This window comes from Stenotrophomonas sp. RIT309 (assembly GCF_000632045.1).
In the GTDB taxonomy this organism is placed as follows: domain Bacteria; phylum Pseudomonadota; class Gammaproteobacteria; order Xanthomonadales; family Xanthomonadaceae; genus Stenotrophomonas; species Stenotrophomonas indicatrix.
In genome coordinates, this window is sequence record NZ_JFYS01000002.1 from 113,721 (window position 1) to 171,391 (window position 57,671).

General features: G+C 66.7%; 47 protein-coding genes (2 of these 47 cut by a window edge). 16 read left to right on the top strand and 31 right to left on the bottom strand.

The annotated features are described in order from the left end of the window. Positions 1–1,459, top strand: the 3' portion of a protein-coding gene (locus BW38_RS18100; protein WP_025877809.1) for a TonB-dependent receptor. The gene continues 1,304 nt to the left of window position 1, outside the view; only the last 1,459 of its 2,763 coding nucleotides appear in the window; its start codon lies beyond the left edge, outside the window; its stop codon occupies positions 1,457–1,459. Between the two features lie 139 nt (positions 1,460–1,598). On the opposite strand, the gene BW38_RS18095 is transcribed toward BW38_RS18100, so the two are convergent. Beyond that, positions 1,599–2,201, bottom strand: a complete 603-nt coding sequence (locus BW38_RS18095) for a TetR/AcrR family transcriptional regulator (RefSeq protein WP_025877807.1) — start codon at positions 2,199–2,201, stop codon at positions 1,599–1,601. A 142-nt stretch (positions 2,202–2,343) separates the two neighbouring features. Between BW38_RS18095 and BW38_RS18090 the strand changes: the two genes are divergently transcribed. From BW38_RS18090 to BW38_RS18080, 3 genes are all read left to right on the top strand, one after another. Continuing rightward, on the top strand, positions 2,344–3,261 hold the full coding sequence (locus BW38_RS18090; protein ID WP_032974951.1) for an alpha/beta hydrolase: 918 nt from the start codon (positions 2,344–2,346) through the stop codon (positions 3,259–3,261). Then, entirely contained in the window at positions 3,258–5,735 is a 2,478-nt protein-coding gene (locus BW38_RS18085) for an acyl-CoA dehydrogenase (RefSeq protein WP_025877803.1), read from the top strand. Before BW38_RS18090 ends, BW38_RS18085 begins: the two co-directional genes overlap by 4 nt. Positions 5,736–5,807: 72 nt before the next feature. Further along, positions 5,808–6,275 carry a hotdog fold domain-containing protein gene (locus BW38_RS18080; RefSeq protein WP_032974952.1) on the top strand — a complete coding sequence of 156 codons (468 nt, stop codon included), beginning with the start codon at positions 5,808–5,810 and terminating at the stop codon, positions 6,273–6,275. Positions 6,276–6,671: 396 nt separating this feature from the next. On the opposite strand, the gene BW38_RS18075 is transcribed toward BW38_RS18080, so the two are convergent. The 3 genes from BW38_RS18075 to BW38_RS18065 form a co-directional block, all read right to left on the bottom strand. Continuing rightward, complete coding sequence (locus BW38_RS18075; RefSeq protein WP_032974953.1) at positions 6,672–7,022, bottom strand: DUF1304 domain-containing protein; 351 nt, start codon at positions 7,020–7,022, stop codon at positions 6,672–6,674. 27 nt (positions 7,023–7,049) lie between these two features. Beyond that, on the bottom strand, positions 7,050–7,973 hold the full coding sequence (locus BW38_RS18070; protein ID WP_032974954.1) for a hypothetical protein: 924 nt from the start codon (positions 7,971–7,973) through the stop codon (positions 7,050–7,052). Between the two features lie 82 nt (positions 7,974–8,055). Beyond that, positions 8,056–9,384 (bottom strand): MFS transporter, encoded by a 1,329-nt coding sequence (locus BW38_RS18065; protein ID WP_032974955.1) that lies wholly within the window; start codon positions 9,382–9,384, stop codon positions 8,056–8,058. Between the two features lie 287 nt (positions 9,385–9,671). On the opposite strand from BW38_RS18065, the gene BW38_RS18060 reads away from it, so the two are divergent. Beyond that, positions 9,672–11,072 (top strand): serine hydrolase domain-containing protein, encoded by a 1,401-nt coding sequence (locus BW38_RS18060; RefSeq protein ID WP_025877795.1) that lies wholly within the window; start codon positions 9,672–9,674, stop codon positions 11,070–11,072. Positions 11,073–11,189: 117 nt separating this feature from the next. Here the strand turns inward: BW38_RS18060 and BW38_RS18055 are convergent, their stop codons facing one another. Next, positions 11,190–11,948 (bottom strand): SDR family oxidoreductase, encoded by a 759-nt coding sequence (locus BW38_RS18055; protein WP_032974956.1) that lies wholly within the window; start codon positions 11,946–11,948, stop codon positions 11,190–11,192. Between the two features lie 111 nt (positions 11,949–12,059). Here BW38_RS18055 and BW38_RS18050 point away from each other — a divergent pair, with 111 nt between their 5' ends. After that, positions 12,060–12,980 carry a LysR family transcriptional regulator gene (locus tag BW38_RS18050; protein ID WP_032974957.1) on the top strand — a complete coding sequence of 307 codons (921 nt, stop codon included), beginning with the start codon at positions 12,060–12,062 and terminating at the stop codon, positions 12,978–12,980. Positions 12,981–13,043: 63 nt separating this feature from the next. On the opposite strand, the gene BW38_RS18045 is transcribed toward BW38_RS18050, so the two are convergent. After that, on the bottom strand, positions 13,044–13,571 hold the full coding sequence (locus BW38_RS18045) for a hypothetical protein (protein ID WP_025877789.1): 528 nt from the start codon (positions 13,569–13,571) through the stop codon (positions 13,044–13,046). A 112-nt stretch (positions 13,572–13,683) separates the two neighbouring features. On the opposite strand from BW38_RS18045, the gene BW38_RS21685 reads away from it, so the two are divergent. Then, entirely contained in the window at positions 13,684–14,064 is a 381-nt protein-coding gene (locus tag BW38_RS21685) for a hypothetical protein (protein ID WP_152543265.1), read from the top strand. A 283-nt stretch (positions 14,065–14,347) separates the two neighbouring features. On the opposite strand, the gene gcvH is transcribed toward BW38_RS21685, so the two are convergent. The 6 genes from gcvH to BW38_RS18015 all read right to left on the bottom strand — a co-directional run bounded on the left by gcvH (position 14,348) and on the right by BW38_RS18015 (position 21,757). Next, entirely contained in the window at positions 14,348–14,743 is a 396-nt protein-coding gene (gcvH, locus tag BW38_RS18040; RefSeq protein ID WP_025877788.1) for a glycine cleavage system protein GcvH, read from the bottom strand. 94 nt (positions 14,744–14,837) lie between these two features. Next, positions 14,838–15,950, bottom strand: a complete 1,113-nt coding sequence (gene gcvT / locus BW38_RS18035; RefSeq protein WP_032974958.1) for a glycine cleavage system aminomethyltransferase GcvT — start codon at positions 15,948–15,950, stop codon at positions 14,838–14,840. 552 nt (positions 15,951–16,502) lie between these two features. Continuing rightward, positions 16,503–16,937 carry an NfeD family protein gene (locus tag BW38_RS18030; protein ID WP_032974959.1) on the bottom strand — a complete coding sequence of 145 codons (435 nt, stop codon included), beginning with the start codon at positions 16,935–16,937 and terminating at the stop codon, positions 16,503–16,505. A 1-nt stretch (position 16,938) separates the two neighbouring features. Then, positions 16,939–17,898: an SPFH domain-containing protein gene (locus tag BW38_RS18025; protein WP_025877782.1), complete on the bottom strand. Its 960-nt coding sequence runs from the start codon at positions 17,896–17,898 to the stop codon at positions 16,939–16,941. A gap of 121 nt (positions 17,899–18,019) precedes the next feature. Then, a complete protein-coding gene (locus BW38_RS18020; protein WP_025877780.1) occupies positions 18,020–18,763 on the bottom strand; it encodes a FadR/GntR family transcriptional regulator in 744 nt (247 codons plus the stop codon). Positions 18,764–18,865: 102 nt separating this feature from the next. After that, positions 18,866–21,757, bottom strand: a complete 2,892-nt coding sequence (locus BW38_RS18015; RefSeq protein WP_032974960.1) for a TonB-dependent receptor — start codon at positions 21,755–21,757, stop codon at positions 18,866–18,868. A gap of 330 nt (positions 21,758–22,087) precedes the next feature. On the opposite strand from BW38_RS18015, the gene BW38_RS18010 reads away from it, so the two are divergent. Genes BW38_RS18010 through BW38_RS17990 form a run of 5 tightly spaced genes read left to right on the top strand, consistent with a single transcriptional unit; the run spans position 22,088 to position 28,987 of the window. Then, positions 22,088–23,440 (top strand): polysaccharide lyase 6 family protein, encoded by a 1,353-nt coding sequence (locus BW38_RS18010; protein ID WP_234003379.1) that lies wholly within the window; start codon positions 22,088–22,090, stop codon positions 23,438–23,440. Beyond that, the gene (locus BW38_RS18005) at positions 23,437–25,686 is read left to right on the top strand and encodes an oligoalginate lyase (RefSeq protein ID WP_032974963.1); all 2,250 of its coding nucleotides are present in this window, start codon (positions 23,437–23,439) and stop codon (positions 25,684–25,686) included. The genes BW38_RS18010 and BW38_RS18005 overlap by 4 nt, the downstream gene beginning before the upstream one ends. Next, the gene (locus tag BW38_RS18000) at positions 25,683–26,987 is read left to right on the top strand and encodes an MFS transporter (protein WP_032974964.1); all 1,305 of its coding nucleotides are present in this window, start codon (positions 25,683–25,685) and stop codon (positions 26,985–26,987) included. Before BW38_RS18005 ends, BW38_RS18000 begins: the two co-directional genes overlap by 4 nt. Before the next feature lie 48 nt (positions 26,988–27,035). After that, entirely contained in the window at positions 27,036–27,788 is a 753-nt protein-coding gene (locus tag BW38_RS17995) for a glucose 1-dehydrogenase (protein ID WP_032974965.1), read from the top strand. Positions 27,789–27,802: 14 nt separating this feature from the next. Then, positions 27,803–28,987, top strand: coding sequence for a GDSL-type esterase/lipase family protein (locus tag BW38_RS17990; RefSeq protein WP_025877768.1), 1,185 nt, complete (start codon positions 27,803–27,805; stop codon positions 28,985–28,987). A 33-nt stretch (positions 28,988–29,020) separates the two neighbouring features. On the opposite strand, the gene BW38_RS17985 is transcribed toward BW38_RS17990, so the two are convergent. The 5 genes from BW38_RS17985 to nudE form a co-directional block, all read right to left on the bottom strand. After that, positions 29,021–29,323 carry a DUF962 domain-containing protein gene (locus tag BW38_RS17985; protein ID WP_032974966.1) on the bottom strand — a complete coding sequence of 101 codons (303 nt, stop codon included), beginning with the start codon at positions 29,321–29,323 and terminating at the stop codon, positions 29,021–29,023. 93 nt (positions 29,324–29,416) lie between these two features. Further along, complete coding sequence (locus BW38_RS17980; RefSeq protein WP_032974968.1) at positions 29,417–29,743, bottom strand: YnfA family protein; 327 nt, start codon at positions 29,741–29,743, stop codon at positions 29,417–29,419. Further along, positions 29,740–30,576, bottom strand: coding sequence for a nucleoside triphosphate pyrophosphohydrolase (gene mazG, locus BW38_RS17975; protein WP_032974969.1), 837 nt, complete (start codon positions 30,574–30,576; stop codon positions 29,740–29,742). Before mazG ends, BW38_RS17980 begins: the two co-directional genes overlap by 4 nt. A gap of 14 nt (positions 30,577–30,590) precedes the next feature. Further along, positions 30,591–31,394: a 3'(2'),5'-bisphosphate nucleotidase CysQ gene (gene cysQ, locus BW38_RS17970; RefSeq protein WP_025877764.1), complete on the bottom strand. Its 804-nt coding sequence runs from the start codon at positions 31,392–31,394 to the stop codon at positions 30,591–30,593. Then, a complete protein-coding gene (gene nudE / locus BW38_RS17965; protein ID WP_025877762.1) occupies positions 31,391–31,954 on the bottom strand; it encodes an ADP compounds hydrolase NudE in 564 nt (187 codons plus the stop codon). Before nudE ends, cysQ begins: the two co-directional genes overlap by 4 nt. A 77-nt stretch (positions 31,955–32,031) precedes the next feature. On the opposite strand from nudE, the gene bioA reads away from it, so the two are divergent. Next, positions 32,032–33,423 carry an adenosylmethionine--8-amino-7-oxononanoate transaminase gene (gene bioA / locus BW38_RS17960; protein ID WP_032974970.1) on the top strand — a complete coding sequence of 464 codons (1,392 nt, stop codon included), beginning with the start codon at positions 32,032–32,034 and terminating at the stop codon, positions 33,421–33,423. After that, positions 33,414–34,151 carry a 16S rRNA (uracil(1498)-N(3))-methyltransferase gene (locus tag BW38_RS17955; protein ID WP_032974971.1) on the top strand — a complete coding sequence of 246 codons (738 nt, stop codon included), beginning with the start codon at positions 33,414–33,416 and terminating at the stop codon, positions 34,149–34,151. Before bioA ends, BW38_RS17955 begins: the two co-directional genes overlap by 10 nt. A gap of 277 nt (positions 34,152–34,428) precedes the next feature. On the opposite strand, the gene BW38_RS17950 is transcribed toward BW38_RS17955, so the two are convergent. From BW38_RS17950 to pilG, 7 genes are all read right to left on the bottom strand, one after another. Next, on the bottom strand, positions 34,429–34,893 hold the full coding sequence (locus BW38_RS17950; protein WP_025877758.1) for a chemotaxis protein CheW: 465 nt from the start codon (positions 34,891–34,893) through the stop codon (positions 34,429–34,431). Further along, a complete protein-coding gene (locus BW38_RS17945; protein WP_032974989.1) occupies positions 34,890–36,221 on the bottom strand; it encodes a chemotaxis protein CheB in 1,332 nt (443 codons plus the stop codon). The genes BW38_RS17950 and BW38_RS17945 overlap by 4 nt, the downstream gene beginning before the upstream one ends. After that, positions 36,208–42,891, bottom strand: a complete 6,684-nt coding sequence (locus BW38_RS17940; RefSeq protein ID WP_032974973.1) for an Hpt domain-containing protein — start codon at positions 42,889–42,891, stop codon at positions 36,208–36,210. Before BW38_RS17940 ends, BW38_RS17945 begins: the two co-directional genes overlap by 14 nt. A gap of 100 nt (positions 42,892–42,991) precedes the next feature. After that, positions 42,992–45,028 (bottom strand): methyl-accepting chemotaxis protein, encoded by a 2,037-nt coding sequence (locus BW38_RS17935; protein ID WP_032974974.1) that lies wholly within the window; start codon positions 45,026–45,028, stop codon positions 42,992–42,994. Positions 45,029–45,069: 41 nt separating this feature from the next. Next, the gene (locus BW38_RS17930; RefSeq protein ID WP_025877750.1) at positions 45,070–45,600 is read right to left on the bottom strand and encodes a chemotaxis protein CheW; all 531 of its coding nucleotides are present in this window, start codon (positions 45,598–45,600) and stop codon (positions 45,070–45,072) included. Further along, positions 45,600–45,962: a response regulator gene (locus tag BW38_RS17925; RefSeq protein WP_025877749.1), complete on the bottom strand. Its 363-nt coding sequence runs from the start codon at positions 45,960–45,962 to the stop codon at positions 45,600–45,602. Before BW38_RS17925 ends, BW38_RS17930 begins: the two co-directional genes overlap by 1 nt. 18 nt (positions 45,963–45,980) lie before the next feature. Beyond that, positions 45,981–46,382: a twitching motility response regulator PilG gene (gene pilG, locus BW38_RS17920; protein WP_005418455.1), complete on the bottom strand. Its 402-nt coding sequence runs from the start codon at positions 46,380–46,382 to the stop codon at positions 45,981–45,983. A gap of 240 nt (positions 46,383–46,622) precedes the next feature. Here pilG and gshB point away from each other — a divergent pair, with 240 nt between their 5' ends. Together gshB and BW38_RS17910 are read left to right on the top strand one after the other, a co-directional pair. Continuing rightward, complete coding sequence (gene gshB / locus BW38_RS17915; protein WP_032974975.1) at positions 46,623–47,570, top strand: glutathione synthase; 948 nt, start codon at positions 46,623–46,625, stop codon at positions 47,568–47,570. Next, complete coding sequence (locus BW38_RS17910) at positions 47,570–48,454, top strand: energy transducer TonB (protein WP_032974976.1); 885 nt, start codon at positions 47,570–47,572, stop codon at positions 48,452–48,454. The genes gshB and BW38_RS17910 overlap by 1 nt, the downstream gene beginning before the upstream one ends. A 453-nt stretch (positions 48,455–48,907) precedes the next feature. Here the strand turns inward: BW38_RS17910 and tsaB are convergent, their stop codons facing one another. The 7 genes from tsaB to BW38_RS17875 form a co-directional block, all read right to left on the bottom strand. After that, complete coding sequence (tsaB, locus tag BW38_RS17905; protein ID WP_032974977.1) at positions 48,908–49,621, bottom strand: tRNA (adenosine(37)-N6)-threonylcarbamoyltransferase complex dimerization subunit type 1 TsaB; 714 nt, start codon at positions 49,619–49,621, stop codon at positions 48,908–48,910. Between the two features lie 9 nt (positions 49,622–49,630). Further along, positions 49,631–51,679 (bottom strand): ATP-dependent DNA helicase, encoded by a 2,049-nt coding sequence (locus tag BW38_RS17900; RefSeq protein ID WP_032974978.1) that lies wholly within the window; start codon positions 51,677–51,679, stop codon positions 49,631–49,633. A gap of 569 nt (positions 51,680–52,248) precedes the next feature. Continuing rightward, positions 52,249–52,785, bottom strand: a complete 537-nt coding sequence (locus BW38_RS17895) for a hypothetical protein (RefSeq protein WP_080150494.1) — start codon at positions 52,783–52,785, stop codon at positions 52,249–52,251. Continuing rightward, on the bottom strand, positions 52,782–55,223 hold the full coding sequence (mrcB, locus tag BW38_RS17890) for a penicillin-binding protein 1B (RefSeq protein ID WP_032974979.1): 2,442 nt from the start codon (positions 55,221–55,223) through the stop codon (positions 52,782–52,784). Before mrcB ends, BW38_RS17895 begins: the two co-directional genes overlap by 4 nt. An 84-nt stretch (positions 55,224–55,307) precedes the next feature. Beyond that, positions 55,308–56,342: a glycosyltransferase family 2 protein gene (locus BW38_RS17885; protein ID WP_032974980.1), complete on the bottom strand. Its 1,035-nt coding sequence runs from the start codon at positions 56,340–56,342 to the stop codon at positions 55,308–55,310. Then, a complete protein-coding gene (locus BW38_RS17880) occupies positions 56,339–57,235 on the bottom strand; it encodes an NAD-dependent epimerase/dehydratase family protein (RefSeq protein ID WP_032974981.1) in 897 nt (298 codons plus the stop codon). Before BW38_RS17880 ends, BW38_RS17885 begins: the two co-directional genes overlap by 4 nt. 63 nt (positions 57,236–57,298) lie before the next feature. Further along, on the bottom strand, positions 57,299–57,671 hold the final stretch of the coding sequence (locus BW38_RS17875) for a hypothetical protein (protein ID WP_032974982.1). It continues 1,199 nt past the right edge of the window; 373 of the gene's 1,572 nt are visible here — the last part of the coding sequence; its start codon lies beyond the right edge, outside the window; the stop codon is at positions 57,299–57,301.

Here is a 57,671-nt window from a genome sequence, read left to right on the forward strand (position 1 = left end):
GGAAGGCTCGATCAGCCAGGCCGCGCTCGACTACACTTCGTTCACCGCACACGATTCGGCCAGCCTGGTGTCCAAGGGCTACTACGCCAACATCTCCGGTGAAATCGTGCAGCTGCCGGCCGGCGCTCTGGCCTTCGCTGCCGGTTACGAGTACCGCAAGGAGACCGGTCAGTTCGATCCGGATGCCTTCATCGCTGCAGGCCTGAGCACCGGCAACGGCGCAAAGCCGACCAAGGGCGGCTACGACCTGGATGAAGTCTTCCTGGAACTGTCGATCCCGGTGCTGGCCGACCTGCCGGGCGCCAAGCTGCTCGACTTCAGCGCGGCGACCCGCTACTCGAAGTACAGCAACTTCGGCAATACCACCAACAACAAGTTCGGTTTCCGCTGGAAGCCGATCGACGACCTGATGATCCGCGGCAACTACTCGGAAGGCTTCCGCGCGCCGAGCATCAGCAACCTGTATGGCGGTGACGGCGACTCGTTCGAAACCTACGCCGATCCGTGCGCGGCTGCCAACGGCCCGACCGGTGCGGTGCTGGCCCAGTGTATCGCCCAGGGCGTTCCGGCTGGCTTCGTCCAGCCCAACACCAAGGACGACGACGGCGTTCCGCAGTCGGGCGCGGCCCAGACTGCCGAGCCGTTCACCTGGAAGTCGAACCCGAACCTGAAGCCGGAAACCTCGACCAGCAAAACGCTGGGCCTGGTGTGGAGCCCGAGCTTTGTCAGCGGCCTGAACGTGACCCTGGACTGGTGGCAGATCAAGATCGAAGACGCCATCACCCGTCCGGCGATCCAGGACATCATGAACTACTGCTACGGCGGTTCCCCGGCAGAACAGGCCGCGTACTGCGGTCTGATCACCCGTGATCCAGCCTACGGCACCATCGAAGAACGCTACACCATCACCAACGTCGACATGCCGCTGCAGAATCTGGCGTCGTACAAGGTGGAAGGCTGGGATCTGGGCGTGCTGTACCGCCTGCCGGAAACCTCGTTCGGCCAGTTCACCGTCAGCTGGGACAGCACCTACCTTTCCAAGTGGGAAACCAAGGCCACCGAAGATTCCGAGGTGGAAGGCCGCCAGGGTCGCTATCTCGACCAGGATCCGTACTGGCGCATCCGCTCCAACCTGTACGTCGACTGGTCCTTCGGCGACTTCGGCGTCAATTACGGCCTGCGTTACAAGTCCGGCATGACCGAAGACTGCCTGCTGGGCGGCGCACTGCGCAGCTACTGCTCCGATCCGGATGGCCGCAAGAACCACATGGGCTCGACCACTTACCACGACATCCAGGTGCGCTACAACACCCCGTGGAAGGGCACGATCATGCTGGGTCTGAACAACGCATGGGACAAGCAGCCGCCGGTCTCGTACTCGACCTCGTACAACATGTTCGACCCGCAGTACGACCTGCCGGGCCGCTACATGTACATGCAGTACAAGCAGAAGTTCTGATCGCTCCACTGATCAGCTGATGCAGCAACGGCCCCGAAAGGGGCCGTTGTTTTTTGTACGTTCGCTGCTGGCGTCAACACCAACGAAAAAAGGCCGCGGCACTGCCGCGGCCTTTCTGCATCCAGCGATGAAGAATGCCTCAGCCGTTCGGAATCAGCGTGTCGATCAGATGCTCGACATACGCTTCGAAATCCTCGCGCGCCTGCTTGGGCTGCTGCAGCTGCAGCGACAACTGCAGGAAGCCGACATAGGCGGCGTAGGCCAGGCGTGCGCGATGGCGTGCATCGGTCGAGCTCAGGCCCGCCTGGCGGAACGAGGCGATCAGGTAATCGAGCCGTCGCTGAGACACTCGGTCGATCACCGGCCGCACCATCGGATGGTCCAACGCTTTCAGCAGCTCGCTGTAGATGATGTGCGGCTGCACTTCGTGCGCCACCATCTGGAACAGCTGGCGCAGGCGCACGCGCGGATCCGGCACGTCTTCCAGGCTGCCGAACACCTGTTCCTGCTCGAACAGTTCCCAGCGTTCCAGTGCGGCCTGCAGCAGCGCATCACGCGAGGGGAAGTGCCAGTAGAAGCTGCCCTTGGTCACGCCAAGGCGGCGCGCCAGCGGCTCCACCGCGACGGCGCTCACACCTTGCTCGGCAATCAGATCGAGGGCCGCCTGGGCCCAGTCTTCGGCACTCAGGCGGCTGTTGCGGCCGGCACGCGGTTCGCCGGCGGAAGCGTCAGGTTGATTCATGTGCTGATTTAACCATACGCCGGGGTTCGTTGCAGTACGCGGTTGCGGCCGAAACCGTCGGCAGCCGGGCCGAGAGGCATTCCCGCAGCGCACCATACCGTGCAGTATTGACATCCCGCCGAACCCATCCATACTAGCGGGTATGGTTATGTCCCCTACTCCCGCTGCATTCCATGACCTGCGCCTGGAGGCCGCCCACGGTGCCTCGCTGACGGCAACCGCCAGTACCTCGGGCCGTCGCGGGCGCGTACTGTTCGCGCATGGATTTGGCCAGACCCGCCATGCCTGGACGACGACGGCCAAGGCGTTGTCGGCAGCCGGCCTGCAGACCCTGGCTTACGACGCCCGGGGTCACGGCGATTCCGACTGGAATGCGGCCGACCTGGCGTACCACGGCGAGCAGTTCGCCGATGACCTGATCGTGCTGGCCGGCGAACAACCGCGACCGCCGGTGCTGGTGGCTGCCTCGATGGGCGGCCTGTTCGGCCTGCTGGCCGAATCACGCTGGCCAGGCCTGTTCTCGGCCATGGTGCTGGTGGATATCACCCCGCGCTGGGATACCGCTGGCGTCGAGCGCATCCTCGCCTTCATGACCGCGCATCCGGAAGGATTCGCCTCGCTGTCGCAGGCTGCCGATGTGATCTCGGCCTATGTGCCGCATCGCCCGCGCAAGTCCGAAGACTCACTGCGCGCGCTGCTGCGCGAAGATGGCCACGGTCGCTGGCGCTGGCACTGGGACCCGCGCCTGGTGGCCGAACTGGCACGTGACAGCGAGCAGCACCAGGACGCACTGGCCGAAGCCGCGCGCCAGGTGAAGTGCCCCCTGCTGCTGGTCAGCGGTGGCCGCAGCGACCTGGTCACCCCGCAGACGGTGGCCGAATTCCTGGCATTGGCGCCACACGCACGCCACGTACAGTTGCCGCAGGCCACGCACATGGTCGCCGGTGATGACAACGACGCCTTTACCGCTACTGTGTTGGACTATCTGGACGTGTTGCCCGCAGCGGATGCTGCAGCTTCGTCCGCCATAAACGAGCACGTCACCGGAGCACGCTCATGAGCCTCGTCATTCCCTTCCTCGCCCTGCTGCTGGCAGGCGCGTTCGTCGCCTACCACCGCATGCGCCTGCTGACCTGGACGCTGATCAGCGTGGCCCTGCTCGTGGCCTGCTGGTTCATCCCCTACGTCAACCAGACCGCCACGATCGTCGCTGCCGCGATACTGGCCGTGATCGTCGTGCCGCTGCTGCTGCCGTTCATCCGCAAGCCGCTGCTGACCGGCCCGATGATGAAGGTGTTCCGCAAGGTGCTGCCGCCGCTGTCGCAGACCGAGCGCATCGCCCTGGAAACCGGCTCGGTCGGCTTCGAAGGCGAACTGTTCACCGGTGACCCGGACTGGAACATCCTGCTGAACTACCCCAAGCCGCAGCTGACCGCTGAAGAACAGGCCTTCCTCGATGGCCCGGTCGAACAGCTGTGCACGATGGTCAACGACTGGGAAATCACCCACGTCCATGCCGACCTGCCACCGGAACTGTGGGCCTTCATCAAGAAGAACAAGTTCTTCGGCATGATCATTCCGAAGGAATACGGCGGCCTGGGCTTCTCCGCGCTGGCCCACCACAAGGTGATCCAGAAGCTGGCCTCGGTGTCTTCGGTGGTCAGTTCGACCGTCGGCGTGCCCAACTCGCTGGGCCCGGGTGAACTGCTGGTGCATTACGGCACCCAGGAACAGAAGGACCAGTACCTGCCGCGTCTGGCCGATGGCCGTGAAGTGCCCTGCTTCGGCCTGACCGGTCCGTTCGCCGGCTCCGACGCGACCTCGATTCCCGACTATGGCATCGTCTGCAAGGGCGAGTGGAACGGCGAGCAGGTGCTCGGCGTCAAGCTGACCTTCGACAAGCGCTACATCACCCTGGCGCCGGTCGCCTCGCTGATCGGCCTGGCCTTCCGCATGTACGATCCGGATGGCCTGATCGGCCAGACCCGCGACATCGGCATCACCCTGGGCCTGCTGCCGCGCGAGACCGCCGGCGTTGAAATCGGCCGTCGCCACTTCCCGCTGAACTCGACGTTCCAGAACGGCCCGATCCGCGGCAAGGACGTGTTCATTCCGCTGACCCAGCTGATCGGTGGCGCTGCGATGGCCGGCAAGGGCTGGAACATGCTCAACGAGTGCCTGGCCGTGGGTCGTTCCATCACCCTGCCTTCCACCGCCAGCGGCGGTGCCAAGGCGGGTGCCGCGGTCACCGGCGCCTATGCGCGCATCCGCAAGCAGTTCGGCCTGTCGGTCGGCCGCTTCGAAGGCGTGGAAGAAGCGCTGGCCCGCATCGGTGGCAAGGCGTACAAGATCAGCGCGCTGTCGCAGGCCACCGCCGCTGCTGTGGACCGCGGTGACGTGCCGTCGGTGCCGTCGGCGATCGCCAAGTACCACTGCACCAACATGAGCCGCGAAGTGATCTCGGACATGATGGACGTGATCGGCGGCAAGGGCATCATCCTGGGGCCGCGCAACTTCGCCGGCCGCAGCTGGCAGGCCGCGCCGATCGCCATCACGGTGGAAGGCGCCAACATCATGACCCGCAGCCTGCTGATCTTCGGCCAGGGTGCGATCCTCTGCCACCCGTGGGTGCTGAAGGAAATGAAGGCCGCTCAGGACCCCGACACCCGTGCCGGCCTGCAGGACTTCGACCGCAGCCTGTTCGGCCACATCCGCTACGGCATCTCCAACGCCGTTCGTTCGTTCTGGTTCGGCCTGACCGGCGCACGCTTCGGCGCTGCTCCGGGCGACGCCTACACCCGCCGCTACTTCCGCAAGCTGGACCGTTACTCGGCCAACCTGGCGCTGATGGCCGACATCTCGATGATGACGCTCGGCGGCAAGCTGAAGTTCAAGGAATCGCTGTCCGGCCGCCTGGGCGACGTGCTGAGCCATGTCTACATGACCAGCGCCATGCTCAAGCGCTACCACGACGAAGGCGCGCCGCAGGCCGACCAGCCGCTGCTGGCCTGGGCCTTCCATGACAGCGTGCACAAGATCGAGGAATCGCTGTCGGCTGCCCTGCGCAACTTCCCGATCCGTCCGATCGGCTGGCTGATGTGGGCACTGATCTTCCCGCTGGGCCGTCGTGCCGAGGCCCCGGGCGACCGCCTGAGCCGTCGCGTGGCTGCGCTGCTGATGGCCCCGAACGAAGCCCGCGACCGCCTCGCCAGCGGCGTGTTCCTGACCCCCTGCGAGAACAACCCGGGTGGCCGCATCAACAGCTACCTGAGCAAGGCGATCATGGCCGAGCCGGTGGAGCGCAAGTTCCTGAAGGCGCTGAAGAGCAAGGGCATCGAGGCGCTGGACTTCAACAGCCAGCTCGACGAGGCCGTGGCCGAAGGCGTGATCACCCAGGACGAGCGCAGCCTGCTGGAAGAGCTGCGTACGCTGACCCTGGACACCATCACCGTGGACGACTTCGACACCCACGAACTGCGCGCGGCCAGCTACTACGACCGCCAGAACAAGGACCCGCACTCGCAGGCGGCCTGATCGCCCGCGACACGCGTTGCCTCGACGGCGGGCCTGGCCCGCCGTCGCTTTGTCCGCCGACCGGAAACCGCCATGTCCACGCCCCTGCTTTCGCTCTATCACCGCCTGCAGCGCTGGCCTGCCGGTACCTGGCTGTTCTCGCGCGCGGTGTGCTTCAAGGCGCCCTATTTCGCCAGCATCGCCCCGCGCATCACGCGCCTGGAGAACGGCCGCTGCGAGGGCACGCTGGCCGACCGCCGCAAGGTGCGCAACCACATCGGCACGATGCACGCGATCGCAATGTGCAACCTGGCCGAACTGACCGCCGGGCTGATGGTCGATGCGTCGCTGCCCAAGGGCATGCGCTGGATCCCGAAGGGCATGCAGGTGCAGTACCTGGCCAAGGCGCGCGGCACGCTGCAGGCGACGGCATTGCCGGCGCAGCCGATCGTGGTGGCGACCGAAGGCTATGCGTTGCCGGTGACGGTGAGTGTGCGCGACCGCGCGGGGACGGAGGTGTTCAGCGCGGTCATCGACATGTGGGTGTCGCCGGCGAAGTGATGTTGCCGCGAACGGCGCAGCCCCTCGTGGGTGGATGCTGAAAAGCGGTTCATCGGTTGGGCCGGAGGGATGGGATGCCCAGGGGACGCCGTGAATACGTCCCTGTAGGCTCGGGCGCGCCATCCATGGCGCTTACGCCCCTGCGCATCCCATCCCTCCGGCCTCTGACAGATCGCTGCGGCGTCCACCCACGCAAGAGAAAAAGAAGAGCAAAAGCAAAAAAGCGGCCCGGCGGCCGCTTTTTTCATGCGCGCAGAACCCACGAGCGCAGCGACCCGCTGTTGCTCTTGATCTTCTTTTCTTCTCCGTGGGCTGGCCGCGCACGGAACCCGCCCGACCAACCCCATGACAGCTCTACGCGACCAACCCACCAGGGGCTGTGCCGTTGGCCGGAAATCACGCCAGTGCGCGAAACACCAACGCCAGGATCGCCGGCACCGCCTGGATCATGAAGATGCGCCGGCTCACGCTGTAGGCGCCATAGCACCCCGCCACCACCACGCACACCAGCGAGAACGTCACCAGCACCGGCTGCGCCAGCACCAGCCCCACCACGATGCCCGCCGCCAGGAAGCCGTTGTACAGACCCTGGTTGGCCGCCAGCACGCGCGTGGTCTCCGCCTTCTCCGGTGAATTGCGGAACGTCTTCAGGCCCAGCGGCCGGGTCCACAGGAACATCTCCAGCGCCAGAAAATACAGGTGCAGCACGGCAACCAGCACGGTCAGCAGCAGCGCAATCAAGCTCATATCAAGTCCAGTATTTGCAGGGAAAATTCACTGACGCTGCGTTGCGCCCTTGGGCGCCCATCCCCTACGGGGCGTACCGTCGAGATGGGGGATTGTCCACGGCCCCGTCCCAGGCTCTTCCATTGGCGATCGTTCTTCAACAGCCAACGGCAGAAACTCGAATCTGTGCATATGCACTCTGGGATGCTCCGAGAGTCTTTCCAATGCGCCCCACTCCGAAGCACCATGGCCTGTCACCCTCACGATCACCAGCTGGATTCTGCGATAACGACGAAGCAGTCGCGTGACGACGTGACAACAATCCTCGCATGGACGCCGCTCCGTGAAGAGATACACCACTCCTTCCATCCGTCTCCAGAGCGGAAATCGATAGAGACGCCTTACGGCCAGATCAAAGTAGTTCAAGAGCAAGAATTCAGAGTCGTGATAGACCTTCTCCTTGCGCAGCCTCTCCGATCGCTTCTTAGCAAGGTGCAAGCGAGCTGCAGCCCGGGGGCTGTCCAAACGGCGGGTGGGCCGCCTGAAAGCTCTCTGGAAGTGGGGCCGAAGCCGAGGAGCGGTCAGCTGAGGAACGGCGCTGAGCCATGACTCGGCCTCCAGGTCGTTGCCTCTCCGCAGTACGTTCAACATTCCCTGTTCGTTGCAGGCGAGGACGTCAAACTCCAGGTCCTGACGGGCAACCTTGATCATCTCTGCCAATGCACGGGAACTGGGACCAATGACGTCGGTGAGAATGAGCCGACCTTCAAAACGTTGCGCGGCAAAGTTCACCAGCCCCAGATTGCCCTCCAGTTGCCTGCCCATGCTGTCTTGACCAGAAAGAGCATCCATTAGAAGGGTGCTCTCCAGAGCCCCCATTCGAAGCCGACTGACCAGGTTGAATGCATGAAATGCCCACGCCTCCAACTGACGTTCATCCAACGCATGACGCCGCGTGCTCCCATTGGGCATTCCCTTCTCCAGTAAGCATTGCAATCAAAGATCAGGCCTGAATCCATCTGCTCGCAGTGGCGGCCTGCCCCCCCCCCCAAAATCAACGGTCGCGCGGCAGCTTCTTCTCTTCGCGCAGCACGCCGAACGCCGCCAGGGTCATCAAGCCGGCGACGGCTACACCACCGATGAACACCACGTGCGAACCGAACAACGACAGCCCCTTGTGCAGCCAGGCGAAGGTCAGGTCGGCGCCGCGGTACACCACCGTGTCGATCGCCGCGCCGGCCTTGTAGCGCCACTGCCGGTCCACGCGGGTGTAGATGGTTTCGCGGGCCGGCTTGGCCAGGGCGAACTCGCTGGCGCGGGTCATCACCTGCACCACCGCCACCATCAGCGGCATCGGCGATGCGGCCAGCACCGAGAAGCCGATCAGGATCGCAAAACCGGGAATCAGCAACGCCGGGGCGATGCCGTGGCGCGACAGCAGCCAGCGGGTCAGCCCGAGCTGCATCAACAGCGCCAGCGCGTTCACCGCCAGGTCGATGCGCGAAAAGAAGGCTGTGGCAGCGCCTGCATCGTTGAACGAGGCACGCACGATGCTGGCCTGCTGGTTGTACAGCAAGGTGCCGACACCCACGCCGAACACCACCATGATCGCCAGCCAGCGCAGCAGGGGCTCGCGCACGATCAGCTTCAGGCCATCGAGCACGCTGCCGCCCATCGGCTGCTCACCCGACACCAGCTGCTGCTCACGCTCGCGCAGCACCGCCCAGTGGCGCAGGCGCCAGATGCACAACAGGCACACGACCAGGAAGCCGGCCGAAACCAGCATCAGGTTGGCGATGCCCACCCGCTGCACCAGCGCACTGGTGATGATCGGGCCGAGGAAGGCGCCAACAGTGCCGGCCGCACCGATGTAGCCGTAGTAGGCCCGCGCCTGCGCATTGGAGAACACATCGGCCATGAAGCTCCAGAACACCGCGACCGCAAACAGGTTGAACACGGTGATCCAGAAGAAGAACGCCATGCCCCGCCCCGGTACGCCGCTGTCGAACAGTGCGTAGAAGCCCAGCAGGGTGGCGACGAAGAAGCCGTACACCGCCGGCAGGAACACCCGCCGCGGGAAGCGGCTGACCAGCCAGCCATAGACCGGCTGCAGCACCAGCATGATCACGAATACGCAGGAGAACAGGAACTGCAGGACGAAGTCCTTCAGGGCGATGCCATGGCTGGCGAACCAGGCGATCAACGCCGCCGGGAACACCGTCTCCAGGTCGGCCGAAGCGGCCATCGCCTCGCGTACCGGCCGCAGCACGTAGTAGCCGCTGAGCAGGCAGAAGAAGTACAGAAACGACCACCACAGCGCCGGCGACTCGCGCAGCGCGGCCAGCAGGCCCTTCAGTGCCCCGCTCTCCCGCGCCGCGCTCACGCGGCTCCCCTCGCCCGCAAACGGCGGTTGGACAGCGGCATGGCAGGCTCCGGGGGCAGTGAAGCGCGTACGTTATCCAATGCACTGCAACATCGCCAGCGCAGGCGGCGCCGATGGCTGCAACGCAGTGTCACGGACTGGCCCGGCGGACACCTTGTGATACACGCTCTTCTGGCGTCAAAAATCCAACTTTTTCAACGAGATGCGCATTCATCTTCGCTTTGTTTGTGCACAGGCGAAAAGCGGCGCTAGAATCATCCCCAGCAGTCGCGCACGGGTTCCAACCGATGAAAAAGAACAGCCTGCGTCGTCCGATCCGTTCGGCGGCCACCGGTTTGCTGGGCATGTTGATGCCCCTTGCCTTGTCCACCACCGCGCAGACCCCGCCGGCGTTGCCGCCGATGCCGACCAACATCGAAACCGCCGCCGGTGGCGCCGTCGCCCACACCCAGCCTGCGGCCTACCGCACCGGGCTGGTGCCGCAGGTGCAGTTGCCCGCTGCCGGTTTCAACGTCGCCAACATCGAATCGATGGCGCAGCAGCTCACCTATGGCGAGCGCGTGCCCGGCATGGCAGTGGCCATCGTGCAGGGCGGCCGCGTGCTCAGCGCGCGCGGCTACGGCGTGACCGACGTCAACAACCCGTTGCCGGTCGACGCCCACACCGTGTTCCGCCTGGCGTCGCTGTCCAAGGCCTTCGCCGGCACCATGGCCGGCCTGCTGGTCAACGATGGCACCCTGCGCTGGGACAGCAAGGTCACCGACTACGTGCCGGGCTTCCGCCTGAACTCGCCGGAGGCCACCGACCGCCTGACCGTGGCCGATGTACTCAGCCACCGCGTCGGCCTGCCGTACAACGCCTATGACCGCGACATCGAAGGCAATGCCGAGTACTACGCGCTGACCCAGAAGCTGGCCAACACCAGCCTGAAGTGCCTGCCGGGCGACTGCTACGCCTACCAGAACGTGGCCTTCAGCCTGATCGGCGACGTCGTGTATGCGGCCTCCGGCAGCTTCTACGAGCAGTCGGTCGAACGCCGCATCTTCAAGCCGCTGGGCATGAACGATGCCAGCCTCGGCCTGGCCGGCATCCAGGCCAGCTCGCGCTGGGCGCGCCCGCACGTGCGCAGCCGCAACGGCTGGGTGTCGCTGACGCCGAAGCCGACCTATTACCGCGTCGCCCCTGCTGCCGGCGTCAACGCCAGTGCCAGTGACATGGCGCAGTGGTTGCTGGCCCATACCGGCCACCGCCCGGACGTGCTGCCGGCACCGCTGCTGGCGACCCTGCACTCCAGCCTGATCAACACACCGGGCGAGATGCGTTCGGGCTGGCGCCGCGAACGCCTGCACTCGGCCGGCTACGCGCTGGGCTGGCGCACCTTCGACTACGCCGGTCACGATGTCGTGTTCCATGCCGGCGCGGTGCAGGGCTACCGCGGCCTTGTTGCACTGGTGCCCGAGCGCGACCTCGGCATCGCCATCATGTGGAACGGCGAAAGCGGCCTGCCCAGCGGCCTGCTGCCGACCGTGCTCGACGCAGCCCTCGGCCTGCCGTCGCAGCGCTGGCTGGACGTGGACACCGACTTCGGCAGCGACAACCTGATGGCCGAGGGCGCCACCCCGGCACAGCAGGACAAGCGCAAGGGCAAGGGCGCTTCGGGCAACCGCGCGGTGGCCTCGCCGCGCTGAGCTGGCGAGCTCGACCGTAAACAGAAGGGCGGCCTACGGGTCGCCCTTTTCGCTTGTTTACGTAGCGCTGAGCGTCCCTGCCTTCACCGTTTCGTAGAATCAGGCGCGCCCGGGATGCTAGTGGGCGAAGTAGTGCATTCCGCCATCCACCGGAATCACCGCCCCGGTGATGTACCCCGCCAACGGCGACGCCAGGAACGCAACCAGGTGCGCCACCTCCTCTGGTTCGCCGAAACGCCCCATCGGGATGTTGCGGGCGATGAACTCACGCCGGCTCTCTTCGGTGGGATGCAGCCGATCCAGGATCTGCGCGCTGTTGATCCGCCCCGGCGCGATCGAGTTGATGGTGATGCCCTCGCCCGCCACATCGCAGGACAGCCCCTTGCTCCACAGATGCAGCGCCGCCTTCGCCGGGCTCGCGGCATTCACCGCACGCGGCTCCATCGACCCGCTGAGGTTGATCACACGCCCCCAGCCATTGGCCCGCATCGACGGCAGCAACGCCTGCGTCAGCCGTCGTGCCGCCGAGAAGTTCAGTGCCATCGCCTCGTCCCACACCTCGTCTGCTGCGGCCACCCCGGCCAACCGTGCGCCACCGGCCGCGTTGACCAGGATGTCCACGTGCTGCAGCGTCTGCAGCGAAGCGCTGGCGATGCGCTGCACATCGTCGGCGTCGGTCAGATCGCCCACCAACACGACGGGTACCGGTCCACCCGCCGCCTCGATTGCGGCCGCCACCGATTGCAACGGCGCCTGCCGCCGCGCGGTGATCGCCACGCGCACACCCTGCCTCGCCAGTACCCGCGCAACACCTGCGCCGATGCCGCTGCCTGCGCCGGTGACCAGCGCGGTACGTCCTTCAAGATCCAGTTTCATGTGTTGCCCTGCCAGTTCTGCCGGCCCATCTGGCCGTGCGGACATGCTCTTTGAACACCCTCGATTGATAAACTCCGGCGAGGTTTCAACATTCAGAACCCGGGGTGTCAGATGAACCTGTTGGAGAGCATGCAGGTCTATGTGCTGGCCGTGGAAAAGGGCAGCCTCAGTGCCGCGGCATCGGCACTGGACATCTCCGCGACGATGGCCGGCAAGCACCTGCGCGCCCTGGAAGAACGGCTGGGCATGCAGTTGTTGAACCGCACGACCCGTCGGCAGCATATGACCGCTTTCGGTGAGGCCTACTTCGGCCGCTGCAAAGAGATCCTGCGCCTGGTGGAGGAAACCGATGCGCAGGCCCAGCATCACCACCTGGCACCGGCGGGCACGCTGCGGATCAGTGCACCGGTGATCTTCGGCACGCATGCGCTGGTGCCGGCACTGTCGACCTACATGGACCGCTACCCCGAGGTCAGTGTCGAACTGGTCCTGACCGATCGCGTGGTCGAACTGGCCGATGAGGGGTTCGAGGCCGCCATCCGCATCGGCACGCTGGCCGACGCCACGCATCTCGTAGCGCGTCCGCTCAGCGCCTACCGGCTGACCCTGTGTGCATCGCCGGCCTATCTCACACGGCATGGCACGCCGCACAACGCGCAGGAGCTGCAGCAGCATCAATGCCTGTCGCTGGATCCTGCTGCGCTGTCGCACTGGCTGGGCAACGAAGTGGCATTGCCAGCGCCGCCTTCGGGACGGTTGCAGATCAACAACGGCGAAGCGTTGCGGCTGGCCGCGCTGCAGGGCCTGGGCATCATCCTGCAGTCGAGCCTGCTGCTGGCAGCAGACATCGATGCGGGTAGCCTGGTCCCGTTGCTGCCGGAACATGGCCGGCACGGTCGGCCCATGCACGTGGTCTATCCGCACGACCGGTATCACTCCACCCGGCTGCGCAGCTTCGTGGATTTCCTGGTCGAGCGGTTTCCCTGCGACGCAGCGGGTGAACGCAGCTGGCCAGGCGCAGGCAGCCCATAAAAAAACCCCCTCCCCGCTGGGCAGTCGGGGAAGGGGTCTCAGGGTACGGCTATCGGGAAATACTTAGATCAGCGGTGCCGGAGTTGCCGGAAGGGCCACCGGAGCGGCCTTCTTCTTGCGGGCGGCCGGCTTGCGCTTGGCAACCTTCTTGGCAGCCTTCTTCGGGGCAGCCTTCTTGGTCGCCTTCTTCGCAGTCTTCTTCACTGCCTTCTTGGCGGTCTTCTTTGTCGCCTTCTTCACTGCCTTCTTGGCGACCTTCTTGGCCGGCTTGCGGGCAGTGGTCTTCTTGGCGGCTTTCTTGGCAGTCTTCTTGGTGGCCTTCTTGGCTACCTTCTTGACGGCCTTCTTCGCGGTCTTCTTTACGGCCTTCTTGGCAGCGGACTTCTTGGCTACCTTCTTGGCCGCCTTCTTCACTGTCTTCTTCGCCGTGGCCTTCTTGGCGACCTTCTTGGCAGCCTTCTTCACTGCCTTCTTGGCAGTCGCCTTCTTCGCGACCTTCTTCACTGCCTTCTTGGCAGCGGCCTTCTTGGCGACCTTCTTCACCGCTTTCTTGGCGGCGGGCTTTTTCTTCGCAGCTTTCTTGGTTGCCATGGTGATGGCTCCTCGTCAGTGATAGGGAGTTGAAACGCCCAGGTGGATCAAACCCGCCCATGCTGCGTGCGGGGACCGCCGGCGCGTCGGGCGCGCCGTTACGGATGCGGTGATGCCCGCCACGATCGGCGGAGCAGGCATCGGAACAGGGGTTGCCTTGCATTTCTCGAGGGGAAGCGGGGCCATCTCCACCGTCGTCAGGATCGCGGTGGTCTTCGAGGGGCTGCTTCGCATCGGACGATTGATTCTGCGCACTCGGTTTGGCAGGCAAGGTCTGCTGAGGCGAAACCTAATCACGGTTTTTTTTACTGTCAACAACCCCCGCGAAAAATTTTCACATCCGCCGCGTCCCGGAAGCCCTTCCCGCGCCTGCCGATGTTCCTCCGCGAGCGCCGGCAAACACTGCATCGCGCATCGTCGCTGCCATCAACTGCGCACGAACAGCGAAGAAAAAACACTTGAAATAAGCACTCTGCGTCATGTAGGGGCCTGAAGCGGAACGCCACGCGGCGACGCGGCCATGCATGGCAACGCACGCGCCAACGCCAGCACAACGGTCCTGCAACAAGGCCAAAAACTTTTCACATCCGGGCGCGCCGCCGCGGGGGTGGAAACGCGGATTTGCGCAAAACTGCGCACGCCTTTTGCCCGCGCTCAACACCGACTGATGCCATGGCGATGGCATGCGGCGAACCGGCCGGCATAAGTTCGAAGCCTCCTCCAAAACGAAAACGGCCACCCGAGGGTGGCCGTTTTCGTACCGGGGAAACGACGACTCAGTGCTCTTCGTCTTCCAGGCCTTCGGCGTACGCGTCCGGGTCCAGCAGCTCGTTGAGCTCGTCGCTGTTGGACACTTCGACAACGAACATCCAGCCATCGCCGTAGGCGTCTTCGTTGATGGTTTCCGGCTTGTCGGCCAGTGCCGAGTTGACCTCGACGATGGTGCCGCTGATCGGGCTGTAGACGTCGGAGGCGGCCTTCACCGACTCGACGACCGCGATCTGCTCGTTGGCCTTGGCGGTCGCGCCGACTTCGGGCAGCTCGACGTAGACCAGGTCACCCAGCAGGCCCTGGGCGTGGTCGGAAATACCGACGGTCACGCGGCCATTGCCTTCGACACGGGCCCACTCATGGGACTTGAGGAACTTGAGGTCGCCGGGGATCTCGCTCATGGGACTGCTCCAGAGATATGCAGGGGGTGGAAAAAACGGGGCTAGTGTAACCAACCGGCCGCCACTGCTGGCAGTGACGACCGGCATGTTTGGATCAGGCGTCGCCAAGCACGCCGGGCTGGGCCTGGCCTTCGCGCACGAACGGGAACTTGACCACCCGCACCGGCACCTGACGGCCGCGGATGTCGACGGTGACCTGACCGAGTTCACCGGCCGGCACGCGCGCGAATGCGATGCCCTTGGCCAGGGTCGGCGAGAAGGTGCCGGACAGGATCTCGCCCTGGCCGCCGGCAGTGGTGACCGCCTGGCCATGGCGCAGCACGCCCTTCTCATCCATCACCAGGCCGATCATCTGACGTGCGTTGCCAGCCGCCTTCTGCGCCTCCAGCACGTCGCGGCCGATGAAGTCGCGACCCTCGTCCAGCGACACCGTCCAGGCCAGCGCCGCTTCGTAGGGGCTGATCGCTTCGTCCATGTCCTGGCCGTACAGATTCATGCCGGCTTCCAGGCGCAGGGTATCGCGCGCGCCAAGACCGGCCGGCTTCACGCCGGCAGCAAGCAGGCGGTTCCAGAACGCGACCACGGCATCCTGCGGCAGCAGGATCTCGAAACCGTCTTCGCCGGTGTAGCCGGTGCGGGCGACGAACAGTTCAACGCCGTCGTCGGACTGCACCTGCAGCGCGGCGAAACGGCCGAGCTTGCCCAGCGACTCACGGTCGGCTTCGCGGGCCAGGCCGATGACGATGTCGCGCGCCTGCGGACCCTGCACAGCGAGGATCGCCAGGTCTGGACGCTGTTCGACCGAGACGTTGAACGGCGCAGCCTGCTCGCGCAGCCACGCCAGATCCTTCTCGCGGGTGGAGGCGTTGACCACCATGCGGAAGAAGTCGTCGCCCAGGTAATAGACGATCAGGTCGTCGATGACGCCGCCCTGCGGATTCAGCATGCACGAGTACAACGCCTTGCCGGTGGCCTTGAGCTTGTCGACCGAGTTGGCCAGCAGGCGGCGCAGGAACGGCTTGACCTGGTCGCCGCGCAGGTCGACCACGGTCATGTGGCTGACGTCGAACACGCCCGACTCACGACGCACCAGGTGGTGCTCGTCCAGCTGCGAGCCGTAGTGGATGGGCATGTCCCAACCTCCGAAATCGACCATCTTGGCGCCAAGGGCGCGGTGGGTATCGTTGAGCAGCGTCTTCTGGGTCATGACCGGGTCCGGCAGCAGAGGAAACAAGAACGCGCATTATCCCAGATCGGTCGGCCGCAGGTCGCGCCGCAGCGCAGCGGGGGGATGTTGGCCGGCCTGCGGCCGGCGGGCGCTTTCTACAAGCCAGGCAACGGCAACGGCCAAAGCGTATCGGCTCGGCGACGTCTGTGGGCTGGTGGGGCGATGTGGGGTTGCGGGACGCGCCGCAAGTACGTCCGTGTAGGCTCGTAGGCGCCATCCATGGCGCCTGCGGTCCCTCCACCCCACACCGCCCCACCCCGACAGGTTCCCGATGACGGGACGGAAGGCAAGAGCGGTTGTGGATGTCGATACATATATGGAGAGAAGTGTCGAAGCCATTGCCTGCGGAAAGGGATCCGACCCCGGGCACACAGAGCGCAGCGACCGGCGGGGGTGTCCGCGGCATGGATGCCGCGGCCAAGCCTACAAGGACGTACTTGCGGCGCCCCCTGCACAGCCCACCCGCCCGACCCAACCCAGCATCTGCTTTCAGCGACCACACACGAGGGGCTGCGCCGTTGGCTGGAAACCCTAGGCGACCGCCTCGACCACCAGCGCACTGCCCTGCACCGCCACCACCCGCACCAGCGTGCCGGCCGGCAGCTCCGGCCCACTCACCTGCCACGACGCGTCGTCGATGCTGACCCTGCCCTGCCCGGCAACGATGGCCTGCTGCAAGGGCACCACCCGCCCGACCAGTTGTTCAGCGCGGCGGTTCAGCAGCGGCGCGTCACTCTGCCGCGCGCGCGGCTTGCCCCAGTGCCGGTAGCACTGGATCGACAGCACGCTCAGCACCACGAAAGCGACCACCTGCCACAGCACCGGGATATCGGCGAACACCGCTACCAGCGTGAACACCGCCGCCGCACCGATGCCGATCCACAGCATGAACGCGCCGGGCGCCAGCGCTTCGGCGGCGAACAGCAGCAAGGCCAACGCACCCCAGGCAACGACTTCCCAGCGCATGTCAGCCTCCGATCGGTGGCGGCCGCTTTGCCGGCGGCCGGGTTTCCTGGTTGGACAGGGCCTGCTTGGCCAGCTCGGCCACGCCGGCGATCGAACCAATCACTCCGCTGGCCTCCATCGGCATCAGCACCAGCTTCTGGTTCGGCGACGTGGCCAGTTCCTTGAACGCTTCCACATACTTCTGGGCGATGAAGTAGTTGATGGCCTGGACGTCGCCGTCGGCGATCGCCGCCGACACCACCTGGGTCGCCTTGGCTTCGGCTTCGGCCAGGCGCTCGCGTGCTTCGGCGTCGCGGAATGCGGCCTCGCGCCGCCCCTCCGCCTCCAGCACCGTAGCCTGCTTCTCGCCTTCGGCACGCAGGATCTCAGACTGCCGCGAACCTTCCGCCTCGAGGATCTGCGCGCGCTTCTCGCGCTCGGCCTTCATCTGCCGTGCCATCGCATCGAGCAGGTCGCGCGGCGGCTGGATGTCGCGGATCTCGATGCGGTTGACCTTCACGCCCCACGGGTTGGTCGCATGATCGACCACGCTGAGCAGCTTGGCGTTGATCACCTCGCGCTGGCTGAGCGATTCATCCAGGTCCATCGAGCCGATCACGGTACGGATGTTGGTCTGCACCAGGGCGATCATCGCCACTTCCAGCACCGATACCTCGTAGGCGGCCTTGGCCGCGTCCAGTACCTGGAAGAACACCACGCCATCGACGCGCACGGCGGCGTTGTCCTTGGTGATCACTTCCTGGCCGGGCACGTCCAGCACCTGTTCCATCATGTTCACCTTGCGCCCCACCCCGTAGACGATCGGGATCAGGAAATGCAGGCCGGGCGACATGGTGTGGGTGTAACGGCCGAACCGCTCGACGGTCCATTCATAGCCCTGTGGCACCATCCGCACTGCCTTGAACAGGATGACCACGGCCACGAAGGCCAGCACCGCGCTGAAGAACATGGTCGGGAACATCGCGCTTTCCTTATGGGAGACGTCCGGAGCCCAGCATAGCGCGCGGATGCAGGCGGTGCGGGTACCGCACGTTCCAGCCGAAAGCAGCCGAGCGTGGCCCGGCGCTGCAGGATGAACCCGCTCAGATCCGGGTCGTGGCCAGGAAGCGCTCGCGGTCCTGCTGGGTCTGCCGGCGGATCTCGGCCAGCGCCTGGCTTTCGGTCGCCTCCAGCATCGCCTCGAACAGGCGCTGGAAGTGATGGCGCATCGCATTGCGTGCAGCGACGGGATCGCGCGCGCGCAGCCCCTCGAAGATCGCCATGTGCTCGTCGGCGCGGCTGGCACCATCGTCATGGCACACCCGTGCGTAGACCTCGGTCACCCGCGGCAGCTCGCTGCGCATGCGCCAGATCTGCTGCACGAAATACTCGACCACCGGGTTGCCCGAGAGGCGGGCGATGGCCAGGTGGAAGCGGCGGTCGTAGTCGCCGGCCTCTTCATCGGTAAGGTCACGACGGCACAGCGCTTCAGCCAGCACCTGCAGCTCGGCGATGCCGGCCTCATCGATATTGCTTGCCGCCAGCGCTGCAGCTTCCGCTTCGAACACGGCACGCGCCGCGGTCAGGTCGAAGGCGCTGATATCGGGCAGCCCGCCGGCAGCCTGGGCCGGGCGCGGCTTCACATAGACGCCCGAACCGATACGGATCGCGATCCAGCCCTGCGCTTCCAGGGCGATTTCCGCCTCACGGATGGTGACCCGGCTGACGCCGAAGCGTTCGGCAAGTTCACGTTCGCCCGGCAGGCGCGAACCCGACGGATATTCGCCATCCTCGATCAGCTTGCGGAGCTTGGCGGCGATGGTCTGGTAGAGACGGTTGGCGGACATGCGGCTGACCCTTGGCGGTTCCCTCCGGGCCCGTCCCCGGCCACCGGGCACGGTGCGGGTCCGGTTGGAGCGACGGCGCGACCATTGGCCGCGCCGCCCTGTTCAGAACTTGTATCGTACACCGAAATACGCGCGCCGCCCGTAGCTCACCACCTCGCGGAAATTCCCGTAAAGCGGCTGGTACGCCACGCGTGGCTCGTCGGTCAGGTTCATCAGTTCCAGCGACAGCGACAGCTGCTTGTTCACCCGGTAACGCAGGCGCAGGTCGACGCTGGTGTTGTCATCGTAGTAGCGGTTCTGCTGCGCCGTGTTGCCGGTGAAGTCCTGGTAATAGTGCGAACGGAACTTGCCGATGGCCTGGATGTTGAAGCGGCCCACATCCCAGTAGAGGGAACCGGACAGCACATGCCGCGAGAAGCCGCTCAGGCCGGCCGGCGGAACGATGGCCGGAATGATCGATCCATCGGCGGCCAACTGCTCGCCCAACCGCGAATCCTGCGTCTGGTAGTCGGCGTCGGCATAGTTGTAGCTGACCTTGAAGCCGAGGCCATCGAACGGCTTGGGCAGGTACGAGAACCGGTGGGTGGCACTGAGCTCGATACCGGTCAGGGTGCTGTCTTCATCGGTGGTCACCTGCTGGCGCACCGGCACGGTCACCGTCTGTCCGTTGAGGGTGTAGGTCTCCGGCACCAGCGCGGTGGCGGTGCCGCCGTTGAACTGCTTCCAGTACACCGCACCGGCCAGCAGCGTATCCGGGTTCGCATACCACTCAAGCGAGACATCGCCGTTCCAGGACATCAGCGGCTGCGCAGCCGGATTGCCGCTGGCACTGATGTCGTCCAGCGCGTCGGCCAGGCCGGTATAGGTGGCATCGCTGCTGACATTGATGGTTCGCCCGGCACCGAGTGCGGCGATATCCGGGCGTGACATCGCCCGGTACGCGCCCACCCGCAGCAACAGGTCCGGCTTCAGCTCGAACGCGGCATTCAGGCTTGGCAGCAGCTTGTCGTTGCCCGCCTTGAACACCTGGGTGGTGAAATCACCAGTGGGTTGCAGGCGGATCGTGCCGTCGCCATTGTCGATGACCGCCAGGTCGGTGCGCACGCCTTCCGAACGCACGTCGGTCTTGACCCAGCGCAGGCCGACATTGCCGGTGACCGGCAGGCCGAACAGCGTGCTGCTGAATTCACCCATCAGGTACAGCGCGCGGGTTTTCTCGGTCACATCGACGTTGTTCGGGTCCTGGAAGTCCGGGTCCAGGCCACTGTCGCTGGTGCCGCGGAAGGACGCGTAGAGGCAGCTCGGATCGAAGTACGCCCACGAGGAGATCGTATTGCCGCTGGCCGCATCCATGAAATCGTCCTGCGGGAACGGTGCACGGCAGGCACGGTTGGCGGCAATGATCTTCGCCTTGTCGGCCGCTACGCGCTGGTCGTAGTCGGTCACCAGGGTGTTGTCGCGCAGGCGGTAGTCGGCCTGGCTGGCGCGCACGCCGCCCTTGATGCGGGTGAAGAAACCGGACTCGGGCATGAAGCTGGCATCGAAGCGGCCGGCCTTGATCTTGTGGTCGTTCTCGGTCGCGCTGGAGGTCACCCGCGCCGCGCCGGTGTAGGCGTCCCAGTTGTTCGGGTCGAAGTTCGGCGCCAGCGCCACGCTCGGCACCTCGCCATGCCAGTCCCAGTCGTAGTCGACATAGCCGGTGGCGCCGCTGCTGATGCCCGGCACGATGGCATTGTTGACGTCGCGCTGGTTGGCGCGCAGCCGGGTCATGCGCTCGCTGTCCAGGCGGTTGGTATGCGAATAGGAAAGATCGGTGGACAGCTCCCAGGCCGGGCTGGGGCGCAGGATCAGATTGAGGCCACCACCGGTGTATTCCTCGCCGCGCCAATAGCGGTTGGAGGTCGAATCGATGGAAGTGCTGCCATGCAGGTGGCGGACGATGCCGTCCTCGTCCGCCTCGCGCTGGGTGATGCCGCGTCGTGCATTGGACAGGCTCAGGTCGCTGCGGTCCTCGTCCCAGTTGCGCTCGGTATGTTCGAAATCGAGGTTGACCTCGACCACGTCGTTGGGCCGCCATTGGATCGCCGCGAATTCGCTCTGGCGATCATTGCGCTCCTGCTTCAGGCGATAGATGCGGCTGCTTGGCACCAGGTAGTACGGCGCGCCGTTGGCGATGGCCTGGGCGCTGACTTCATTGCAGTTGGCATTGGCCACGTTCTGCCTGCCATCGCAGGCATACCAGGTGGAGCCGCTGGTGATGCTCTCCTCCGGATCGGTGCCCTCCAGCCGCTGGATGCCCAGCGAGATGCCGAGCTTCTGGCCGTTGCCGAATTCGAACTGGTCGATGTAGCTGGCGGTACCGCGATAGCCGATGCCATCGTCGTCGCGGTACTTCTTGTCATACTCGGCCCAGCTGCCGCGCAGATCGATCTGCGCCGAGCGCTTGCCGTACTCCAGCGGCTTGACCGTCTCCAGCCCGATGGTCCCGGCGACACCGCCTTCGATGATGTCGGCACGCTGGGTCTTGTAGATCGCCACCGTATTGATCAGCTCGGCCGGGAACATGTTGAAGTTCACCGAGCGGTCGCCGCTGCCGTTGGTGATCTCGCGGCCGTTGAAATTGGTGCTGCTGAGGAAGGCGCCGAGACCACGGATCGAGATTTCCGATGCGCCGGTCTTGTCGCGGGTCGAGGCGGCACCGGTCAGCGTTTCGATCGCATCGGCCAGTGATGGCGCGGGCAGGTCGCCGATGTCGTCGGCCGACAACACATCGGCGATCACCGTGTCGTCGCGCTTCTTGTTGATCGAGCTCTGCATCGATTCGCGGATACCGGTGACCTGGACCTGGTCCAGGGTGGTGGCGTCCTGCCCGGAACCGCTGCCGGCAGACTGCGCCTGCACGGCCGGTGAAGCCGCCAGCGCAGCGAGCAGTGCCACGATCAGCGGTGTGGGTGACAACGGTGTACGACGTACAACTCCGGCTGGTTGCCGCATGGTTTTCCTCCTCCCAAAGGATCGCCCGGACGGTAGGCGTGGGACGCAGCTTCGACACGCCGACACAGAAATGTCAACCAACTGGACTGGATTTTTCGTAATACCTTTGATTCAGACCGGTTGCCCGGCATTTCATGTGCTGATGCAGCATGACTTTGCGCGCAACGTGGCTTACAACACACCTACCAAGTGGTATGCACACCCACTCCGAAACCGCGGCATCGCCGTCTCTGGAAGGACTTCATGCGCATTCAACCGACTTCGCACCGCCTTTCGAAACCCACCCTTGGATATTGCCTGGCAATTGGACTGGCAACCTGCCTGACCAGTTTGCCGGCGAACGCTGCGAGCTGGCTGGTCCATGATGCCGCCGAGTTCGCCACCGCCGCTGCCGCACTGCAACCCGGCGATGAAATCGTGCTGGCCGATGGCACTTGGACCGATGCGCGCCTGCTGCTGAAGGGCCAGGGCACCGCCGCCGCACCGATCGTGCTGCGCGCGCAGACGCCGGGCAAGGTGATCCTCAGCGGGGGGTCGGACCTGCGCCTGGCCGGCAGCTACCTGCAGGTCTCCAACCTGGTATTCCGCAACGGCTACACCCCGGGCGACGCCGTGGTGGCGTTCCGCGAGTCGAGCAAGGCAGTGGCCAGCCACAGCCGCGTCACCGGCCTGGTCATCGATGACTACAGCAACCCCGATGGCAGCGACCAGGACTACTGGGTGTCGCTGTACGGCAGCAACAACCGCCTCGACCACAGCCAGCTGCGCGGCAAGACCAACGCTGGCCCGACGGTGGTGGTGGTGCGCGATGCCACCCAGGGCCTGGACAACCAGCACCGCATCGACCACAACTGGTTCGGCCCGCGGCCAGCGCTGGGCGTCAATGGCGGAGAGACGATCCGTGTAGGCACCAGCGACACCTCGCTGAGCGATTCCAACAGCACGGTGGAGAACAACTGGTTCGAGGGCTGCGATGGCGAGACCGAGATCGTCTCCAACAAGTCCGGCGGCAATACCTTCCGCGGCAACGTGTTCTATCGTTCGGCCGGCGCGCTGACCCTTCGCCATGGCAACGGCAACCGGGTGGTCGACAACCTCTTCCTCGGCGACGACAAGGCCGGCACCGGCGGCGTGCGCATCATCAATGCCGACCAGACCGTCAGCAACAACTACTTCGAACGGCTAGCCGGCTCCAGCAACCGCTCGGCACTGGCGGTGATGGATGCACAGGCCAATCCGCCGTTGTCCGGCTACGCGCCGGTGGTCAACGCGACCATCAGCCGCAACACCTTCGTCGACGTGGCGAAGATCAGCTTCGGTGTGGGCCATGACGAAACCAAGGGGATCGTAGTTGCCGCCAGCAACAGCCACTTCAGCGGCAACCTGATCGTCAACCGCACCAGCAAGAATCCACCGAATGCGGCCAGTTCGCTGGCCGGCATCGCCTTCAGCAACAACGTGCAGTCGCCGCAGGCCAGCAGCGTATTCCCGGGCGGGGTGAGCAGCGCCAGCATCACCCTGCAGCAGGCCGCCAGCGGCCTGTGGGTGCCGGCAACGCCCCTGCCCACCATCGGCGCCGATCCGGCGCTGGCAATGACCCCGCGCGAACAGACGGGGGTGGACTGGTATCCCAAGGTGGGCGAGGTTGCCCTGTCACGCACCAGCACCGGAGTTGATCGATGAGGTTGCAGCCACTGTCCCTTTGTTCCCACCGTCTGGCGATCGCCCTCGCCCTGGCCGCTCCCTTCGCCCTGTTGCCGACGGCACCGCTGCATGCGGCACCTGCCGCAGCCGCGCGACAAGGCGATACCGCGCCGGTACTGGTGACCGCCGCGCAGTGGCAGCAGATGGCCAGCGAAGGCAGCCGCTATCCGTGGTTCGCCAAGGAACAGGCGCGTGCGCAGAAATCGCTGCAGAAGATGATGAAGGCCGGCATCGACGTGCAGGTGCCGAAGGACAAGGGCGGCGGTCGCACCCATGAGCAGCACAAGCGCAACTACCAGGCACTGCTGGCCGCCGGCACCCTGTACCGGCTGACCGGCGACAAGGCCTATGTCGCCTATTCGCGCGACATGCTGCTGCAGTACGCCAAGCTCTACCCGACCCTCGGCCCGCATCCGGAAGGACGCGGACAGATTCCCGGCCGGGTGTTCTGGCAGGTGCTCAACGATTCGGTCTGGCTGGTCAACGCCATCCAGGGCTACGACGCGATCCGCGATGCGCTGTCGCCGCAGGATCGGCAGACCATCGAATCGCAGGTGTTCCGGCCGATGGCCGAGTTCCTGGCCAGCGAGCCGAAGAACTACGACCAGATCCACAACCACGCGACCTGGGCGGTGGCCGCCACCGGCTTGACCGGCTACGTGCTGCGTGATCGCGAACTGGTGGAGAAATCGCTGCGCGGCAGCCGCAAGGATGACCAGTTCGGTTTCCTGCGGCAGATCGACCTGCTGTTCTCGCCCGATGGGTATTACGAGGAAGGCCCCTACTACCAGCGCTATGCGCTGGCGCCGTTCCTGCTGTTTGCCAACGCGATCGAACGCAACGAGCCGCAGCGGAAGATCTTCGCGCGCCGCGACGGCGTGCTGCTGAAGGCGGTGGACGTGCTGGTGCAGACCAGCTACGACGGCCTGTTCTTCCCGATCAACGATGCGATCCTGGACAAGGGCATCGATACCGAAGAGCTGGTGGCTGGCATCGGCATCGCCTATGCGCAGGCCGGCGATGACCGTCTGCTGTCGGTCGCCCAGCAGCAGAAACGCCTGCTGCTGTCGCCGGAAGGGCTGCAGGTGGCGCAGGCGTTGGCAGCCAACAAAGCCAAACCGTTCGACTACCGGCCGATGCTGCTGCGCGACGGCCCGGACGGTGAACGCGGCGGCCTGGCGATCCTGCGCATGGGCGGCGAACGCGGCCAGGCGCTGGTGCAGAAGGACACCATGCAGGGCATGGGCCACGGCCACTTCGACAAGCTCAACTGGCTGTTCTACGACAATGGCAACGCCGTGGTGACCGACTACGGCGCGGCGCGCTTCCTCAACGTGGAAGCCAAGCGCGGTGGCATCTATCTGGCCGAGAACCGCAGCTGGGCCAAGCAGACCGTGGCCCACAACACGCTGGTGGTGAACGAGCAGAGCCACTTCAAGGGCGACTGGAAGCGCGGTGAGGAACTCGCCCCGCAGGTGCGCTTCTTCCAGGCCGACGCAGATACCCAGATCGCCTCGGCGACGATGCGCGATGCCTATCCGGGCGTGGTGTTCACCCGCACCCAGGCACTGCTGCGCCACCCCGAACTGGGCCTGCCGGTGGTGCTGGACCTGCTGCAGGTGCACGGCGACAAGGCTGCACGCTACGACCTGCCGCTACACTTCAACGGCCACATCGTCACCACCGGTTTCGAGGCCGAGCATTTCCCCGCCCAGCGCCCGGTGCTCGGCAGCGACAACGGCTACCAGCACCTGTGGCTGGACGCACGCAGCAAGGCCGGCAGTGAGCCGCGCACGCTGGCGTGGCTGCTCGACGGGCGCTTCTACACCTACCGCTTCGGCAGCAGCGCGCCGTCGCAGGCGTTGCTGGTGGAGAGCGGTGCCAATGATCCCGAGTTCAACCTGCGCCGCGAACCGGCGCTGCTGCAGCGCGTGGAAGGACAGAAGGATGTGACCTTCTTCAGCGTGCTGGAGCCGCATGGCGAGTACAACGGCACCGCCGAGTACGTGCACGGTGCCGACAGCAGCATCAAGCAGATCATCCGCACCCGCGGCAATGATGCCGAGGTGCTCGAGCTGCGCCTCGCCAGCGGCGCCCGCATCGCACTCGGCGTGGCCGACGACAGCGACGCGAAGGGCGAACACAGCGTGACGGTGGATGGCCATGCCTACCGCTGGAGCGGCAGCCATGCGCGCATGGACCGCAGCAAGGGTGAGGCACGATGAACGGCCCCTCGGCCGTGGCCACGCTGCGCAGGGTGCCGGTGCGCTCGGCCTTGCGCTGGCTGATCGTCGGCCTGATCGCGGTGGCCACGGTGATCAACTACATCGACCGCAATGCACTGGCGGTGATGTGGCCGGAGATCGCCAGGGAAGTCGGCGCGACCAAGGACGATTACGCACTGCTGGTGACCGTGTTCATGCTGTTCTATGCCGCCGGCCAGTTCCTGTTCGGGCGCCTGTTCGACATGATCGGGACGCGGCTGGGGTTCGCGTTGTCGATCAGTGTGTGGTCGATCTCGATCGCGCTGCATTCGGTCACCCACTCCATGCTCTCCTTCAGCGTGGTGCGAGCGATGCTGGGCATCAGCGAAGCCGGTGCCTGGCCCGGTGCGGTGAAAGCCAATGCCGAGTGGTTCCCCGCGCGTGAGCGTGCCCTCGCACAGGGCATCTTCAACGCGGGCGCGTCCATCGGTGCCATCGTTTCGGCGCCGGCCATCGCCGGCCTGTACCTGTGGCTTGGCTGGCGCGGCACCTTCGTACTGGTCGGTGCACTTGGCTTCCTGTGGCTGTTGCCATGGCTGTTCGTCTATCGCGCCGGCCCGGACAAGCATCCGTGGGTGAGTGACGCCGAGCGGCGCCTGATCATGGAAGACCAGGCTGGCCAGCAACGCGTGGATGCACCGAAGGTCAGCGTGCGTTCGCTGCTGGCCCACCGGCAGAGCTGGGGCATGCTCGCCTGCCGTTTCCTGCTGGATCCGATCTGGTGGCTGTTCGTATCGTGGCTGCCGATCTATCTGGCCGAGACCTTCGGCTTCGACATCAAGCAGATCGGCCTGTTCGCCTGGGTGCCCTTCGTCGGCGCCATGCTGGGCAGCCTGAGCGGCGGCTGGCTGTCGGGGCGCCTGATCAATGCCGGCCAGAGCGTGGACCGTGCGCGCAAGCTGTCGATTTCGCTGGGCTGCGTGATCATGGCACCGGCCCTGCTGGGCGCGGTACTGGCCAACCAGCCGCTGTTTGCGGTGCTGGCGATTGCAGCAGTGCTGTTCGGTTTCCAGATCGCCATCGGCAACATCCAGACCCTGCCCGGCGATCTGTTCGATGGCCGCTCGGTGGGCACGCTGGCCGGTCTCGGCGGCCTGGCCGCCGTAGCCGGAACGTTGATCACCACCTGGCTGGTACCGGTGCTGACCCGCCATTCCTATGCACCGATCTTCATCCTCGTCGCCGCACTGGTGCCGCTGTCGCTGGCCGCGCTGTGGTGGTGGACCGGACCGATCCACAAGCTCGACCGCACCGACGGTTGAGCCCCCCCCATTTCCTCGCATTCCCCCGCAAACCAAGGAGTTTCCCGCATGTCGTTCCAGGACAAGGTGGCCATCGTCACCGGTGGTGGCCGTGATATCGGCCGTGCCGTCTCGATCAAGCTGGCTGCGGCCGGTGCACGCGTCTGCCTCAACTACGCCAACGACGAAGCCAGCGCGCAGGAAACGCTGGCGCTGATCAAGGCGGCCGGTGGCCAGGCCATCGCCCACCGCGCCGACGTCACCGATCCCGCCGCCGTGGCCGGCTTGGTCGCAGCAACGCAGGCTGCATTCGGCCAGCGCATCGACGTGCTGGTGAACGTGGCCGGCGGCATGGTCGAGCGTCGTCCGCTGGCCGACATCGACCCGGCGTTCTTCCACAAGGTCATCGACCTCAACCTGACCTCCACCTACCTGACCACCCACGCGGTGGTACCGCACATGGGCGAAGGCGCGGCGATCGTGAACTTCGCCTCGCAGGCCGGTCGTGATGGCGGAGGCCCTGGTGCGGCGATCTATGCCACTGCCAAGGCGGCTGTGATGACCTTCACCCGGGCCATGGCCAAGGAGCTGGGGCCGAAGGGTATCCGCGTCAACGCACTGTGCTGCGGCATGATCGCCACCCGCTTCCATGACGAATTCACCAAACCGGAAGTGCGTACGGCGGTGGCCGGCGCGACGCCGCTGCGTCGCCAGGGCCTGCCGGAGGAAGCCGCCGATGCGGCGGTCTACCTGGCGTCGGCAGCGGCAGCGTTCATCACCGGTGCCAATCTGGACGTCAACGGCGGCACCTACTTCTCCTGACCGGATCGAAGCCCATGCAGCGCTGGATCACCCTGCTTTCCCTGGCCATCGGCACCGCCGTGGCCGCCCCCGTGGCGCTGGCCGCACCGGTCTGGGTCACCGCCTGGACCGCTTCGCCCGCGCCTGACCGCAAGGATGGCAGCGCTGACGCGCCCGTGCAGTTCGCAGCGCAGACCGTGCGCCAGGACATGCGCCTGGGTAGCAGGGGCGATGCGCTGCGGCTGCGCATCAGCAACGAACTGGGCACCACGCCGCTGCATGTGGAAGATGTACGGGTGCGCCTGAAGGATGGCAAGGCGGCAGCGCTGCCGGTCACCGTCGATGGACGCACGTCCATCGACGTACCGGTGGGCGCAGCGCTGCTCAGTGATGCACTGCCCTTGCGGGTTGCCGCCCTGCAGGAGATCAGCGTGACCGCGTACTTCCCGCAGCCCACCCGCCCTGCAGTGCGCCGTACGGTGGTGCGGGTGGCCGACGGAAAGCAGGACGCGGTGGCCGACAGCGTGCGCGTGGGCTACCAGCAGAACGTGTTCTCTGCGGTACTGGTGCAGCGCGCGGACCGGCCGCAGGTGATCGTGGCCCTGGGTGATTCCATCACCGAGGGCGCGACGGCCTCGCGTGGCTCGTTCAACCAATGGCCCGAGCGCTTGGGTCAGCGCCTGCAGCAGGCGTGCCCGGACCGCTTCGTGGTGCTCAACCAGGGCATCAGCGGCAACAAGCTGCTGGACCATGGCCGCAGCCACAGCGCACTGTCGCGGCTGGATCGCGACGTGATCGCAGTGGCCGACGCCGACCAGGTGATCCTGTTCGAAGGCATCAATGACATCCGCCACGGTGGTGGCGCACAGCCGCTGCCGGGACGCAGCGCGGCAGACATGCTGCTGGGCTACCGCCAGGTCGCCACCCGGCTGCATGCACATGGTATCCGCGCTCATCTCGGCACACTGACGCCCTTCGGCGATTCGGAGCGCTACGAACCGGTATCGGCCGCCACCCGCACCGCGATCAACCAGTGGGCGCGTGGCCAGGACACCGGCTTCGATGGCGTGGTGGATTTCGATGCAGCCCTGCGTGATCCGAAAGAGCCGGAATCATTGCCGGCGGACATCACCCGCGATCATCTGCACCCGAACGACGAGGGCTACCGGCGCATGGCCGACGCGATCAACCTGGCGGCGCTGGGCTGCAACGCGCGTTGAGTCGTACGGCGCCGGCCGGTGCGCACGGCGAGATCACCACTTCACCCTGCCACGCAGGATGTCGGCGAACATCACCCAGTCACCGATGAACGAATACAGTGGATGACGAAATGTTGCCGGGCGGTTCTTCTCGAAGAAGAAGTGACCGACCCAGGCAAAGCCGTAGCCGCAGGCCAATGCCGCCAACAGCAGCAGCGGCTGTCCGCGCAGTGCGGCGATGGCGACCAGCAGCAGTACGCCGCAGCTGCCGATGAAGTGCAGGCGTCGTGATGTCGTGTTGCGGTGCTCGCTGAGGTAGAACGGATAGAACTCGCGGAAGCTGGCGAAGCGGGACATGCGCGTGCTCCGTTCGTTGAAGGTGCCGAGCCATGCCCGGCTGTTGTTGCCACAACAACGGTCGAGCATTGCTCGACTCTACACCTGCCCGGCTTACCCCGGTTGCCGCGGCCCGAACATGATCACCGCCATGCCGGCCAGGCAAAGCGCAGCCCCCAGCATGTCCCAACGGCTGGGACGGATGCCGTCGACCAGCCACAGCCAGAACAGCGCCGTGCCGATGTACACGCCACCGTACGCTGCGTACACGCGTCCGCTGGCGGTCGGGTGCAGGGTCAGCAGCCAGGCGAACAACGCCAGGCTGGCCGCCGCCGGCAACAGCAGCCAGATACTGCCACCCTTGCGCAGCCACAGCCACGGCAGGTAGCAGCCGATGATCTCGGCCAGCGCGGTCAGCAGGAACAGACCGAGCGTTTTCACGCTTTTTCGGTGGCCTTGGCGTGCTGCCAGAGCGCTTCCTGCGCATCCAGATCGAGTGCGGCCAGCGAATCGCCTTGTGCCTCGGCCTGCGCCTCCATCGAACGGAAGCGACGTTCGAACTTGTGGTTGGCCCCACGCAGCGCGGCACCCAGATCGATGTCCGCATGGCGCGCCAGGTTGGCGCACACGAACAGCAGGTCACCCAGTTCCTCCTGCAGGCGCGCCTTGTTGCCCACGATGTCACCGCGTTCGAACTCTTCGCGCAGTTCCTGCAGTTCCTCGGCCGCCTTGTCCAGTACCGGCAGCGGACCGGGCCAATCGAAACCCACCTTGGCCGCGCGCGACTGCAGCTTCACCGCCCGCTGCCATTCCGGCAGGCCACGGGAGATCCCGGCCAGCGCCGAGGTGTCCTTATCGCCCTTTGCCGCGCGCTCGGCACGCTTGATCGCGTCCCAGTTACGCATCACGCCGTCGGCATCGTCGACGCTGACATCGGCAAACACATGCGGGTGCCGCCGCTGCATCTTGTCGCTGATCGCGCGCGCGACCTCGGCGAAGGCAAACGCACCCTGTTCTTCAGCCATGCGCGCATGAAACACGACCTGCAGCAGCAGGTCACCCAGTTCATCGCAGAGGTCGTCGAGGTCGCCCCGATCGATCGCGTCGGCCACTTCGTAGGCTTCTTCGATCGTATAGGGGGCGATGGTGGCGAAGTTCTGTTCCAGGTCCCAGGGACAGCCACCCTGCGGGTCGCGCAGGCGCGCCATGATGGCCAGCAGGCGCTCCAGCTCCGCGCTGGCGTTGCCGGTGGCAGGGGTTTCGTGCGTGCTCATGCGTTTCTCCTGGATCAATCGGACAACCAGTCCCGCCACGGCAGGCTGGTATCGCCCAGCGCCATGAAATCGCCGTTCAACAGCGTCGGCCGGCGGTTGTAGCGGAACGGCTTGCCGGTCCCGACCGAGAGCACCGCGCCACCGGCCGCGTGCAGCACGCACTGGCCAGCAGCGGTATCCCATTCGGAGGTCGGGCCCAGCCGCGGATAGACATCCAGTCCGCCTTCGGCGATCCGGCAGAATTTCAGCGAAGAGCCCTGCACCACGGTCTCGATGTCGCCCATGCGGGCCAGCAGGGCATTCGTCTCCGCTGAACGATGCGAGCGGCTGGCGGCGACGCGAAGGGGCGCAGTCGCGGGTGTACGGGTACGCAGCACGGTGTCATGCACACCCTGCCGGCGATACGCCAGCTCGCCTCGCATCGCGTGCCAGACAATGCCGGTGACCGGCGACTGGACCACGCCGAAGGCCGGGGCGCCCTGGTAGATCAGCGCGATGTTGACGCTGAACTCGCCATTGCGCTTGACGAAATCGCGGGTGCCATCAAGCGGGTCGACCAGCCAGTACGCGCCCCAGTGCTGACGCTGCTCCCAGGGCACCAGCGGCGACTCCTCCGACAGGATCGGCAGGTCCGGTGTCAGCTGGCGCAGCCCCTGCTGGATCACCCGGTCGGCGGCAAGGTCGGCAGCGGTGACCGGGCTGTCGTCGTCCTTGAGTGTCACATCGAAACCGTTGCTGTAGACCTGCATGATCGCCTGCCCGGCTTCCTGGGCGATGGCGATCGCGGTTTCGCGCAGTTCCGTGGTCAGCTTGATCATCGTGCTCCCTGCAGCCACTGGCGGGCGATGAACAGCGCCGCCAGCGAACGCCCTTCGGAAAAGTCCTCGCGCAGCATCAACTGGTCCAGATCGGCCAGCTTCCACGGCACCACTTCCAGTTCCTCCGGCTCGTCGCCGGCCAGCTTCTCCGGATACAGGTCGCGCGCGACCACCAGCCAGGACTGATGGCTCATGTAGGTCGGCGCCAGGGTCATCGCGCGCAGCACGTCGACCCGCCGAGCGCCATAGCCGGCCTCTTCCTTCAGCTCACGGTCGGCGGCCTGCTCCGGCGTTTCGCCGGCATCGATCCGGCCCTTCACCAGGCCAAGCTCGTAGCGGTGCATGCCGGCCGCGTATTCACGTACCAGCAGCACGGTTTCTTCATCCAGCATCGGCACCACCACCACCGCGCCATGGCCACGGCTGACCAGGCGTTCGAAGCGGCGGCGTTCGCCGTTGGAGAACTCCAGGTCCAGGTGCTGGCGCTGGAAGGGCCCGTTCTCCTCGTCGGTGATCCGATGGATGATCGGCAGAGGACGCCTTGCGCGGTCATCGTTCACGCGGAATCTCCGGGGCAGACGGCGCGTGCGCCGAGGCCGATAGAATGTGCAGGCAGCAACATGTTCATGAGCCCGAAATGCTAGCAGACCCAACCCCCTCTCCGCTGGTCCAGCACTGGCGGCAACGCGACCTCAAGGTCCTGTGGCACCCGTGCACGCAGATGCGCGAGCATCCGGACACGTTGCCGCTGGTGCCGATCGCCCGCGGCGAAGGCGCCTGGCTGATCGATCACGACGGCAACCGCTACCTGGATGCGGTCAGCAGCTGGTGGACCAACCTGTTCGGCCATGCCGAGCCGCGCATCGGCGGTGCCATCGCCGCCCAGGCCGGACAGCTGGAACAGGTGATGCTGGCCGGGTTCGGCCACGAGCCCGCGATCACCCTGGCTGAGCGACTGTTGGCCCTCGCGCCGCGCCAGCCCGGCCGCGCGCCACTGGCCAAGGTGTTCTACGCCGACAACGGTTCGGCCGGCGTCGAAGTGGCGCTGAAGATGGCCTTCCAGTATTTCCAGAACCGCGGTGAGACCCGGCGCACGCGCTTCGTCTCGCTGGAAAATGGCTACCACGGCGAGACGCTGGGCGCCCTCGCACTGGCCGACATTCCGCTGTACCGCCGGGTCTACGCGCCGCTGCTGGCCGAGGGCCTGTTTGCGCCCTCGCCCGACGCCTACCTGGCCGAACCCGGGCAGAGTGCGGCCGACCGCGCACGCCAGGCCGCCGATGGCCTGGCCACGCTGTTCGACCAGCATCCGGGCGAGATCTGCGCGGTGATCCTGGAACCACGGCTGCAGTGTGCCGGTGGCATGCGCATGCACGATCCGGCCTATCTGCAGCGCGTGCGTGAACTGTGTGACGCCCATGGTGCGTTCCTGATCGCCGACGAAATCGCCACCGGCTTCGGCCGCACCGGCACGATGTTCGCCTGCGAGCAGGCCGGGGTGATGCCGGACCTGCTGTGCCTGTCCAAGGGCCTGACCGGTGGTTTCCTGCCCTTGGCTGCGGTGCTGGCCACGCAGGCGCTGTACGACGCCTTCCTTGATGATTCGCGCGAACGTGCCTTCCTGCATTCGCACAGCTACACCGGCAATCCGCTGGCCTGCGCGGCGGCGCTGGCCACGCTGGACATCTTCGGCGAGGACGATGTGATCGCGCGCAATCGCGGCATCGCCTCGGTGATGGGCACCTTGGCCGCGCCGTTCGCCGACCATCCGCACGTGGCCGATGTGCGCCAGGCCGGGATGGTGATGGCCTTCGAACTGACCCGCAACGGTGACAAGCGCACGCCCTTCGATCCGGCGCTGCGGCTGGGGCTGCACGCCTACAAGGCGGCGCTGAAGCGCGGCGTGGTGCTGCGCCCGCTGGGCAACGTGCTGTACTGGATGCCACCGTACTGCGTGGACGATGAACAACTGGAGCTGCTGGCGCATACCACGCTGGCGGCCATCGACGAGGCGATTGCATGCGCGTGACCCGCTGCCCCATCGACCTGGCGCTGCACAGCGGCCAGACCGTGACCCTGCCGGAAGAGACGGCCAACCACCTGGTGCGGGTGATGCGCCTGCGCGAGGGTGATACCTGCGTGCTGTTCAACGGCGATGGCCATGACTACACCGCGACGCTGACCATGGCCGGCAAACGCGAGGTACAGGTACGCATCGACGCGGTGCAGGTGATCGCCAACGAATCGCCGCTGACCATCACCCTGCTGCAGGGCATTGCACGCGGCGAAAAGATGGACCTGATCCTGCAGAAGGCCACCGAACTGGGGGTGAGCGCCATCGTGCCGGTGAATGCCGAGCGCACCGAAGTGAAGCTGGATGCAGCTCGCGCGGAAAAACGCGTGGCGCACTGGAACAACGTCGTGCAGTCGGCCTGCGGGCAGTCCGGTCGTGCGCGCATTCCGCAGGTAGGACCGCCGCAGTCGCTGGCACAGGCCAGCGCGGCACTGCCTGCCGATACGTTGCGGTTGACCCTGGACCCGCTGGGAGCGCACCGGCTGTCGACACTGCAGGCAGCGCCGGCCGGCGGCGTGGTGATCGCCATCGGCCCGGAAGGTGGCTGGTCGCCGCGTGACCGTGAGCAGCTCGCCGCCGCAGGCTTCCAGGGCCTGCAGTTGGGCCCTCGCATCCTGCGCACGGAAACCGCAGGCCTGGCCGCGATCGCAGCGTTGCAGGCACGGCTGGGCGATCTGGGGTAAGGCTCCGGTCCGGTGGCCGCTGCGCCCGCCGGGCATGGCCCGGCGCTACCGGTCCGGTGGCCGCTGCGCTCGCCGGGCATGGACCGGCGCTACCGGTCCGATGGCCGCTGTGCTCGCCGGGCATGGCCCGGCGCTACCGTTCCGATGGCTGCTGCGCTCGCTGGGCATGGCCCGGCGCTACCGGTCCGGTGGCCGCTGCGCCCGCCGGGCATCGCCCGGCGCCACCCGATATCCGGAACGCCTGCGGTAGCGCCGGGCCATGCCCGGCGGATTCCGGTCAGGCCGTCAGCGAATCCAGCGCAGCTTCCAGCGCGTCGAGATTCGGCAACAGCGCGCTCTGTTCGCCCAGCAGCACGCGCATGTGCACGATGTCAGGCAGGTTTTCCTCGGACGCGTCGGCCAGCAGGCCATCGCGCGGTACCGAAATCAGCTGCGGGAAGCTCTGCGTCAACAGCGCGTAGTAGGGGCGCTGCGGGTTGCCGTTGAGGGTCTTGAGCACCACCACCTTGTTGTGGCCGGCCACCGTCTCTTCGCCCAACCCGGAGAGCCGTGCGAACGACACCAGGGGCACCTGCCAGCCGTGCCAGCCGATCTCACCCACCAGCCAGCGCGGCGCGTCGGCTACCGCCTGCACCGGCACCCGCGACATCATCTCGGCCACGGTTGCATTGGGCAGCAGGACCCGTTCGGCACCGGCCGAGATCAGGACGCCACGGATCTCATCATTGCTGGCGTAGCTCATGCGGCATCTCCGTCGTCATCCAGGCCCCAGCGCGCGGCGATCACCTGCGCCAGTTCCTGCGGTTCACCGGCCACCATGCCGGCGGCGACCACCGCCGTCGCCGCAGCCGGGTCGTAGCAGCCTTCGCCCACCTGCCCGGCCACCCAGGCACCGGCGGCGGCGAGGTCCAACGCCGGGCCCACATGGGCCAGATCGGCACCGCTGAGCAGCACCAGCGCGCTGTGCTCGGCCGACAGCGCGGCAATCGAGATGCCCTGCGCTTCGCTCTGGAAATACAGGCCATCGGCAGCAGCGTGCACGCCGATGTCATCGGCCAGCACGTGCACTTCGCCAGCGGTGGCGCGCTGGCCGGCTTCGGCCAGCTGCACCGGCAGCGGCGATACGCGCGCCATCTGCTTGACCAGGTTGCCGTAGCGGCCGCCGTCCAGGCGCATGTGCACCAGCACCGGCACGGCCAGCCCGCTGGGCAGTGCAGCGAGCAGGCGACGCAACGCATCGGGACCGCCGATACCGGCCAGTACCAGCAGTGCGCCGGAGCGACTGCCTGCAGGCGCGGCAGCGTCCAGGTCGACCAGTGAAAGATGTCCGGTATCGAATGCAGGTTCCGCCGATTCGGTCGAGGTGGCAGCCGATGCAACTGCCGGCGCGTCGCTGGCCTCGTCAACCAGCGACCAGGCCGTGTGGTCGGTGAATACCGACGGCGCAGCTGCCGGTACCGGCGGCGGTTCCGGCGCGGCTTGCACAGGCGCTGCCGTTTCCGGCAGCACCGGCTGCAGCGCAGCCAGCGCCTGCTCCAGCGCGACGGGCTCGTGCAGGTGTGCCGGCGGCGAATAGAGGCCATCAGCCGGCACGTCGTCGGCCCACGAACGGGCCTGTTCCAGGTGCGTCTGCAGCGCGGTTTCCTTCGGCACCGGCGGCGTCGACGGCAGGCCCGGCTCCAGCTGCAGTGCCGGTTCGTCCTCGGCGCCGGGCGGCAGCACCTGCTGGTGGCCGTGCAGCTTGGCGGCAAGGTGACGGCCCCAGCGCTGCGCTTCCCAACCATCGCGACGCGCGGCCAGTTCAGCCTCATCGAACACCAGGGTCAAGCCGGGCGCCGACAGCGCCGGTTCCAGGCGCTCCAGCGCGTCTTCAATGGCCGCTTCCAGCGCGATCACCACGAACTGCGGGCGCGCATCATGCAGCGCCTGCGGTTCCAGCGTCATGGGATCGTCTTCCAGCACGATCTGCACGTCGGCATGGGCCAACGCCTCGCGCAGGCGCTCACGCGCCGCACCCGGGCGGGCCAGCAGGGCTACGGCCGGAACCGGATCGAGGTCACTCACGGACACGGGCAATCCCCAGCAAGTCGTACACGTTACGCATCAGGTCCAGCTCCTGGTACGGCTTGCCCAGGTAGCGCTGCACACCGATTTCGAAGGCGCGCTGGCGGTGCTTGTCGCCGCTGCGCGAGGTGATCATCACGATCGGCACGTCCTTGTAGCGCGGGTCGGCACGCATCGCGGTGGCCAGCTCGTAGCCGTCCATCCGCGGCATTTCGATGTCCAGCAGCATCAGGTCCGGCACGCGCTCTTCCAGCTGTTCCAGGGCTTCGACGCCATCGCGGGCGACGCTCACCTCGAAGTTGTGACGCTCCAGGATACGGCCGGTGACCTTGCGCATGGTCAGCGAATCGTCCACCACCATCACCAACGGCACCTGCCGTTCCTGGCGGGGTGCGTTGACCAGCACCGGCGCGGTCGGGTTGGCCAGGAAACGACGCACCAGCGGGGCCACGTCCAGGATCACCACCACCCGGCCATCGCCGGTGATGGTGGCGCCGTAGATGCCCGGCACCGAGGCGATCTGCAGGCCCACCGGCTTGACCACGACTTCGCGGTTGCCCAGCACCTGATCGATCGCAACGGCGGCGCGCAGGTCGCCGGCGCGGACCAGCAGCAGCGGCACCTGGGCCTGGCCGTCAGCGCGTGCCGGGGCCTGGCCGACCAGACTGCCGAGGTCGTACAGCGGATAGTCTTCGCCACCGTACCGGTAGCTGCTGTCGGCTGCTTCGAAGCGCTCGTGCGACAGCCGGCCAATACCACTGACCGAGGCGACCGGCACCGCGAAGGTGGTTTCGCCGATCTGCACGAACACCGCCTGGGTGACCGCCAGCGTCTGCGGCAGGCGCAGGGTGAAACGCACGCCCTGGCCACGCACCGACTGGATGTCGACCGAGCCGCCGAGCTGGCGCACTTCGTTGCCGACCACGTCCATGCCGACGCCACGGCCCGCCAGCTGGCTGACCTGGTCGGCGGTGGAGAAGCCCGACGCGAAGATCAGGTTGTCCAGTTCCTGTTCGCTCGGCTGTGCATCGGCAGGCAGCAGGCCGCGGTCGATGGCGCGACGGCGGATCGCTTCACGATCCAGGCCAGCGCCATCATCGGCCACGTCCAGTACGATTTCCGAGCCCTCGCGGTGCAGGCGGATGGCGATTTCGCCTTCTTCCGGCTTGCCGGCGGCACGACGTTGTTCCGGCGCTTCCAGGCCATGGGCAACCGAGTTGCGCAGCATGTGCTCCAGCGGCGCGACCATGCGATCGAGCACGTTGCGGTCGAGCTCGCCGTGGGTGCCTTCCAGGGTCAGGTGAACCTGCTTGCCGGTATCCATGCCGGCCTGGCGGACCACACGGCGCAGGCGCGGCACCAGGCCGTCGAACGGCACCATGCGCGCGCGCATCAGGCCATCCTGCAGTTCCGAACTGACACGCGACTGCTGCTGCAGGAGCGAATCGTACTGGCGCGACAGATCATCCAGCACGCCCTGCAGGCCACCCAGATCGGCGGCCGACTCGTTCAGCGCGCGGCTGAGCTGCTGCAGGGTGGAGAAACGGTCCAGTTCCAGTGGATCGAACTTCTGGTCGGCCTGGTCCTGCTCGCGCTGGTAGCGGGCCACGATCTGCGCTTCGGTTTCCAGGTCCAGGCGACGCAGCTGGTCGCGCAGACGCGCATTGGTGCGTTCCAGTTCGCCCATCGCGCCACGGAAGGCGCCGAGCTGCTGTTCCAGGCGCGAACGATAGATCGCCACTTCACCGGCGTGGTTGACCAAGCGGTCGAGCAGGTCGGCGCGCACACGCACCTGTTCCTGCTGCGGACGGGCCAGCGGGTCTTCCTCGCTGGAACCTTCCACCGGCAACGGTGCCGACAACGGGGCATCGACCACGGCCACGGCCGGAGCCGCCTGCGGGGCCTGCTCCGCCACGACGACAGCACTGGCTGCAGCTGCGCTGGCAGCGGCGGTGATGTCGGTGGTGGTGCGTGCTTCAAAGGCGTCGAGCAGATCCTGTGCCGGCTCGACGATGCGATGTTCGCCGGTACGGGTCAGCAGCTGGTGCAGACGGTCGAAACCGCGTTCCAGCAACTGCACATCACGACGTTCGATCTCGGTGCGCCCGCCAGCGACAGCCTCCAGCAGCGATTCGATGCTGTGGCCGAGATCACCGATGGCATTGATGCCCGCCATGCGCGCGCCGCCCTTGAGCGTATGCAGATCGCGCTGCAGGCCGGCCAGGGCTTCGCGATCCTGCGGCGCTTCGCGCAGCTCGCTGATCAGCCCATCGCAATGATCCAGCAGGTCCTTGCCTTCCTCGACGAAGATGTCGACCAGCTCGCGATCATAGATGCTGAAGTCGAGCAGGTCGGCGCTGTCTTCGGATTCGGAGTCGGTCTGGGCTTCTTCGGTCTGGGCTTCGGGCAGGGGCGCATCCGCCGGCACCGCCGCATCGACGCTGTCGAAGGCGACAGGTTCGACCTCGACCGCCGCAGCCTCTGCCGCAACCGGCACCACGATCATGCCGCTGTCCGCCGCGGCAGCCTGGCCCGGAGCATCTTCCAGCTCGAAGAAACGCGAGGGCGAAATGGCGTCCTGCGCCGTCTCCGCGGCCCCGACGTCTTCCACCGTCGCCGGGGACGGCTGGTCGGTGCTCTCTCCTTCACCGACCGCCGCCTCCCCGCCGACGTCCGCATCCTCGGCAAAGGCTTCCGCCTCGCCAGGCGCGAGTTCGCTGGCCTGCAGGCCGAGCACGGGCCATTGCCCGTCTTCGTCCTGGCCCTGCTCCTCGTCGATCACGTGAAGGCCGGCCTCGAGCGCGGCTTCCAGCGTGACCGGGTCTGCGAAGCCCGGCACAGCCATTTCATCCTGCAGGCTGGACAGCTCGCTGTCGAGCGGCAGCGCAGCAGCGTCTTCATCCACCGCCGTTTCAGGTGTGGATGGCAGCGGCGTATTCAGGTCGTTTGCGACATCCAGGACATCCGGATCGCGGTCGTCAACCGGCAGCGCACTGGCATCCAGATACGGCGACAGATCATCCGCCGCAGTCAGCGCGGTGTCTTCCAATGCGGTGTCTTCCGATGTCGCCACCGCCTGTCCGGCTTCAATTTCCGCGGCAACGAGCGTGGAAGCAGCCACTTCCAGCCTCGACTCCGACGCCGGGCCGTCCGGCATCGACGGCCACCCTGCATCGAAGTAGCGCGACAGATCATCGCTGCCGGTCAATTCGGCGGACTCCAGGTCCGCATCGCTCAACGCGTCCTCGCTGACCTGCAGCGCCTCCAGCACCTCGGCACCGGTGTCGCGTTCGACCTCCGGCTCGATCTCCACCGCATGCACCGGCTCGACCATGTCGGCGTCGGCGGCATCCGCTTCTGCGACCAGCGGAAGCAGCGGGTCTTCGTCTTCATCCTCGACGTCCAGCCCGGCCATCGGCCAGCGTGCTTCCGGCAGCTCGCCGGCCAGCGCCTGCAGGCGCTGCGCCAGTTCAGCCTGCGGCGCAATCCGCGGCTGCTCGGCCTGCAGCGCGTCCATCGTCGCGTTGATCGCCTGCGCGGTCTCGTCCAGGGCCGCCACGGCGTCATCACCCGGCACCACCTCGGCGGCCAGCGCGCGCTTGATGTACGACTCGGCGCCGCCAGTGACAGCGGTGATTTCCGGCACCTCGGTCATCGCGAAGGCACCGTTCATGGTGTGCACCGCGCGCAGCAACGCATCGCTGACCGGCTGTGGCGCCTGCTGCGCCGAGCGCAACCAGCCCTGCAGCGTGGCCTGGTGGAGTTCCACCTCGGCCTCCAGGATCTCACGCAGCACGCTGTCGATGTTGGCCGGGGTACCCGGCGCTTCGACAGCGCTCTGTGCGGGGGCATCGACATCCTGCACGGCGCTGTCCAGCGGCGCGGCAGCATCGGTCGGCGCCTCGGCCGTCGGCGCGGTGGCGCCCGGCAGCGCAACGTAGAACGTTTCTTCGCCTGCACCCACGCGATCGGCGATGGCCTGCATCGCCTGCAGGTCGACGCTGACCCGCTGGCCATCGCGCAGTGCCGCGTTCAACTGCGGCAGTGCCGTGTATGCGTGATCGACCATCGCCAGTACCGCCGGCGTGGGGGCGCGGGTGCCATCGAGCACGCGGTTGAGCATGCCCTCGATCTTCCACGCGAACTCACCCAGGGTACGTGCGCCGACGAGGCGGCCACTGCCCTTCAGTGTGTGGAAAATGCGGCGGATCGGCCGCAGCCGGTCCATGTTGTCCGGTTGCATGCGCCATGCCGGCAGCAGCGTGCCGAGATTGCCCAGCTCGTCGTCGAATTCTTCCAGGAACACCTCGCGGATGTCCTGGTCGATGTTCTCGGCATCGTCGTCGAAACCCGCATCGAACCCGCCCTCGGCCACGGCTGGCGGCACGGTTTCGGTCGGCACGACGGCGGCCGGCATGGCCTGGGGATTGAAGCCGGCGGCAGCGGCATTCAGCTCTGCGAAGAACTGCGCATCGGCTTCGCTGAAGTCGATCGGCGCGATGGTATCCACATCGACCAGCGCCACGGTCGGCGCAGCAGACACTGCCGACAGGTCTTCGGATGCGGGCAGATCAGCGGCCGGTGCGACGTAGACTGCCGCATCGGTCGCCGCGTCGCCGTCAACGGTGGAGTCGAGCCGTTCGTTGATGGCCAGGCCATCGTCGGCCTGCACCACCGCACCGGCGTCAATGAACTCCAGCGTCGCAGGCGAGGCCTGCTCGTCGTCCAACGACAGCGTTTCCATTGTCTCCAGCGACAACACGTCATCGGCGTTGTGCAGCAGGCTGCTGTCGAAACGGAACACCACATCGTCGCTCAGCGACGTCTGGCCGTCCTGCTCGGCGGCAACCGGATCGAAGGCCAGCGAAATGACCACGTCCAGCGACGCGGCAGACGACGTCTCGTCCAACGACGTCGCCAGGAAGGCGTCATCATTGCCGTCTACGGCGCTTGCCTGCGTGTCGTCCTCTTCCGGCACCGGAATCGCGGACAACGTCCAGGCAGCAGCGTCGGACCGTTCGACGGACACAGGATCGAAACTGACCGGATCGAAGCTGTCGAACGTCGGCGCACGCTCGTCGCTGCGTTCGGCAGCACTCCCTGCCGGCGCGTCGAATCCACCCAGTTCCCACTGCGGCACTTCCGGCGCGGGGGCGCTGGAGGCAGCGAACAACAGGGGCGCCGGGGTGCCGTGCGGTTCGGCCGACAACGCTGGCGTACCCAGCGATCCGAACATCAGGCCGTTGTCGGCGGGCGTAGCCTCCGGCAGCGGGTCGAAGGTGAAATCGGGCAGCGACGCCGGCACGTCACCCGGTGCCGGCGCGGAGGCCTGCACGTCGATATCCAGCGGTTCGATCTGCAGCGGCTCGGCTGGCAAGACCACAGCTTCGCGCATGACCGGCTGCACGTCTTCGACAGCGACCACGCCGCGCTCGGGCAGCGGCCAGTAGCGCAGCGCTTCCAGGCTGCTGCGGGTGATGTCGAGGATGTCCTCGCGACCCGGACGGCGGTCACGCAGGGCTTCCAGGTAGTACTCCAGGCTGGCCATGGCGTCGGCCAGGGTGTCCAGCTGGCGACCACTGGGCACCCGCTGACGACCGATCAGTTCGGCTTCGATGTACTGCTGCACGCCGCGCAGATAGTCTGCCGCGGTGCCCAGGTCGAGCATGCGCAATGCGCCGGAGACATCGCCGAGCAGGCGCGGCACGTCCTGCAGTTCGGCGTGGTTCCAGCTGGTTTCGATGAAAGCGACGAAATGCTCGCGGGCGGCGGCGAAATTGGCGATCGCCTCGTGCGCCAGCACTTCCACCGTGCGCCGGTTCTCCACCGCGCTCGGATCATCCTGGCCACTGCCACTGGCACCGAGGTGTGCGACCTGGTCATCCAGCGATGCATCGACATAGAGCAGCGCACCGGCGATATCCAGCAGCATGTCTTCGTCGATCTGCTGGCGGCCCTCGACGACCCCGCGCAGCGCGTCGCGCTGCTGCACGACCACGCCCCGCGCAGCGCCCAGGCCGAGCATGCCCAGCGTATCGGCCACCGAACCCAGCTTGGTCACCTGCTCCTGCAGCTGCTGCGGCGAACCGTCGGTACGCAGGTGCAGGTCCAGCGCGTCCTTGACCTGCAGCAGTTCTTCCTTGACCGCGTTGCCAACGGTGTCCAGCAGCTCGCGGTTGCGGCCGCTGAGGCTGCCGCGTGCATGGTCCAGTTCCGCTTCGGTGGCGGTCACCGAATCGGGCGCGAACGCGAACAGCACGCTGTCGTTGATCAGCGCTTCGCCACGGGCGGCGCGGATCTCGTTGAGCAGCGGCTGCAGCACGATCGGGATGTCACGGTGTCCGTTCTGCAGGCGCTCCAGGTAATCGGGCAGCAGCACGCTGCCGCGCATCAGGGTGGCGCAGGCCTCGTCGCGCTCGGCGACCTCGCCCTTGCCGACGGCGATGGCGAGCTGTTCCAGCTCCTCGGCCACCATCGCCGGTGCATACAGTTCGACCATGCGCAGCGTGCCCTGCACCTGGTGCAGGTAGCCGGCGCAGATGCGCATGCGGCTGCTGTCGGCCGGATCTTCGGCGAAGTACTCGACCTCGTTGCGCACCAGGCGCAGGGTCTCGTCCAGCTCGGGCTTGACCCAGCCCAGGGCTGCGTGGCTCATCGCATCGCGCAGGCTGCTCATGGATGCGCTCCGGTCGCCGCCGCGCGACGGTCGCGCGGATCCTGGCGTGGGGAATGGAAATGCTTCATCGACTGGTTCCTTGCTCGCCGCCCTGCCCGTGTCACGCCGGCAGCTTGAAGTCGGCGACCGAACGACGCAGGTCGGCCGCCAGCTGCGCCAGGTGGCCGATCGACTCGGCGGTCTGCCCGGCACCCTGCGAGGTCTGGCCGGTGATCTGGCGGATCACGCCCATCGTGCGGGTGATGTCCGACGCCGCCGACGACTGCTGCTGGGCGGCGATGGAGATGTTCTTGATGAGGGTATTGAGTGCGTTGGACACGCGCTCGATCTCGGTCAGCGCGGTGCCGGCGTCCTCGGCCAAGCGTGCACCGGACACCACTTCGGCGGTGGTCTGTTCCATCGAGGTGACCGCTTCGTTGGTGTCGGCCTGGATCGCCTGCACCAGGTTCTCGATACGTCGGGTCGCACCGGAGGTGCGCTCTGCCAGGCGCTGCACTTCGTCGGCCACGACCGCGAAACCACGACCGGCTTCACCGGCCGAAGCCGCCTGCACGGCCGCGTTCAATGCCAGGATGTTGGTCTGCTCGGAAATGTCGTTGATCAGTTCCACGATCGAGCCGATCTCCTGCGAAGATTCGCCCAGTCGCTTGATGCGCTTGGAGGTCTCCTGGATCTGGTCGCGGATCTGGTCCATGCCCTGGATGGTCTCGCGGACCACGCCGGCACCTTCGGCGGCGATCACCACCGAACGCTGTGCCACGTCGGCCGACTCGGCCGAGTTGCGCGATACCTGTTCGATGCTGGCGGCGATTTCGCCGATCCGGTCCGACGCCGAGGTGATCTGGTTGGCCTGGTGGCCGGCCGCTTCGGCCAGCTGCATCGCGGTGGCCTGCGTTTCCTGGGTCGACAGCGCGACCTTGGCCGAGGTGTCGTTGATGGTGGTCACCAGGTGGCGCAGTTCATCCACCGCGTAGTTGATGGCGTCCGCGATCGCGCCGGTCATGTCCTCGGTCACCGAGGCTTTCACGGTCAGATCGCCCTCACCGAGCGAGGAGATTTCGTCCAGCAGCCGCATGATCGCCTGCTGGTTGCGGCTGTTGAACTCCACCTGGGTCTGGTAGCGCAGTTCCTGCTCGCGCGAGCGGCTGCGCACGTTGGTGGAGACGAAACCGATGATCGCGATCAGCGACAGCGCACCGGACACCACGCCGATCCAGAAATTCGGGAACAGGCGGGTGTCGGACACCGAACCGAACGAGGAGAAGGCTTCGAACAGCTTGCGGCTGTCGGTCAGCATCTTCGCCGAACCCTGGCCCAGTGCGGAGGCAGCGGACTGCGCGGCGAACAGCTGGCGCGAGCTGGCCAGGATCGCGTCGGCGTCCTGCTTCATCGCCTGCCACTTCTGCTGCGACTGCTCCAGCGCAGCGACGGCGGCAGCGCCGCGCACGGCGGTGATGCCCAGGTCCTCGTTGCCATTGCGCAGCGCATCGAGCACCTGCGAGAACACGGTGATGTCGCGGGCCAGCGCGTCACCGGCAGCGGCCGCAGCCGTGCCGCCGGCGCGGATTTCAGTCACGCGACGCGCCATCGAACCGGCGACCACCACCTGCTGCAGGGCGCTGTAGACCTGCGACGACGGCGCGCCGGAGGCGGACATCGCACGCACCAGCTCGTTCAACTGGGCCTGCAGGCCCGGCACCGCACCGGAGAAGTTGTTGGCGTTGCCGGCCAGGGCCAGTACTGCCGGTTCACTGGCCACCAGCTGGCCAGCCTGCTTGCCCAGCGGCGCCCAGGTGTCGGCCAGGGTCGAGATCGCCCGGGAGACGCCCGGCTCGTTGCCGTAGCGGCCCTGCAGGGTCGACACGTTCTGCTCGATCGCGTTGCGGGTGGCCTTGAAGGCGGTGAAGGCCTGCGCGTTGCCGCCGACCGCGTCACGGCCCTGGTTGGCCAGCTGCTGCGACAGCACCTGCAGGTCCGCGGCCTTGGAACCGGCATCGGCCAGGCGGCTGCCCTGCCAGGTGGACACGCCGGTGTTCACACCGAACAGGATCATCGACAGGGCCAGCAGCGCCAGCCAGAGGTTGCTGCCGCCCAGCCGCAGCTTGCCGGACTTGGTGGCATCCGAAGCAGTACTCATCGTTCAACCTCGATTTTCAATGCAGGGGGCGATGCCCGGCCTCAGGCCGCGGCTTGCCGGAATTCAGGGGTACGCGACAGCAGCGAGAGCGAGAACACGCCCCAATCGTTGCCATCGGCATGGAAAGCGCGATCGACGAAGTGGCCGTAGCGTCCCTCGGCCAGTGAACCGGCCTCGATCTGCTGGGTCAGCTCGAAGCTGCGCTGGCCGAACAGTTCATCGATGGTCAGGGCGACGTCGCCACCGGCCTGGCGCATGATCAGCACGCGCTGGCCTTCCTGCTGGACAGTGCGCGCCCCTTCCAGGAAGTACTTCAGGTCGACCACCGGGAACAGGTTGCCGCGCAGGTTGCCCACGCCCAGCAGCCACGGCTGCGCGCATGGCACCGGGGTCACCGGCGGCATCGGCACGATCTCCACCACTTCGCGGAAATCGGACACCAGCCGACGCTGGCCAACACGGAAACCGACGCCACGCCACAGGTCCTGCGCGAACTGCCGCCCGGGCAGCTGCACCGCGTGGGCCAGGCTGCGCCGTTCGTAGGCTTCAAGAATGTCGAAGGGCGAGCGCATCAGGCCACCAGCTCGTTGATCCGGGCGATGAGTTCTTCCTCGCGCGGCGGCTTGACGATGTAGTCGGCGGCGCCTTGGCGCAGCCCCCAGGCCTTGTCGGTTTCCATCGCCTTGGTGCTGACGATGATGACCGGGATGTGCTTGATCGCTGCGTCGCGGGCCATCGCCCGGGTCGCCTGGAAACCGCTCATGCCCGGCAGCACCACGTCCATCAGGACCAGCTGCGGCACCTGGTCGCGGACCAGCTGCAGGCCATCTTCGGCATTGTCCGCTTCCAGCACCTCATGGCCGGCACGGCGCAGCCATTGGGTGAACACCGCGCGGTCGGTCGGTGAATCCTCGATCAGGACGATACGAGCCATTGTGCCTTTCCCCCCTGGTCAGGCGTTGACGTACGTGCGGATGGCACCCAGCAGTTCTTCGCGCGTGAATGGCTTGGTCAGGTATTGCTCCGAGCCGACGATGCGCCCCCGCGCCTTGTCGAACAGACCATCCTTGGACGACAGCATGATCACCGGGGTCGCCTTGAACAGCTGGTTACCCTTGATCAGTGCGCAGGTCTGGTAGCCATCCAGGCGCGGCATCATGATGTCGACGAAGATGATCTGCGGCTGCTGGTCGGCAATCTTGGCCAGGGCCTCGAAACCGTCCGTCGCGGTCACTACTTCGCAGCCTTCGCGCTTCAGCAGTGTTTCCGCAGTCCTGCGGATGGTCTTCGAGTCATCGATGACCATCACCCGGAGTCCTGCGAGCTCCCCGCCCGCAGTCGTGTTTTCAGTCATTGCCATTCCCCAAGCGCACGGCCCAATCTTTGGCGGGAGCCGCTGCGAAAGCGTATCTATATCGCACTTCCCGCGCCCGCTTCAAGGGCGGTCCGTGGCGCGGGGCGTGGCGCCGGGCTGAACGTGACCGGATTGGCAATCACTGCGCAGCCCGGCAAGGGACGCTGCGTTGCACATCGCCGGGGAGGCGCACGGCCGGCGTTGCCGCTACCATCAACGCCTTGCCTGACAGGTGCACCCATGCCGTTGAACGTCATCGTGGTGATGGACCCCATCGCCCACATCAAGATCGCCAAGGACACCACGTTCGCCATGCTGCTGGAAGCCCAGCGCCGCGGCCATGCCCTGCACTACGTGCGCCCGGGCGGGCTGGCGCTGGAAGGCGGGGTGGCCGTGGCCTGGACCGCCCCCCTGCAGGTGCGCGACGACCCGGCCGGCTGGTACGAGCTGGGCGCATTCAGCCGGACCGAATTCGGTCCCGGCCAGATCGTGCTGATGCGCAAGGACCCGCCGGTCGACGCCGAGTATGTCTACGACACCCAGGTGTTGGATGTCGCTACCGCCGCCGGTGCGTGCGTGGTCAACAACCCGCAGGGCCTGCGCGACTACAACGAGAAGCTGGCCGCGCTGCTGTTCCCGCAGTGCTGCCCGCCGACCCTGGTCAGCCGCGACGCCAAGGCACTGAAGGCCTTCGCGCTGGAACACGGCCAGGCGGTACTGAAGCCGCTGGATGGCATGGGCGGGCGCTCGATCTTCCGCAGCGGACAGGGCGACCCCAACCTGAACGTGATCCTGGAAACGCTGACCGACGGCGGCCGCAAGCTCGCCCTGGCCCAGAAGTTCATTCCCGACATCACTGCCGGCGACAAGCGCATCCTGCTGGTCGATGGCGAGCCGGTCGATTACTGCCTGGCGCGCATTCCGCAGGGCGATGAGTTCCGCGGCAACCTGGCCGCCGGTGGCCGTGGCGAAGGCCGTCCGCTGAGCGAACGCGATCGCTGGATCGCCGCCCAGGTCGGCCCGGAAATGAAGCGTCGTGGCATGCGTTTCGTCGGCCTGGACGTCATCGGCGACTACCTGACCGAGGTCAACGTGACCAGCCCGACCTGCGTGCGCGAGCTGGACGCGCAGTACGGCCTGAACATCGCCGGCACCCTGTTCGACGCGATCGAGGCCGATCTGCGCTGATGGATGCCGCACCTGCCGTCCTCGCCCCACCGGCGCGTGAAGCGCAGCGGCTGGGCGCCACCATCGCCCTGTCGGTGCTGGTGCACGCCCTGCTGATCCTCGGGGTCGGCTTTGCCGTGAAAGGCGACGCGCCCCTGGTGCCGACCCTGGAAGTGATCTTCAGCCAGACCCGCACCGCGCTGACCCCGAAGCAGGCCGATTTCCTGGCTGCCGCCAGCCAGGAAGGCGGTGGCGAGCACGATCGTGCGCAGCGCCCCCGCGACAACCAGGCCGGCATCGTGCCGCAGGCCCAGGCCGGCATCAGTCCGGTACCCCAGCAGCAGCAGTCGGCAGCACCGGTACCGCCGCCGCAGGCGCGGGTGGTCAGCAGCCGCAATGGCCAGGACACCGTGGCCGTGGCGCAGTCGCGCCCTACCCCGCTGCAACCAACACCGGATGCACCGATGACCGCGCGCGAACAGCGCGATGCTGAAATGGCGCGGCTGGCGGCGGAAGTGCACCTGCGTTCGGCGCAGTACGCCAAGCGGCCGAACCGGAAATTCGTCTCGGCCAGCACGCGCGAATACGCCTACGCCAATTACCTGCGCGCGTGGGTGGACCGCGCCGAGCAGGTCGGCAACCTGAACTACCCTGACGAAGCGCGGCAGCGCCGGCTGGGTGGCCAGGTGGTGATCAGCGTGGGGGTACGCCGCGACGGCAGCGTGGAAAGCAGCCGGGTGTTGAAGTCCAGCGGCACGCCGCTGCTGGACGAGGCCGCACTGCGGGTGATCCAGCTGGCACAACCGTTCCCGCCGTTGCCCGACAGCGAAGACCAGATCGACATCCTGCAGGTCACGCGCACGTGGGTGTTCCTGCCCGGTGGCGAACTGCGCGACGACCGGTGAGGTTTTCCGCCCGGGCCTGCGGCCCGGGACCCGCTGCAAGCAACAGCAACGGCAACGGCAACTGCAACGGCAACTGCAACGTCAAGATCAAGAGCGGCGGTTGGGCTGTTCGGTTTGGCGGGGCGGTGTGGGCTTGCAGGACACGCCGTAAACCCATCCATGGGGGCTCGATGGCGCCATCCATGGCGCCAACGGTCCTGCAAGCCCACACCGCCCCACCCCTGACCAATCGCGGCGCATCTTTGCTGTTGGTAGCTGTCGACCTTGGTCGACACGATGCATCCACGCCATGCCTGCACGGTAGATCCAAGCCATGCGTGGATGCGAGCGAAGCGACCGGCTTTTGAATTTGATTTTTTTTGATTTTCCGTGGCGAACGCGCACGGAAACTGTCCGTGCCCGGCCAACCCACGGCTTCTGCTGTCAGCGACCCACCACCCCGCCACGAGGGGCTCAGCCGTTGGCCTTCGCCTTGGCATCCCGCGCCGCCTGCTGCTCGACCAGCGTCAGCGCCACGTTGTCCCGCAGGTACGCCGGCTCGACCTTCTCCGGCACAATGCCTTCGCCGCGCGCGAACGCCGGTACCGCCAGTGCCAGCACATCCGCTGCACGCGGCAGCGCCGTTGCATCGAAGCGGCGCAGGCCAGCCCCCAGCTGCGCGACCAGCGCGCCCTCGGCCGCGGCAAACCCGGTGCCGACGCCGTAGACGGACGCAGCATCCGGCAACGACACCGCCGCCGGCACGCACACGCGCTCGGCATCCCGCGCCACCGGCAGTCCATCCACGCGCTCGAAGCGTGCCACGTACAACTCGCCCATCCGCGCATCGATCGCCGACAGGATCTGCTTCTCTTCCACCGGCGCGCGCAGCGCCAGCACCTGCAGCGTCGACACCGGCAGCAACGGCCGATCCAGCGCCAGCGCGATGCCCTGCGCCAACGCGATCGCCAGGCGCACACCGGTGAACGCACCGGGACCACGGCTGAGCGCGATGCCGTCCAGCTGGCGGCGGCTGATGCCGGCCTCGGCCAGCAGCTCCTCCGCCCACGGCAGGCTCAGTTCGGCATGCCGGCGGGGGGCGATCTCGAAGCGTTCCCGGACCTGCCCATCGACATGCAGGGCTACGGAACAGGCTTCGGTGGCGGTTTCAAAGGCGAGCAGTTTCATCGGATCGGGTCAGAACAGGGGGAACGTGGCGCCGGGAGCCGGCTCCGGCCCCGCCACGGCAGCGGTCGGGGCAGCGGCATCCGCCACGGGCGCCCATTGTGGCGCAAAGAAGGCCTGCACATCGGCCAGGGCCCGGGTTCGCCGGAACGGCGGCAGCGACTGCAGGAAGACCTTGCCATAACCCCGGTTGAGCAGACGCGGGTCGCACAGCACCAGCACGCCACGGTCGGTCTCGCTGCGGATCAGGCGGCCAACGCCCTGCTTCAGGGCAATCACCGCCTGCGGCAACTGCTCGTCGCGGAAGGGATTGCCTCCCTGGGTGCGTATGGCATCCAGCCGCGCTTCGTACACCGGATCATCGGGCGTGGCGAAGGGCAGCTTGTCGATCACCACCACGCTCAATGCCTCGCCGACCACATCCACGCCCTCGCGGAAGCTGGCCGAGCCCAGCAGCACGCCATTGCCGGATTCGCGGAAACGCTGCAGCAGGGTCGCGCGCGGCGCTTCGCCCTGCACGAACAGCGGCCAGGGCCCATCACGCAGCGCCTCGGCCGCCTCGCGCAGCGCACGATGCGAAGCAAACAACAGGAACGCCCTGCCCTGCGACGCCTGCAGCACCGGACGCAGCACCTGGATCAGTGCGGTTCCGAAACCGCGCGCGGCCGGATCCGGCAGGCCTTCAGGCAGGTAGCACAGTGCCTGCTCGGGCCAGTTGAACGGGCTGGGCTGCACCAGCGTCTGCGGATCATCCAGGCCCAGGCGCGTGGCGATGTGCTCGAAGCCACCGCCAACGGTCAGCGTGGCGGAAGTGAAGATCCATGCGGCATGGCTGCGCTCGCGATGTTCGCGCAGCGGCGCGGACACATCCATCGGCGTGCGCTGGCAGCGGAAACCGCGCGCGGTCAGTTCATACCAGAGCACGTCACCAGCGGCGGCGGTCGCTTCTGCAGGATCGGCATCGAAGTCGAGCGCGGGTTCTTCATCCCCCAGCCAACGGCCCAGCCGCGAAATCGCCTCACGTGCGCGCGCATGGCAGGCATCCAGGCCAGCAGCGGCTTCGCGCAGCGGTTGCAATGCCTGCTCCAGCACCACCAGGCTGGACATCACCGCATCGAAACCCTCGCGTACCTGCGGCATTGCCAGCGCGCGCCATTGGGTGCCACGCGCGGGCAGCCCCTCCATCGCAGCACGCAGTGCAGACAATGCCTGCTGCAGATGATCGACCGGTTCCTGCAGTGCAGACTGTGCGCCACCCACGCCGCGCGCTTCAACCAGGCAGTCACGGCCCAGTTCCTGCCAGGGGCGCATGCCGAAGCCTTCGCCGAAGAACTGCGCGGCCAGTTCGGGCAACTGATGGGCTTCGTCGATGACGAAGGCCTGCGCACCGGGCAGCAGTTCACCGAAGCCCTCCTGCTTCAGCGCCAGGTCGGCCAGCAGCAGGTGGTGGTTGACCACGACCAGGTCGGCGGCCTGGGCACGCTGGCGGGCCCGCACGACGAAGCAGTCATCCCAGAACGGACATTCGTTGCCCAGGCAGTTGTCGACGGTGGAGGTGACCATCGGCAGCAGCGGCGAGTCGTCGGCCAGGCCATCGAGTTCGGCGATATCGCCCGAATCCGAGCGACCGGACCAGGCCAGGATGCGCTGGAACTGTGCCGCCTGTTCCGGGCTGGAGAAGCGCGGCTCGCCGCGTGCCTGCTGCAGGCGGTAGCGGCACAGGTAGTTGCTGCGCCCCTTCAGCAGCGCGCTGCGCACGCCGACGCCCAGTGCCTGGCGCACGCGCGGCAGGTCACGGTGGTAGAGCTGGTCCTGCAGCGCGCGCGTGCCGGTGGAAATGATGGTGCGCATTCCGGACAGCAGCACCGGCACCAGATAGGCAAAGGTCTTGCCGGTGCCGGTACCGGCTTCGGCGAGCAGCAGGTCGCGCTGCTGCATCGACGCGGCAATGGCCTCGGTAAGGCGCAGCTGCGCAGGACGCGGGACGAACGCATCCAGATGGGAGGCGAGCGCGCCGCCTTCGCTGAGGGCTTCGCGGCTGGCATGGACAAGGTCGGACATCAGGTGGAAAGGATACCCGGCCGGGCGTTGCCCGGCACCCGTTTCAGGCCAGAGCACAAGCAAAAGCAACGGCAACAGCGTTTGTTCATGGCTCTGGGTTGGACTGAGGGCTGGCGGGGGACTGTGGGTTTGCGGGGACGCCGCAAACCCATCCCTGGGGGGTTGGCCGCGGCATCCATGCCGCGGACACCCCGCAAACCCACAGCCCCCCCCTTCGACAGTTTCCCGGTGACGGAATGCAAAGGCAGAGCGGAAGCGGTTGGTGTAACGGAGAAAGTAGAAGGGGGCGGATCCGTTCTCCTGCGGAAAACGGATCCGACCCCGCAGCGAGTGCGCGCAGCGCGCGACCCGCTATTGATTTTCTTTTTCTTTTCCGTGGCTGGCCGCACACGGAAACTGTCAGAGGCCGGGCAGGTTGGGTTCGCGGGGGTGTCCGCGGCATGGATGCCGCGGCCAAGCCCCCAGGGATGGGTTCACGGCGTCCCCCGCGAATCCAACCTGCCCGGCCAGCGCGGCTTTTGCGCGACCAAGCAGCCAGCCACGAGGGGCTGCGCCGTTGGCTGGGAAACTCAGTACCGCTTGATCCCCGGCACCGTGCAGCCTTCAATCTGCGCGTGCGCGGACACCGCATTCTCCTTCTCGCCCCGCGCCAGGCGCGCCTGCTCGATCGTCGCCCAGTGCCGGCGGCACAACGGCCCCGTCTTCGAGCCAAGGTCCACAGCCTTGCGTGCGAACGTTTCCGCCTCCGCCCACTGGCCCTGCAGCAGCGCCAGTTCCGCGCGTTCCTGCAATACCGACGGATCACCGGCCACGATCTGCAACGCCTGGTCCAGGCTGCCGGCCGCGCCGGCCAGATCATTGGCCTTGCGCTGGGTCAGCGCCGTCTGCCGCAGATCCTCAACCTGGGAATCGCGCAGTGGCTGCACCGACAGTTCCTTGTCATCCGGGCCGGCTGCGGCTTCCACGGCTGCCAGCCGCTGTGCGGGCGTGGTGGTATCCACCGGCTTGACCACCTGCGGCGCGCTGCTCACGCAGGCCGCCAGGGCCAGGCTGAGGCCACTCAGGACCAGGGGCTGGAACAGCGAACGGATAGTCATCGGCATCATCGGCTTGGAGGAGGAGTCGCTGCAGCGGGTGCTGCGGCAGGTTCAGCGGCGGGTTCGGGCTTACGGTCAAGGCCGAACCAGCTGCGCCAGCCGCCGCCCTCGCCTTCCGCACCGCCCTGCGCATCCGGCAAGGCCGCCGGTGCGCACGGTTCATACGCAGGCGCATAGCCCACCACGAACGGGAAGCGGCGGGCACCCGGGCACCCTTCATCGGTGCTGTTGGTTCCCGTGGCCGCAACCGGCTGCCAGTCGAGGCCCTTGTTGCTGACCTTCAACGGCGCCGTCGGCAGGCGCTGGAAGATGCCCGACCACACCCGCATCGCGCCGGTGGCGCCATACAGGCCGGCCTGTTCGTTCTGGTCATTGCCCATCCAGATCACCGCCAGGTGATCGCCGGTGTAACCGGCATACCAGCTGTCGCGGCCATCGTTGGTGGTGCCGGTCTTGCCGGCCGGCTGCAGGCGGCCCAGGCCATCGGCGTTCAAACGCTGCGCGGTACCACTGGCCACCACCTGCTGCAGGCCGATGCTGATCAGGTTGGCGGCAATCGAGTCACCTTCCTGTGCCGGTGCCGGGGTCTTGTCGTAACGCTTGAGCAGCTTGCCCTGCGGATCAAGGACGCCACGCACCGCGTGCAGCGGCTGGATCTCGCCGCCCGATGCCAGGAACTGGTACAGCTGCGCCATCGCGTACGGGCTCTGGTCGGTCGAGCCGAGGATCACCGCCGGGTTCGCCTCGGCCTTGATGCCGGCCAGCACGTGGATCAGCTGCGTCACCCGTTCCGGGCCGACCTGCATGCCCACCCGTACCGTCGCCTGGTTGTAGGAGTGGGCGAGCGCATCGATCAGGCGCACGGTGCCGTGGCTGCGGTTGTCCGCATTGCCGGGGTTCCAGTTGCGGCCGCGGCTGAGCTGCACCGTCACCGGTGAATCATCGACCCAACTGGCCAGCGAATAGCGGTCCGGCTGCGCCAGTGCCAGCAGGTACACGAATGGCTTGAGCAGCGAGCCGACCGGGCGCTGCGCCTCGATGGCACGGTTGAAGCCGACCTCGGACACTTCGCGGCTGCCGATCACCGCCACCACGTCACCGTTGTGCACGTCGGTCATCACCAGGCCGGCCTGCAGCTCGGGGCGACGCTTGCTTTCCAGCGACTTGATGGTGCGCGTGACCGCACCTTCGGCATAAGCCTGCGCGGACGGCGACATGCCGCTCATCACGCTCAGGCCAGCGCCCTGCAGGGCGGATTCCGGATAGTCGTGGGCAAGCTGGCGACGCACCAGGTCAACGTAGGCCGGGAAGCGGTTGGCCGCCACCAGGCCCGGGGTCTTGGGCACGCCCAGCGGCGCCTTCAACGCACGCTGGTACTCGGCATCGTCGATCAGGGTCGCCTCGTGCAGTTTGCCCAGCACGAAGTTGCGACGGTCCAGCGCGCGCTCGGGATTCCGCCGCGGGTCGTAGTAGGACGGTCCCTTGACCAGGCCGATCAGCAGCGCGATCTGCTCGGTTTCCAGCGAGGAGAGATCGCGGCCGAACCAGAACTCGGCACCGGAGGACATGCCGTGGATCGCCTGGCTGCCGCGCTGGCCCAGATACACCTGGTTGAGGTACGCCTCGAAGATGGTGCGCTTGTCATAGCGCGCTTCCATGATCAACGCATACAGCACTTCGTTGAACTTGCGGGTGACGGTCTGTTCCTTGCCGATTCCCAGCAGGCCGCTGCGGGCCAGCTGCTGGGTCAGGGTGGAAGCGCCCTGGCGGCTCTGCCCACCGGAGCGGACAGTCACCCAGACCGCGCGCGCGATACCGGACAGATCGATGCCGTGATGGCGGTTGAAGTCCTTGTCCTCGACCGCCTGCAGGCCAGTGACCAACAGGTCCGGGGCCTCGTTCATGCGGATCAGGCGGCGCTCTTCCTGCTTCTGCCCATACAGCGTGGCGATGCGCGCAGGATCCATGCGGGCCGCCTTCAGCGCCTTGCGGCTGTCGGCGTCCCGCAACGATGCGATGCTACCGCCGGACAGCGACAGCTCGACCCGGCGCGCAGCAACGTGGCCGTCGACATCGTTGTAGCCGCGGCTGGAGATGACGAAGCGGCCGCCCTGCACCGCATAGGTTGCCGGATCCTTGCCCTGGCCATCATCGCGATAGGCCGAGGCGGCCAGTTCGGTTTTCAGGGTTGCCGCATCCATCGCCTTGCCGGGCATCAGCACCAGCGGGCGTGCATAGACGCGCGTCGGGATCTGCCAGCGCAGTTCACCGAAGCGTTGCGTCACCTGCTGGTTCAGGTACAGCGTATAGGGGATCAGGAAACCCAATCCCAACGCGACCGCAGCCATGGTCCAGGTGATCAGTCGGCGCCGCCAGAGCGGGCTGCCATCGTCCTGCAGGTCGTCGTCGGAATCGTCGATGTCGTCGGAATCGTAGCGTCGGGGCACGGGAATGCGGATTGATAGGGTCCGGCGAGTCTAACGCAGCCGCCGCGAAGGCAGGCAGGCGCCGGCCCCGGGTTTCACTGCAGTTCAAGCTGTGTGCGATTCCGTCCAGCCCCTGCGGGCGCCGGCCGCGGCCGCGTGAATGCCTCTCCAGCCTGCCCCGGCGAGGCACACATTGGCGAGCCGGGCCAGCAGGCGAGGCGCGTCCTGGGCAATCCAGCGCAGCGACACATCGGCCCGCCGATACAGCTGCAGCCGCGACCAGGCCATGCGCCAGGCCAGCGCTGCCAGGCCGTGGAAACGAACAGGCGCAATCAGCACGTCACGCCGACGCAGCAGCGCATCCAGCGCCAGCAGGCGATCGGCCGTGCGTTGCCGGCGTTGGCGTTCAAACAGGTCAAGCTGGCGCAGGTGCCGCATCAGTCCACGGCGGCCGGCACCGATCTGGTTGTTGCCATGCTGGCGATAATCAATGGTAGGCCGCGCGATCATGTCCAGCCCACCGTCCAGCGAGGCGACTACAGCCAGCCACTCGTCGTGGCTCCAGCACGGAGCGATCGGCAACGCACTCTCCAGCAGCCCCCGGCGCAGCGCACAGGTTGCCCCGGTAATGAAGTTGCGCAGCAGAACCGCATCGATCACAAGCCCGGATCGCTCCAGCGCCACTTCGGCCGGATGCACTCCCAGCACTTCAAGCAGGTGTCCACCCAGCGCAACGCCATCGCCATCGACCAGGCGCGCATCGCTGTGCAGCAGCAGCAGGCCCGGATCGGCCTGGAACCGTTGCAGGTAAGTTGCAACCCGATCGACATACCAGACGTCGTCCTGGTCGCACAGGAACAGGATGTCGGACCGACAGCGCTGCAGCGCATCGGCAAAATTCAGGATGTAGCCGAGATTGCGTGCATGCTGCACGACCTCGACGCGTATGCCCATCGCGCCCGCCCGGCTGCTGAATACCTGCAGCAGGGCCATGGTCTGATCCGAAGAGCCATCGTCGCCGATGACCACCTCATCCACCGGCTCGCTCTGCGCCAGGATGCTGTCCAACTGCGCCTGCAGGTAGCGCGCACCGTTGTAGGTACACAACGCAACTCCCACGCTGGGACGTACGGACGTCATGCCACTACCCCTGGCGGAGAGGCCGCAACGCGTGCGGATGCCAGTTCGGGGGTCATGGGCTGCCAGGTACCAGCATCCGGCCGGAAAGCGCGCGGCCGCACGCCCAGCAGCGCCGTCAATTCGCTGTTGTCGGCGATCAGGTCCTGCTGCAGGCGCGACACCGGGCCGCGCGCGCGGGGCAGAACCGCAGCCAGCGCGCGCAGCGACAGATCCGGGAGTCGCACAGGCAGGGTCGATTCCACCAGGCTGGCACGCATGCGACGGAACATCTCGTGGTAAGGCAGCCGTTCACCGCCACCGATTTCCAACACCCGGCCTGCGGCGGCCCCGGTTCGTATGGCCTGCACCATGGCCTGGGCGATGTCGTCGGCGTGCACCGGCTGACGCATGCCATGGGTCATCGGAATGGGAAACACTCGAAGACGGCGCGCGCGCGCCACGATCGGGGAGATGCTGCGATCGATGCCGGCACCGTAGATCAGCGTCGGCCGCAGGATCGTCCACTCCATGCCAAGACGCTCGGCCTGCGCAATCAGCCCCCGTTCCCCGCGCTGCAGCATTGCAACCACATCCTGCTCATCGGCCTGCGCCGATTCCTGCTTGGTGAGCACGCTCATCGAACTGGTGACGATGATCCGGGGCGCCGGTGCCACCGTCTGCCGGGAAAGCCATTCCGCCCAGAGCTCCATCGGGCTGGAGCTGGCAATGGCCTGCCAAGCGTGCGGGCCACTCTGGTCAAGTGCATCGTAAAGGTCGCCGCCCAGCCACTGCACTCCTGGCTGCTCCGCCTGTGGACGTCGGCTTACCGCCTGCACGTCCATGCCGGCCTGGACCAGCCGTGGCAACAGGTAACGACCGATCTGGCTGGTCGCGCCGGAAACAAGAACGGTCATCTACTATCCAGGGCAAGGCAACAGGGGGCCATTACTATAGCTGCGTCAACGCGATCCATCGGGTCACGGCGGCACGCTACCGATGTCGCGCAGCCGCTCCTGCAACTGCTGGTATTCGGCGGTGGCCGGACCGGCACCCAGCTGGTTCGCCTGTTCCAGTGCACGTTCGGCAAAAGCCACATCACCGCGACCCAGCCGTTCGCTGCCGATCGCCAGCCAGCGTTGTGCCAGGCGGGCGCGCGCATCGGGCAACCCTGTGGCGGTCGGCGCCAGGGTCTGCCAGGCCTGCAGGCAGGCGCCCGCAGCCTGCACCCGGTTCTGCCGCAGGTTGTCATCAAAACAGGACCGGCTGGCGGGCAGCAGCCGTGCTGCCGCTGCCTTGACCCGGCTGTCGCGCGGCGCCAGTGCCTGCGCTTCGCGCAGCGCATCGAAGGCG

What these genes read in the sequence shown, in the direction of transcription:
- BW38_RS18095 (WP_025877807.1), bottom strand. Translation starts at nt 2,201, where the DNA reads ATGAATCAACCTGACGCTTCCGCCGGCGAACCGCGTGCCGGCCGCAAC.
- BW38_RS18090 (WP_032974951.1), top strand. Translation starts at nt 2,344, where the DNA reads ATGGTTATGTCCCCTACTCCCGCTGCATTCCATGACCTGCGCCTGGAG.
- BW38_RS18085 (WP_025877803.1), top strand. Translation starts at nt 3,258, where the DNA reads ATGAGCCTCGTCATTCCCTTCCTCGCCCTGCTGCTGGCAGGCGCGTTC.
- BW38_RS18080 (WP_032974952.1), top strand. Translation starts at nt 5,808, where the DNA reads ATGTCCACGCCCCTGCTTTCGCTCTATCACCGCCTGCAGCGCTGGCCT.
- BW38_RS18075 (WP_032974953.1), bottom strand. Translation starts at nt 7,022, where the DNA reads ATGAGCTTGATTGCGCTGCTGCTGACCGTGCTGGTTGCCGTGCTGCAC.
- BW38_RS18070 (WP_032974954.1), bottom strand. Translation starts at nt 7,973, where the DNA reads ATGCCCAATGGGAGCACGCGGCGTCATGCGTTGGATGAACGTCAGTTG.
- BW38_RS18060 (WP_025877795.1), top strand. Translation starts at nt 9,672, where the DNA reads ATGAAAAAGAACAGCCTGCGTCGTCCGATCCGTTCGGCGGCCACCGGT.
- BW38_RS18055 (WP_032974956.1), bottom strand. Translation starts at nt 11,948, where the DNA reads ATGAAACTGGATCTTGAAGGACGTACCGCGCTGGTCACCGGCGCAGGC.
- BW38_RS18050 (WP_032974957.1), top strand. Translation starts at nt 12,060, where the DNA reads ATGAACCTGTTGGAGAGCATGCAGGTCTATGTGCTGGCCGTGGAAAAG.
- BW38_RS18045 (WP_025877789.1), bottom strand. Translation starts at nt 13,571, where the DNA reads ATGGCAACCAAGAAAGCTGCGAAGAAAAAGCCCGCCGCCAAGAAAGCG.
- BW38_RS21685 (WP_152543265.1), top strand. Translation starts at nt 13,684, where the DNA reads ATGCCCGCCACGATCGGCGGAGCAGGCATCGGAACAGGGGTTGCCTTG.
- gcvH (WP_025877788.1), bottom strand. Translation starts at nt 14,743, where the DNA reads ATGAGCGAGATCCCCGGCGACCTCAAGTTCCTCAAGTCCCATGAGTGG.
- gcvT (WP_032974958.1), bottom strand. Translation starts at nt 15,950, where the DNA reads ATGACCCAGAAGACGCTGCTCAACGATACCCACCGCGCCCTTGGCGCC.
- BW38_RS18030 (WP_032974959.1), bottom strand. Translation starts at nt 16,937, where the DNA reads ATGCGCTGGGAAGTCGTTGCCTGGGGTGCGTTGGCCTTGCTGCTGTTC.
- BW38_RS18025 (WP_025877782.1), bottom strand. Translation starts at nt 17,898, where the DNA reads ATGTTCCCGACCATGTTCTTCAGCGCGGTGCTGGCCTTCGTGGCCGTG.
- BW38_RS18020 (WP_025877780.1), bottom strand. Translation starts at nt 18,763, where the DNA reads ATGTCCGCCAACCGTCTCTACCAGACCATCGCCGCCAAGCTCCGCAAG.
- BW38_RS18015 (WP_032974960.1), bottom strand. Translation starts at nt 21,757, where the DNA reads ATGCGGCAACCAGCCGGAGTTGTACGTCGTACACCGTTGTCACCCACA.
- BW38_RS18005 (WP_032974963.1), top strand. Translation starts at nt 23,437, where the DNA reads ATGAGGTTGCAGCCACTGTCCCTTTGTTCCCACCGTCTGGCGATCGCC.
- BW38_RS18000 (WP_032974964.1), top strand. Translation starts at nt 25,683, where the DNA reads ATGAACGGCCCCTCGGCCGTGGCCACGCTGCGCAGGGTGCCGGTGCGC.
- BW38_RS17995 (WP_032974965.1), top strand. Translation starts at nt 27,036, where the DNA reads ATGTCGTTCCAGGACAAGGTGGCCATCGTCACCGGTGGTGGCCGTGAT.
- BW38_RS17990 (WP_025877768.1), top strand. Translation starts at nt 27,803, where the DNA reads ATGCAGCGCTGGATCACCCTGCTTTCCCTGGCCATCGGCACCGCCGTG.
- BW38_RS17985 (WP_032974966.1), bottom strand. Translation starts at nt 29,323, where the DNA reads ATGTCCCGCTTCGCCAGCTTCCGCGAGTTCTATCCGTTCTACCTCAGC.
- mazG (WP_032974969.1), bottom strand. Translation starts at nt 30,576, where the DNA reads ATGAGCACGCACGAAACCCCTGCCACCGGCAACGCCAGCGCGGAGCTG.
- cysQ (WP_025877764.1), bottom strand. Translation starts at nt 31,394, where the DNA reads ATGATCAAGCTGACCACGGAACTGCGCGAAACCGCGATCGCCATCGCC.
- bioA (WP_032974970.1), top strand. Translation starts at nt 32,032, where the DNA reads ATGCTAGCAGACCCAACCCCCTCTCCGCTGGTCCAGCACTGGCGGCAA.
- BW38_RS17955 (WP_032974971.1), top strand. Translation starts at nt 33,414, where the DNA reads ATGCGCGTGACCCGCTGCCCCATCGACCTGGCGCTGCACAGCGGCCAG.
- BW38_RS17950 (WP_025877758.1), bottom strand. Translation starts at nt 34,893, where the DNA reads ATGAGCTACGCCAGCAATGATGAGATCCGTGGCGTCCTGATCTCGGCC.
- BW38_RS17940 (WP_032974973.1), bottom strand. Translation starts at nt 42,891, where the DNA reads ATGAGCAGCCTGCGCGATGCGATGAGCCACGCAGCCCTGGGCTGGGTC.
- BW38_RS17935 (WP_032974974.1), bottom strand. Translation starts at nt 45,028, where the DNA reads ATGAGTACTGCTTCGGATGCCACCAAGTCCGGCAAGCTGCGGCTGGGC.
- BW38_RS17930 (WP_025877750.1), bottom strand. Translation starts at nt 45,600, where the DNA reads ATGCGCTCGCCCTTCGACATTCTTGAAGCCTACGAACGGCGCAGCCTG.
- BW38_RS17925 (WP_025877749.1), bottom strand. Translation starts at nt 45,962, where the DNA reads ATGGCTCGTATCGTCCTGATCGAGGATTCACCGACCGACCGCGCGGTG.
- pilG (WP_005418455.1), bottom strand. Translation starts at nt 46,382, where the DNA reads ATGACTGAAAACACGACTGCGGGCGGGGAGCTCGCAGGACTCCGGGTG.
- gshB (WP_032974975.1), top strand. Translation starts at nt 46,623, where the DNA reads ATGCCGTTGAACGTCATCGTGGTGATGGACCCCATCGCCCACATCAAG.
- BW38_RS17910 (WP_032974976.1), top strand. Translation starts at nt 47,570, where the DNA reads ATGGATGCCGCACCTGCCGTCCTCGCCCCACCGGCGCGTGAAGCGCAG.
- tsaB (WP_032974977.1), bottom strand. Translation starts at nt 49,621, where the DNA reads ATGAAACTGCTCGCCTTTGAAACCGCCACCGAAGCCTGTTCCGTAGCC.
- BW38_RS17900 (WP_032974978.1), bottom strand. Translation starts at nt 51,679, where the DNA reads ATGTCCGACCTTGTCCATGCCAGCCGCGAAGCCCTCAGCGAAGGCGGC.
- BW38_RS17895 (WP_080150494.1), bottom strand. Translation starts at nt 52,785, where the DNA reads ATGATGCCGATGACTATCCGTTCGCTGTTCCAGCCCCTGGTCCTGAGT.
- BW38_RS17885 (WP_032974980.1), bottom strand. Translation starts at nt 56,342, where the DNA reads ATGACGTCCGTACGTCCCAGCGTGGGAGTTGCGTTGTGTACCTACAAC.
- BW38_RS17880 (WP_032974981.1), bottom strand. Translation starts at nt 57,235, where the DNA reads ATGACCGTTCTTGTTTCCGGCGCGACCAGCCAGATCGGTCGTTACCTG.